64 protein-coding genes, 4 tRNA genes and 1 pseudogene (1 of these 69 running past the window's edge) are annotated in these 55,943 nt (G+C 40.1%); 47 read left to right on the top strand and 22 right to left on the bottom strand.

Annotation, left to right across the window (positions count from 1 at the left end):
* Both AC5YCE_RS06580 and recG read right to left on the bottom strand, forming a co-directional pair.
* Positions 1-142 carry the beginning of a ComF family protein gene (locus AC5YCE_RS06580; RefSeq protein WP_496171453.1) on the bottom strand. The gene continues 503 nt to the left of window position 1, outside the view, so only the first 142 of its 645 coding nucleotides appear in the window; the start codon lies at positions 140-142; its stop codon lies beyond the left edge, outside the window.
* Between the two features lie 67 nt (positions 143-209).
* On the bottom strand, positions 210-2,255 hold the full coding sequence (gene recG, locus AC5YCE_RS06575; protein ID WP_496171452.1) for an ATP-dependent DNA helicase RecG: 2,046 nt from the start codon (positions 2,253-2,255) through the stop codon (positions 210-212).
* Positions 2,256-2,300: 45 nt separating this feature from the next.
* Here recG and AC5YCE_RS06570 point away from each other — a divergent pair, with 45 nt between their 5' ends.
* On the top strand, positions 2,301-3,089 hold the full coding sequence (locus tag AC5YCE_RS06570) for an NAD-dependent epimerase/dehydratase family protein (RefSeq protein ID WP_496171487.1): 789 nt from the start codon (positions 2,301-2,303) through the stop codon (positions 3,087-3,089).
* Between the two features lie 50 nt (positions 3,090-3,139).
* Here AC5YCE_RS06570 and plsB read toward each other — a convergent pair whose 3' ends face one another.
* Positions 3,140-5,713, bottom strand: a complete 2,574-nt coding sequence (gene plsB / locus AC5YCE_RS06565; protein ID WP_496171451.1) for a glycerol-3-phosphate 1-O-acyltransferase PlsB — start codon at positions 5,711-5,713, stop codon at positions 3,140-3,142.
* A 304-nt stretch (positions 5,714-6,017) separates the two neighbouring features.
* Here plsB and AC5YCE_RS06560 point away from each other — a divergent pair, with 304 nt between their 5' ends.
* Positions 6,018-6,893 carry an acyl-CoA thioesterase gene (locus AC5YCE_RS06560; protein WP_496171450.1) on the top strand — a complete coding sequence of 292 codons (876 nt, stop codon included), beginning with the start codon at positions 6,018-6,020 and terminating at the stop codon, positions 6,891-6,893.
* 244 nt (positions 6,894-7,137) lie between these two features.
* Positions 7,138-8,394, top strand: a complete 1,257-nt coding sequence (locus tag AC5YCE_RS06555; RefSeq protein ID WP_496171449.1) for a dicarboxylate/amino acid:cation symporter — start codon at positions 7,138-7,140, stop codon at positions 8,392-8,394.
* Positions 8,395-8,556: 162 nt separating this feature from the next.
* Here AC5YCE_RS06555 and AC5YCE_RS06550 read toward each other — a convergent pair whose 3' ends face one another.
* From AC5YCE_RS06550 to AC5YCE_RS06525, 6 genes are all read right to left on the bottom strand, one after another.
* The gene (locus AC5YCE_RS06550) at positions 8,557-9,501 is read right to left on the bottom strand and encodes a metal-dependent hydrolase (protein WP_496171448.1); all 945 of its coding nucleotides are present in this window, start codon (positions 9,499-9,501) and stop codon (positions 8,557-8,559) included.
* 131 nt (positions 9,502-9,632) lie between these two features.
* Positions 9,633-10,469, bottom strand: a complete 837-nt coding sequence (gene yihA, locus AC5YCE_RS06545) for a ribosome biogenesis GTP-binding protein YihA/YsxC (protein ID WP_496171447.1) — start codon at positions 10,467-10,469, stop codon at positions 9,633-9,635.
* A gap of 196 nt (positions 10,470-10,665) precedes the next feature.
* Complete coding sequence (locus tag AC5YCE_RS06540) at positions 10,666-11,121, bottom strand: RrF2 family transcriptional regulator (RefSeq protein WP_496171446.1); 456 nt, start codon at positions 11,119-11,121, stop codon at positions 10,666-10,668.
* A gap of 96 nt (positions 11,122-11,217) precedes the next feature.
* On the bottom strand, positions 11,218-11,979 hold the full coding sequence (locus AC5YCE_RS06535; RefSeq protein WP_496171486.1) for a globin domain-containing protein: 762 nt from the start codon (positions 11,977-11,979) through the stop codon (positions 11,218-11,220).
* A gap of 177 nt (positions 11,980-12,156) precedes the next feature.
* Positions 12,157-13,740 carry a helicase HerA-like domain-containing protein gene (locus AC5YCE_RS06530; protein ID WP_496171445.1) on the bottom strand — a complete coding sequence of 528 codons (1,584 nt, stop codon included), beginning with the start codon at positions 13,738-13,740 and terminating at the stop codon, positions 12,157-12,159.
* A 24-nt stretch (positions 13,741-13,764) separates the two neighbouring features.
* Positions 13,765-14,967, bottom strand: coding sequence for a PLP-dependent transferase (locus tag AC5YCE_RS06525; protein WP_496171444.1), 1,203 nt, complete (start codon positions 14,965-14,967; stop codon positions 13,765-13,767).
* 157 nt (positions 14,968-15,124) lie between these two features.
* Between AC5YCE_RS06525 and AC5YCE_RS06520 the strand changes: the two genes are divergently transcribed.
* The 30 genes and pseudogenes from AC5YCE_RS06520 to AC5YCE_RS06375 all read left to right on the top strand — a co-directional run bounded on the left by AC5YCE_RS06520 (position 15,125) and on the right by AC5YCE_RS06375 (position 31,367).
* Complete coding sequence (locus AC5YCE_RS06520) at positions 15,125-15,850, top strand: type 1 glutamine amidotransferase (protein WP_496171443.1); 726 nt, start codon at positions 15,125-15,127, stop codon at positions 15,848-15,850.
* 276 nt (positions 15,851-16,126) lie between these two features.
* Complete coding sequence (gene rpsJ, locus AC5YCE_RS06515; protein WP_004725677.1) at positions 16,127-16,438, top strand: 30S ribosomal protein S10; 312 nt, start codon at positions 16,127-16,129, stop codon at positions 16,436-16,438.
* A gap of 59 nt (positions 16,439-16,497) precedes the next feature.
* Positions 16,498-17,136, top strand: a complete 639-nt coding sequence (rplC, locus tag AC5YCE_RS06510) for a 50S ribosomal protein L3 (protein ID WP_496171442.1) — start codon at positions 16,498-16,500, stop codon at positions 17,134-17,136.
* Between the two features lie 11 nt (positions 17,137-17,147).
* Positions 17,148-17,750 carry a 50S ribosomal protein L4 gene (gene rplD, locus AC5YCE_RS06505; protein ID WP_005012993.1) on the top strand — a complete coding sequence of 201 codons (603 nt, stop codon included), beginning with the start codon at positions 17,148-17,150 and terminating at the stop codon, positions 17,748-17,750.
* Positions 17,747-18,067, top strand: coding sequence for a 50S ribosomal protein L23 (rplW, locus tag AC5YCE_RS06500; protein ID WP_496124759.1), 321 nt, complete (start codon positions 17,747-17,749; stop codon positions 18,065-18,067). Before rplD ends, rplW begins: the two co-directional genes overlap by 4 nt.
* 11 nt (positions 18,068-18,078) lie before the next feature.
* Complete coding sequence (rplB, locus tag AC5YCE_RS06495; RefSeq protein WP_067661646.1) at positions 18,079-18,903, top strand: 50S ribosomal protein L2; 825 nt, start codon at positions 18,079-18,081, stop codon at positions 18,901-18,903.
* Between the two features lie 19 nt (positions 18,904-18,922).
* The gene (gene rpsS / locus AC5YCE_RS06490; protein ID WP_004281508.1) at positions 18,923-19,198 is read left to right on the top strand and encodes a 30S ribosomal protein S19; all 276 of its coding nucleotides are present in this window, start codon (positions 18,923-18,925) and stop codon (positions 19,196-19,198) included.
* A gap of 9 nt (positions 19,199-19,207) precedes the next feature.
* A complete protein-coding gene (gene rplV, locus AC5YCE_RS06485) occupies positions 19,208-19,537 on the top strand; it encodes a 50S ribosomal protein L22 (protein WP_067762914.1) in 330 nt (109 codons plus the stop codon).
* 1 nt (position 19,538) lies between these two features.
* Positions 19,539-20,355: pseudogene (gene rpsC / locus AC5YCE_RS06480) on the top strand (30S ribosomal protein S3).
* Positions 20,295-20,708 (top strand): 50S ribosomal protein L16, encoded by a 414-nt coding sequence (rplP, locus tag AC5YCE_RS06475; protein WP_496124760.1) that lies wholly within the window; start codon positions 20,295-20,297, stop codon positions 20,706-20,708. Before rpsC ends, rplP begins: the two are co-directional and overlap by 61 nt.
* Positions 20,708-20,905: a 50S ribosomal protein L29 gene (gene rpmC / locus AC5YCE_RS06470; RefSeq protein ID WP_496124761.1), complete on the top strand. Its 198-nt coding sequence runs from the start codon at positions 20,708-20,710 to the stop codon at positions 20,903-20,905. The genes rplP and rpmC overlap by 1 nt, the downstream gene beginning before the upstream one ends.
* Positions 20,902-21,159: a 30S ribosomal protein S17 gene (rpsQ, locus tag AC5YCE_RS06465; RefSeq protein WP_122899910.1), complete on the top strand. Its 258-nt coding sequence runs from the start codon at positions 20,902-20,904 to the stop codon at positions 21,157-21,159. Before rpmC ends, rpsQ begins: the two co-directional genes overlap by 4 nt.
* A 91-nt stretch (positions 21,160-21,250) precedes the next feature.
* Positions 21,251-21,619, top strand: a complete 369-nt coding sequence (gene rplN, locus AC5YCE_RS06460; protein ID WP_004725701.1) for a 50S ribosomal protein L14 — start codon at positions 21,251-21,253, stop codon at positions 21,617-21,619.
* An 11-nt stretch (positions 21,620-21,630) separates the two neighbouring features.
* Entirely contained in the window at positions 21,631-21,948 is a 318-nt protein-coding gene (gene rplX, locus AC5YCE_RS06455) for a 50S ribosomal protein L24 (protein ID WP_496124762.1), read from the top strand.
* 16 nt (positions 21,949-21,964) lie between these two features.
* Positions 21,965-22,501: a 50S ribosomal protein L5 gene (gene rplE / locus AC5YCE_RS06450; protein WP_496124763.1), complete on the top strand. Its 537-nt coding sequence runs from the start codon at positions 21,965-21,967 to the stop codon at positions 22,499-22,501.
* A gap of 9 nt (positions 22,502-22,510) precedes the next feature.
* On the top strand, positions 22,511-22,816 hold the full coding sequence (rpsN, locus tag AC5YCE_RS06445; RefSeq protein WP_067762906.1) for a 30S ribosomal protein S14: 306 nt from the start codon (positions 22,511-22,513) through the stop codon (positions 22,814-22,816).
* Between the two features lie 13 nt (positions 22,817-22,829).
* Positions 22,830-23,225, top strand: coding sequence for a 30S ribosomal protein S8 (gene rpsH / locus AC5YCE_RS06440; RefSeq protein WP_496124764.1), 396 nt, complete (start codon positions 22,830-22,832; stop codon positions 23,223-23,225).
* 13 nt (positions 23,226-23,238) lie between these two features.
* Positions 23,239-23,772, top strand: a complete 534-nt coding sequence (gene rplF, locus AC5YCE_RS06435; RefSeq protein ID WP_496124765.1) for a 50S ribosomal protein L6 — start codon at positions 23,239-23,241, stop codon at positions 23,770-23,772.
* A gap of 14 nt (positions 23,773-23,786) precedes the next feature.
* Positions 23,787-24,137: a 50S ribosomal protein L18 gene (gene rplR / locus AC5YCE_RS06430; protein WP_496124766.1), complete on the top strand. Its 351-nt coding sequence runs from the start codon at positions 23,787-23,789 to the stop codon at positions 24,135-24,137.
* 2 nt (positions 24,138-24,139) lie between these two features.
* Positions 24,140-24,637 carry a 30S ribosomal protein S5 gene (rpsE, locus tag AC5YCE_RS06425; RefSeq protein WP_004657688.1) on the top strand — a complete coding sequence of 166 codons (498 nt, stop codon included), beginning with the start codon at positions 24,140-24,142 and terminating at the stop codon, positions 24,635-24,637.
* Between the two features lie 6 nt (positions 24,638-24,643).
* Complete coding sequence (gene rpmD / locus AC5YCE_RS06420) at positions 24,644-24,820, top strand: 50S ribosomal protein L30 (protein ID WP_005012961.1); 177 nt, start codon at positions 24,644-24,646, stop codon at positions 24,818-24,820.
* A 3-nt stretch (positions 24,821-24,823) separates the two neighbouring features.
* A complete protein-coding gene (rplO, locus tag AC5YCE_RS06415; protein ID WP_496124767.1) occupies positions 24,824-25,264 on the top strand; it encodes a 50S ribosomal protein L15 in 441 nt (146 codons plus the stop codon).
* Between the two features lie 45 nt (positions 25,265-25,309).
* A complete protein-coding gene (gene secY, locus AC5YCE_RS06410) occupies positions 25,310-26,629 on the top strand; it encodes a preprotein translocase subunit SecY (protein ID WP_496124809.1) in 1,320 nt (439 codons plus the stop codon).
* Between the two features lie 21 nt (positions 26,630-26,650).
* Complete coding sequence (gene rpmJ / locus AC5YCE_RS06405) at positions 26,651-26,767, top strand: 50S ribosomal protein L36 (RefSeq protein ID WP_000867907.1); 117 nt, start codon at positions 26,651-26,653, stop codon at positions 26,765-26,767.
* A gap of 105 nt (positions 26,768-26,872) precedes the next feature.
* Positions 26,873-27,229, top strand: coding sequence for a 30S ribosomal protein S13 (gene rpsM, locus AC5YCE_RS06400; protein WP_496124768.1), 357 nt, complete (start codon positions 26,873-26,875; stop codon positions 27,227-27,229).
* 19 nt (positions 27,230-27,248) lie between these two features.
* Positions 27,249-27,635, top strand: a complete 387-nt coding sequence (rpsK, locus tag AC5YCE_RS06395) for a 30S ribosomal protein S11 (protein WP_004281491.1) — start codon at positions 27,249-27,251, stop codon at positions 27,633-27,635.
* 12 nt (positions 27,636-27,647) lie between these two features.
* A complete protein-coding gene (gene rpsD, locus AC5YCE_RS06390; RefSeq protein ID WP_496124769.1) occupies positions 27,648-28,274 on the top strand; it encodes a 30S ribosomal protein S4 in 627 nt (208 codons plus the stop codon).
* A 17-nt stretch (positions 28,275-28,291) separates the two neighbouring features.
* Positions 28,292-29,299 (top strand): DNA-directed RNA polymerase subunit alpha, encoded by a 1,008-nt coding sequence (locus AC5YCE_RS06385; RefSeq protein ID WP_496124770.1) that lies wholly within the window; start codon positions 28,292-28,294, stop codon positions 29,297-29,299.
* 18 nt (positions 29,300-29,317) lie between these two features.
* Positions 29,318-29,683 carry a 50S ribosomal protein L17 gene (gene rplQ / locus AC5YCE_RS06380; protein WP_067726622.1) on the top strand — a complete coding sequence of 122 codons (366 nt, stop codon included), beginning with the start codon at positions 29,318-29,320 and terminating at the stop codon, positions 29,681-29,683.
* 193 nt (positions 29,684-29,876) lie between these two features.
* Positions 29,877-31,367 carry a flavin-containing monooxygenase gene (locus tag AC5YCE_RS06375; RefSeq protein ID WP_496171441.1) on the top strand — a complete coding sequence of 497 codons (1,491 nt, stop codon included), beginning with the start codon at positions 29,877-29,879 and terminating at the stop codon, positions 31,365-31,367.
* Positions 31,368-31,430: 63 nt separating this feature from the next.
* On the opposite strand, the gene AC5YCE_RS06370 is transcribed toward AC5YCE_RS06375, so the two are convergent.
* Entirely contained in the window at positions 31,431-32,603 is a 1,173-nt protein-coding gene (locus AC5YCE_RS06370; protein ID WP_496124810.1) for an acyl-CoA dehydrogenase family protein, read from the bottom strand.
* A gap of 197 nt (positions 32,604-32,800) precedes the next feature.
* On the opposite strand from AC5YCE_RS06370, the gene AC5YCE_RS06365 reads away from it, so the two are divergent.
* The 5 genes from AC5YCE_RS06365 to AC5YCE_RS06345 all read left to right on the top strand — a co-directional run bounded on the left by AC5YCE_RS06365 (position 32,801) and on the right by AC5YCE_RS06345 (position 38,441).
* Positions 32,801-33,061, top strand: coding sequence for an FAD assembly factor SdhE (locus AC5YCE_RS06365; protein ID WP_496124772.1), 261 nt, complete (start codon positions 32,801-32,803; stop codon positions 33,059-33,061).
* Positions 33,051-33,437, top strand: coding sequence for a hypothetical protein (locus tag AC5YCE_RS06360; protein ID WP_496171440.1), 387 nt, complete (start codon positions 33,051-33,053; stop codon positions 33,435-33,437). The genes AC5YCE_RS06365 and AC5YCE_RS06360 overlap by 11 nt, the downstream gene beginning before the upstream one ends.
* 568 nt (positions 33,438-34,005) lie before the next feature.
* Entirely contained in the window at positions 34,006-35,124 is a 1,119-nt protein-coding gene (locus AC5YCE_RS06355; RefSeq protein WP_496124773.1) for a hypothetical protein, read from the top strand.
* 179 nt (positions 35,125-35,303) lie between these two features.
* The gene (gene rrtA / locus AC5YCE_RS06350; RefSeq protein ID WP_496171439.1) at positions 35,304-35,894 is read left to right on the top strand and encodes a rhombosortase; all 591 of its coding nucleotides are present in this window, start codon (positions 35,304-35,306) and stop codon (positions 35,892-35,894) included.
* A gap of 300 nt (positions 35,895-36,194) precedes the next feature.
* Positions 36,195-38,441: a TRAP transporter large permease subunit gene (locus AC5YCE_RS06345; protein WP_496171438.1), complete on the top strand. Its 2,247-nt coding sequence runs from the start codon at positions 36,195-36,197 to the stop codon at positions 38,439-38,441.
* A 277-nt stretch (positions 38,442-38,718) separates the two neighbouring features.
* Here the strand turns inward: AC5YCE_RS06345 and AC5YCE_RS06340 are convergent, their stop codons facing one another.
* The 5 genes from AC5YCE_RS06340 to rnr form a co-directional block, all read right to left on the bottom strand.
* Positions 38,719-39,153: a hypothetical protein gene (locus AC5YCE_RS06340; protein WP_496171437.1), complete on the bottom strand. Its 435-nt coding sequence runs from the start codon at positions 39,151-39,153 to the stop codon at positions 38,719-38,721.
* A 14-nt stretch (positions 39,154-39,167) separates the two neighbouring features.
* Positions 39,168-39,377: a YheV family putative zinc ribbon protein gene (locus AC5YCE_RS06335; RefSeq protein ID WP_496124812.1), complete on the bottom strand. Its 210-nt coding sequence runs from the start codon at positions 39,375-39,377 to the stop codon at positions 39,168-39,170.
* A 38-nt stretch (positions 39,378-39,415) separates the two neighbouring features.
* Complete coding sequence (locus AC5YCE_RS06330; RefSeq protein WP_496171436.1) at positions 39,416-41,455, bottom strand: M3 family metallopeptidase; 2,040 nt, start codon at positions 41,453-41,455, stop codon at positions 39,416-39,418.
* A gap of 103 nt (positions 41,456-41,558) precedes the next feature.
* On the bottom strand, positions 41,559-41,987 hold the full coding sequence (locus AC5YCE_RS06325; RefSeq protein ID WP_496171435.1) for an NUDIX hydrolase: 429 nt from the start codon (positions 41,985-41,987) through the stop codon (positions 41,559-41,561).
* Positions 41,988-42,085: 98 nt separating this feature from the next.
* Complete coding sequence (rnr, locus tag AC5YCE_RS06320) at positions 42,086-44,533, bottom strand: ribonuclease R (protein WP_496171434.1); 2,448 nt, start codon at positions 44,531-44,533, stop codon at positions 42,086-42,088.
* Positions 44,534-44,802: 269 nt separating this feature from the next.
* Here rnr and AC5YCE_RS06315 point away from each other — a divergent pair.
* The 3 genes from AC5YCE_RS06315 (at position 44,803) to AC5YCE_RS06305 (ending at position 45,109) form a co-directional block, all read left to right on the top strand.
* A tRNA-Ser gene (locus AC5YCE_RS06315) sits at positions 44,803-44,894 on the top strand.
* Between the two features lie 16 nt (positions 44,895-44,910).
* Positions 44,911-44,987, top strand: a tRNA-Arg gene (locus AC5YCE_RS06310).
* A 45-nt stretch (positions 44,988-45,032) separates the two neighbouring features.
* A tRNA-Arg gene (locus AC5YCE_RS06305) sits at positions 45,033-45,109 on the top strand.
* Positions 45,110-45,273: 164 nt separating this feature from the next.
* On the opposite strand, the gene AC5YCE_RS06300 is transcribed toward AC5YCE_RS06305, so the two are convergent.
* Positions 45,274-45,951 carry a hypothetical protein gene (locus tag AC5YCE_RS06300; RefSeq protein ID WP_496171433.1) on the bottom strand — a complete coding sequence of 226 codons (678 nt, stop codon included), beginning with the start codon at positions 45,949-45,951 and terminating at the stop codon, positions 45,274-45,276.
* Positions 45,952-46,145: 194 nt separating this feature from the next.
* On the opposite strand from AC5YCE_RS06300, the gene AC5YCE_RS06295 reads away from it, so the two are divergent.
* Positions 46,146-46,222 (top strand) — tRNA-Arg (locus AC5YCE_RS06295).
* A 92-nt stretch (positions 46,223-46,314) separates the two neighbouring features.
* Here AC5YCE_RS06295 and AC5YCE_RS06290 read toward each other — a convergent pair.
* The gene (locus AC5YCE_RS06290; RefSeq protein WP_496171432.1) at positions 46,315-47,625 is read right to left on the bottom strand and encodes an SRPBCC family protein; all 1,311 of its coding nucleotides are present in this window, start codon (positions 47,623-47,625) and stop codon (positions 46,315-46,317) included.
* 174 nt (positions 47,626-47,799) lie between these two features.
* On the opposite strand from AC5YCE_RS06290, the gene AC5YCE_RS06285 reads away from it, so the two are divergent.
* Both AC5YCE_RS06285 and AC5YCE_RS06280 read left to right on the top strand, forming a co-directional pair.
* Positions 47,800-48,300 (top strand): YcxB family protein, encoded by a 501-nt coding sequence (locus tag AC5YCE_RS06285; protein WP_496171431.1) that lies wholly within the window; start codon positions 47,800-47,802, stop codon positions 48,298-48,300.
* 211 nt (positions 48,301-48,511) lie between these two features.
* A complete protein-coding gene (locus AC5YCE_RS06280) occupies positions 48,512-49,150 on the top strand; it encodes a fumarylacetoacetate hydrolase family protein (RefSeq protein WP_496171430.1) in 639 nt (212 codons plus the stop codon).
* Between the two features lie 126 nt (positions 49,151-49,276).
* On the opposite strand, the gene AC5YCE_RS06275 is transcribed toward AC5YCE_RS06280, so the two are convergent.
* The gene (locus AC5YCE_RS06275; RefSeq protein ID WP_496171429.1) at positions 49,277-50,521 is read right to left on the bottom strand and encodes a YihY family inner membrane protein; all 1,245 of its coding nucleotides are present in this window, start codon (positions 50,519-50,521) and stop codon (positions 49,277-49,279) included.
* A 115-nt stretch (positions 50,522-50,636) separates the two neighbouring features.
* Here AC5YCE_RS06275 and wrbA point away from each other — a divergent pair, with 115 nt between their 5' ends.
* Positions 50,637-51,233, top strand: coding sequence for an NAD(P)H:quinone oxidoreductase (gene wrbA / locus AC5YCE_RS06270; RefSeq protein ID WP_496171428.1), 597 nt, complete (start codon positions 50,637-50,639; stop codon positions 51,231-51,233).
* Between the two features lie 72 nt (positions 51,234-51,305).
* Here wrbA and AC5YCE_RS06265 read toward each other — a convergent pair whose 3' ends face one another.
* The 4 genes from AC5YCE_RS06265 to AC5YCE_RS06250 all read right to left on the bottom strand — a co-directional run bounded on the left by AC5YCE_RS06265 (position 51,306) and on the right by AC5YCE_RS06250 (position 54,118).
* Complete coding sequence (locus tag AC5YCE_RS06265; protein WP_496124784.1) at positions 51,306-51,689, bottom strand: hypothetical protein; 384 nt, start codon at positions 51,687-51,689, stop codon at positions 51,306-51,308.
* 192 nt (positions 51,690-51,881) lie between these two features.
* The gene (locus AC5YCE_RS06260; RefSeq protein ID WP_496124785.1) at positions 51,882-52,457 is read right to left on the bottom strand and encodes a xanthine phosphoribosyltransferase; all 576 of its coding nucleotides are present in this window, start codon (positions 52,455-52,457) and stop codon (positions 51,882-51,884) included.
* 91 nt (positions 52,458-52,548) lie between these two features.
* Positions 52,549-53,262, bottom strand: coding sequence for a DUF3108 domain-containing protein (locus AC5YCE_RS06255; RefSeq protein ID WP_496124786.1), 714 nt, complete (start codon positions 53,260-53,262; stop codon positions 52,549-52,551).
* A gap of 178 nt (positions 53,263-53,440) precedes the next feature.
* A complete protein-coding gene (locus AC5YCE_RS06250; protein ID WP_496124787.1) occupies positions 53,441-54,118 on the bottom strand; it encodes a hypothetical protein in 678 nt (225 codons plus the stop codon).
* 232 nt (positions 54,119-54,350) lie between these two features.
* Between AC5YCE_RS06250 and AC5YCE_RS06245 the strand changes: the two genes are divergently transcribed.
* Together AC5YCE_RS06245 and AC5YCE_RS06240 are read left to right on the top strand one after the other, a co-directional pair.
* Complete coding sequence (locus AC5YCE_RS06245; RefSeq protein ID WP_496171427.1) at positions 54,351-55,232, top strand: energy transducer TonB; 882 nt, start codon at positions 54,351-54,353, stop codon at positions 55,230-55,232.
* Between the two features lie 226 nt (positions 55,233-55,458).
* The coding region (locus tag AC5YCE_RS06240; protein WP_496170869.1) for a transposase at positions 55,459-55,943 on the top strand (485 nt) is incomplete at its 3' end.

Raw genomic sequence — 55,943 nt, 5'->3', positions numbered from 1 at the left:
GATTAGATTGTTGAAACCAAGGGAGTTGATTCCAACAATCATGACATAAAGAGTGTGCGTGTTGATGGTCTAAACCACATAAGCTACAGGGAATCAGTTTCTTTGCAACGCTAAACATTTGATCCAATAATTGCAACTTCATATTCTTCTCTTTATTCATGCTTTAATTTTATTTGTTGTTATATTTCTATTTTGAAATCTGGTGATCGCTATACAAATGCATAGCGAGGTGCTTCAGGGAGCCATCGTTTAAGCAAAGCTTCTGCTTGTAGCGGATGCTCTTTGAGCATCTCACCAGCAACATAATGCGCTTGAGCTAAAAGATGATCATCACGTTCGAGTTTGGCGACCTTGAACCCCATATCACCTGTCTGTTTAGTACCAAGTAACTCACCCGGACCTCGGATTTCTAAATCTTTTTCAGCAATTAAAAAGCCATCATTGGTTTCACGCATGATGCGTAAACGCTCCTGCCCATTTTGCGAAAGCGGGCTTTTATAGAGTAGTGCACAAAAGCTGGCAGTTGCTCCACGACCGACACGACCACGTAATTGGTGTAACTGTGATAGTCCTAATCGCTCAGCATTTTCAATCACCATAATAGAGGCATTCGGCACATCGACACCGACTTCAATCACGGTGGTCGCAATCAGAAGTTGCAGTTCATTGTCCTTAAACTGTTGCATGACAGACTGTTTTTCATCTGCCTTCATTTTGCCATGCACTAAGCCGATATTGAGCTGTGGAAAACGTTCTTTAATTTCTGCATAAGTCGCTTCAGCTGCTTGTGCATCTAAAGTTTCAGATTGTTCAACCAAGGTACAAACCCAATAAGCTTGTTTACCCTCTGCACAGTTCTGTGCAATGCGTAGTAAAACTTCTTCACGGCGATCCAGTGGAATAGTCACCGTTTGAATCGGTGTACGACCTGGTGGAAGCTCATCAATGACAGATGTATCTAAATCGCCATAGGCTGACATGGCGAGTGTTCGTGGAATCGGCGTGGCAGTCATCACCAATTGATGCGGTGTTGTATTATTAACGCCTTTATTACGCAGTGCTAAGCGTTGATCAACACCAAATCGATGTTGCTCATCAATAATCACTAAACCGAGTTTGGCAAATTCAACATTGTCTTGAAATAGAGCATGTGTTCCAACAACCAGTTGAGCAGATCCATCTTTAATATTCTGCTCTGCTAAAGCGCGCGCTTTACCTTTTTGCTTGCCTGATAGCCAAGAGACATTTAAGCCCAAAGGTTCAAACCATTTTTTGAAATTCAAATAATGCTGTTCGGCTAAAATTTCAGTCGGTGCCATCATCGCCACTTGCCAACCTTCTTCTAAAGCATGACATGCGGCAACACCCGCAACTAAGGTTTTTCCTGCACCAACATCGCCTTGTACCAATCTGAGCATCGGCTTATTTTTCTTTAAATCTTTAGCAATTTCATTGGATACACGTTTTTGTGCATTGGTCATTTCAAAGGGTAAGGTAGATAACAATTGCTTTGCAAAAGTTTGACTCGGTGCAAATGCAGGTGCCGCAATTTTTTGAATGAAAGCACGTCGCGTCAGCATCGTGATTTGATGTGCAACCAACTCTTCAAAAATCAGTCGTTGCTGAGCAGGGTGGTGACCTTGTGCCAATTGCAGCATATTGGCATCTGTAGGCGGATGATGAATATATTCTAGCGCTTGCTTAAGCGCATAACCATTGGTAAATTTTTCAGGTAAAAGTTCTGATAAATTATCACTGTGATGAGTCAACGCTTGTTTGACATATTCACGCAGTTTGGACTGTGTTAGTCCTTCAGTGGCAGGGTAAATGGCGGTCAGCTGAGTTTGCGGAAGTGGGGTATGCTCTGAAATGAGTTGAATCTCAGGATGGTACATTTCTAAACCACGAGCACCAACACGAACTTCACCAAAGATACGCAGTCGATTACCTGCCTTGGCACGATCCATTAAAGCTTTATAAATATGATAAAAACGCAGTGTGACCTTGCCATAATCATCTTGGACTAAAATCGCCATAGATTTACGTTTACCGGGAGGCATGTCGATGGACTTTACGATACCTTCGAGCAAATAGCTGCGCCCGACGTGTAATTGGTTCATTGGAATGATCGTGCTACGATCTTCATAGTCACGGGGTAAATGAAACAACAAATCGTCAGTGGTGAAAATATTTAGTTTTTCAAGCAGAGCAACGGTGGCATTGCCTACCCCTTGCAATTGATGGACTGCGGCCATGTCCCCTCAACTTAGTTCAATTCATGTAGATGAATAGGTCGTATGATGCATATACTAATGATTGGTTATGGTAAAACATCACAACGTGTTGCTAAACAATTATTCCAACAAGATCACCAAATTACCACAGTTAGCCTGACTCCGAAAGATGATGCTTTCGCAGCGCATTTACAACAAGATATTCATCAGCTTGATTTATCCCTGATTCAGCCTGTCGATGTAGTCTATGTACTTTTAGCGCCATCTCGCCATTCTAAATTGAGTAGTGTTGAAAATTATAAACGCACCTATGTGGATTCAGTTCAGCCTATGGTTAAAGCTTTAAGACATCACCCTGTTCAACGCATTATTGTGGTTTCGTCAACGCGCGTGTATGGTGAAGATCAAGGGCAAATCATCAATGATGATTCACCAGTTATTCCAAAAGATGAGCAAGGGTATTTGTTATTGCAAATGGAGCAATTGTGGCAAGATGCTTATCCTGAGCAAGTCATTATTGTCAGACCGACAGGGATTTATGGGACTTCAAGCGCTCGAATGCAGAAGCTGGCTGATACAACAAAAACCTATCCCAATATTCATTGGTCAAATCGAATTCATATCGATGACTTAGCTCGTTTTTTAGCGCATTTGATTCACGTGGAACATCCTAAAAAATCTTATATTTGTACGAATAATCAGCCTGAACCTTTACATGAGCGGATTTTAAAGATTCAAAGAGAATTGGGTTTGCCTGAATTGGTTTTGGAAAGTGAAGTCGAAACAGGGAAGCGGATTTTTGCGAAGAGGATGGTGGAGAGTAAATTTGAGCTTATGAAGATAAAAGCTATTTGAGCAAACACTAAAAAAAAATCCCCTTCTTTGAAGGGGATTTTTTTTTATGACTATTTCTTCTTACGCTTTAAACGCTTCTTGGCTTGTTGTTCTGCAACAGCATCCAATGCTTCCTTCAATTCCTCATCGGTAAATGAAGTAATGTGTTGAAGCATTTGCAAAGTCACATCATCAAGCACAAGGTTGGCATACTGGGCTACATTTCTGAAATGCGCATCAAATACAATCGAGCCTTCATCATTCTTGCTGATATAGCCTTGCTCGGTTAAGACTTTAATGAAGCTTTGAAACAGCGCTTTATCGAAGAACTCAGGTGAGTTGAACTCGTAAAGCACAGACAAACGCTGACCCAATAAATGACTCAAGTCTTCAACTTGTTTAGTTGAAATATTACCTGAACCACGTTGTGTGATCAGCGCTAAAGTCATGTAATAACGCTCAAGACTTTGACGAACTGGCGCTGCAAGAACTACCAATTGATTATGATCTTCAGAGTTTGGTGCAGGGCAGAGCAGATTATTCTGATCATCAATGGAAATTAAATTCGCTTGAGCAAGCGCATCGACATATTGCTCAATTTGTTCTTTAAGCTCATGTTGTTCCCATTTAAGGAAAAGCTCAGCTTTTAAGAACGGGTAAAGCGTTGAAATTACACTGATCATATCGTCTTTGCTAATACGACCATTGTGTTCAACCAGCGCAGCGATGAGAGATGGAAGAACAAAGGCATGCAGAATGTTATTACGGAAATACGTCAATAACACGGCTTGATTGTCTTCAATCGCAATGATGTCGCCCAAAACATGCTTCACACGTTTAATCAGTTTAAGTTTCAAACCATATGCAATGATTTCTTTACCGGATAATGGCGTCACTTGCATACGATGATCGTATGGCAAGGCTGTCAACAGATTACGATAAGTATCCAGTTGCTTAATGCAGATCTCTTCATCCAACGTGTGTTTTGTTGTTGCCAAAAGAATTAACGAGAGCAATGAAACAGGGTTAATAACTGCTGCACGGTTAATATTTTCCAAAATAGCTTGCGCAGAACTATTTACTGCATCGGACACTGCTTGAGGAATAGGATCATCATTCTTTTCAATTTTGACATTTTCAGCACCATGCTTCTTCAACATGTCATCTAAGAAAACAGGCTCACCAAAGTTCACATAAACACGTCCGAAAATACGTTCGATTTTACGTAAGGTTTGGATAATGCCAAAAACAGATTCAGATTCTTTCGGCTTACCATTCATCTCACCGACGTAGGTTGCACCTTCCATCAAACGTTCATAACCGAAATAAGTCGGAACGAAAGCAATCGGCTTTTCACGACCACGTAAATGACTATGAACTGTCATTGCGATCATGCCTGTCTTTGGCGGCAGTAAACGACCTGTACGTGAGCGACCACCTTCAATGAAGTATTCAAGTGGTGTATTACGAGTCAAAATACTGTGTAAATACTCTTTAAATACGGTAGTGTACAAGCCATTACCACGGAAACTACGGCGAATAAAGAACGCACCCCCACCACGAAGTAATTGACCGACAAAAGGCATATTGAGGTTATCACCCGCTGCGATGTACGGCACCATCATGCCACGTTTATAGATTACGTAAGACAGAAGGAGGTAATCGATGTGACTACGATGACATGGCGTATAAATAATTTCGTAGTCTTTGGCTAACTCACGCACCGTATTAAAGTTATGTACTTCAACGCCGTCATAGAGTTGCGTCCATAAGCGGGTTAAGGCTTGTTCTGCAAAACGAACAGTCGAATGAGAATAGTCAGAAGCAATTTCATTCACATAACCAATCGCACGGCGTTCTGCTTCAATCAAGCTAATCTTAGAGCGAATACTTTCTTTACGAATCGCTTCTTTCACATCTTCAGACTTGATCAAAGACTGCATCACATTGCGGCGATCTGATAAATCTGGTCCTAAAACGATTTCACGTTGACGATCCAGAAAGTCATTCAGTTGGTTCACAATATACGTTGCAGGCGATAAGTTTGGATGTGTATCTTTTGCATAATTCACCAACTCACGCAAAGACTTCGCTTCATGGAATTCTAAATAGGATTGGCGACCATGCAGACCGATATTCATTAACTGTTTTAAAGTACTTGGTGTTGCCCAAGTATCAGTGAACAATAATTTAAATAATGAATCTTCTTTATCTGGTGAACGTCCCCACAACACAGTCACTGGAATTAACTCGATTTCAATCTCAGGATTTTTTTCAATCAATTCAATGAGACGCAATAAGCGAGGTGGAAATGCATGTTGTGGTGGATTGAGCAGATTGGTTTCATTTTGAGGTTGTAAGAAAACCACAGCAGCTTTTTCTTTATGTTCACCAATGACCAATGGTTCAAGTGCAGGTGTGAGTTTTAAGCGACGTGTTTCGCCATCGACAACGAGTGCATTACTTTTAGAATAATTCTGCAAGATATAACACACCACTTTTTGAGGTGTGTCTGTCGAAGCTTCAGTTTGTTCTGAAACTTGAGGCTCTGTTGGAACTTCTCCAAGAACATGCGGTGTTACTACTAGGTCAAGCAGCTTACTAGAAAGTCTGCGATACATTTGACCAAAGCCACTCTTGGACATAAAAACTCCTAACCGATGACGAATTACGCATCACAGCGAATAATGTGCGTTATTTTCTTAAATATAAGCCAAAAACAATATGTCATTTTCTAACAAATTGCATGGAAATTGGTAGATTTTATCGTTAAAAATCGTATTTTTAGTGATTATATCAAATAACCAATGTGACAATACAGTCAGCGAAACTTTAGTAAAATGATGGGGATTTATGGCAATATAAACTCAGTCGTCATTGCGATCTGTATTGGTTGAGTTTTTGATTGTGCAATAGCAATGAATCGAAATGTCAGAATGAAGGTTAGATATGAACAATTTAACGCAAGAACTTGTTAATTTACTTACTTTGGAAAAATTAGAAGAACATATTTTTCGTGGTCAAAGCCTCAATTTGGTAGGGAAGCGGGTATTTGGTGGACAAGTTCTTGGACAGGCACTTCGAGCAGCATCCTATACAACAGACCGTCCAGCACATTCATTACATGCATATTTTTTATTTGGCGGAGATGTGAATGCGCCGATTATTTATGAAGTAGAGAAATTACGTGACGGTAAAAGCTTTGTCAGTCGTCAAGTGCGTGCAATTCAGCATGGTCGCACTATTTTTTCAGCAATGGTCTCTTTTGCTCATACTGAGGAAGGTCTGGATTACCAAATTGCAGAACCTGAATATCCAAAGCCTGACGATTTAATTTCTGAGCAAGAACTGAAAGAAAACATCATCAATTTTGTTCCAGAAAATATTCGTGCGGCATTCATGCGTCCACGTCATGTTGAAATTCGCCCTGTGTCAATCAGCAATCCATTTCAACCTCAACCAGAATCTCCATCGTACGCGCATTATATTAAAACGCATGAAAAACTGGCCGCTGACGTTGCCAATGATATTTCGTTGAATCAAGCCATTGTTGCATTCTACTCGGATTATACCTTGATGATGTCGGCACTACGTCCACATGGCATGAACTATCTGACGCCAAGCTTACAATGTGCCAGTATCGATCATGCGATTTATTTCCATAAGCCATTTAAGGCAGATGAGTGGATGCTTTATGATATGGATGCAACGGTGAGTGCCAGTTCACGCGGTTTGAATTTTGGTAAAATGTGGCAGAACGGACAATTGGTGTGTAGTACCACCCAAGAAGGCTTAATGCGTTTAAGAGAAATTGAAAACCAATAAGGAGTTCATATTATTCTTCAAATAATCTATTTGAAATCTGGCTCGCTCATATTTGTAGAGCACTCAAGCAAAAGCCCTGTTTAAATCAGGGCTCATTTATTTCTAAGAAGTACGTATCTAAAAGCGTTTAATTTCTTCATAAAGTATTCAAAATAAATGCTGAACTTCTCACAAAAAATCTCTCGATTGCCAGAAGTCGGCATGGCATAGTGCAGTCACGTTTTTAAAAATAAAGCATGATGCTATGAGCTTGAATACGCAGATTTTGATTGCCGCAATATTTGGTGTCGCATTTGGTTTTTTATTAAATCTCTTTCCTGAAACGTCATTTTTCACAGGCAGTATTTACGGGTTGGGATTAATCAGCAGTATTTTTATTGGATTGCTGAAATTACTGTTAATTCCTTTGATTTTTAGCTCAATTGTGGTCGGGGTGTCTAATCTCCAGTCCGGGGGGCAGCTCGGGCGAACGTGGAAAATCACGCTCGCATGTTGTGTGACCACGACGTCACTGGCGTTAATTTTAGGGTTAACGTGTGCGCATTTATTTGATGTCGGGAAGGGTGTAGATGTTGCATTTTTTAAAGATGCAATGGATCAGCATCAGTCTCCTGATACGCTAACGCCGTCTTCATTTTTCACTAATTTTATTCAAAATACTTTGATCAACCCCTTCAAAGCATTCGCGGAAGGCAATGTGTTGGCTGTGGTTTTGTTTGCTTTAATGATTGGTGTTGCATTGGTGAAAGGCGGTGAGAAATTTAATGGGGTGCGTCAGCTGAGCCAGCAATTTTTCGACATTATGATGTTGATGATTGGTTGGGTGATGAAGATCGCACCATTGGGTATTTTTGCTTTGTTGGCAAAACTCATTGCCACTGAAGATATCTCTGTACTGAGTCGATTGGCTGAGTTTGCTGCTGTGGTGACAGGAACGACGATTTTCCATGGGGTGGTGGTATTACCACTACTCCTTTGGGTTTTTGGAAAAATGGATCCAATCACCTTTTTTAAAGGTGCACGAACAGCCTTGATTACAGCGTTTGCGACCAGTTCAAGTTCTGCCACCATGCCATTATCGCTCAAATGTGCGCAAGAAAATTTGGGTGTTAGACCGCAAACAGCAGGATTCGTGATTCCTTTAGGCACACAGTTAAATATGGATGGCACTGCCTTGTATGAGGCCGCTGCAGCATTATTCATTGCGAATTTAATGGGTTTAGATTTAACGCTCGGGCAACAGTTGATTGTCTGTGCAACCGCAATGATCGCATCACTTGGTGCACCAGGTATTCCAAGTGCGGGTATGGTGACCATGATTATGGTGCTTCAGTCTGTAGGCTTACCAGCAGAAGCGATTGCTATTTTATTACCGATTGATCGCTTATTGGATACCGTGCGAACTGTGGTGAATGTTCAAGGGGATATGATGATCAGCGTGGTTGTGGATCGTCATACTCGTGACAATGATGAACAAATGGATGCGGTATCATCGAGTTAAATATCTTTATCTCAGATTGTGCTGATCATCACCTTTAATGGTTTTGCTGTTTATTCATGAAGTGATGATTGATTGACGACACGTATGAATTGAAATGAAAAAAGCCTGCAGTATGAAATATTGCAGGCTTTTTGTATGACTGAATAAATGTTGAGGAGGTGATTAAGCGACTTTTAATGCAGCACGCTTTGCTGCTGGTGATTGATCAAGGTACGCAATCGCATCTTCAGTTTTTGCCTCATGAACTGGATCATACCAAGGCATTAAATAACCCAATTGTTGTGATACTAACCACAATGGATGTGGCAAAATGCGGTTATCTTTTTGAGCGATACGCGCCCATTCACGCCAGATCCAAGGTTTATATACTGCGGGTTTTATAGATGCATAGCGAGGATCTTGACTCATAATATGTGCAGCACCATCAACCCATAATCCAAGCACCGCGGCAATCACAATCACGCTTTGATAATAACGAGAAATGTAGCCACCACCCAGATGACGATACAGATCAAAAGCAACAGTACGATGTTCGATTTCTTCAGCACCATGCCATTTAACTAAATCCAGCATATTGGCATCAGCGCCAAGTTCACCCCATTTCTTATTATAGAGTGCATATTTACCTAAGACGCAGGTCATATGTTCAACGGTCGCAACAACGCCTAAGCGGAATAAATCCCATTGATGATCGAGTATTTCTGGAACTTTAATGCCCAGTGGTTGGTCTGCAAGTAATTTTCCAAATAGGAAATCCATAAGGTCTAAATTACGTTGAATATCAATATTACGAGCAGAGAGATATTCTTTATTGGCTGAATTATGTGCTTGAGCATGCATGGCTTCTTGGCGAATAAATGCTTTTACATCTTCTGCCAATTTTTCATCGGTAATTTTCGGCAGAACTTTGTTGTAAAGGCGACAGAACCAAAATTCACCTGCAGGCAAAATATTATTAATTTCATTAATGAAATAGCTGGTAAAGGGTTGATCTGGAATCCAATCCACAGGCGTTTCAGCCCATTCAAATTTAACCTTACGTGGTTTGATGTGATACTGAATAGACGATCCAATCTTACTATTTTTTAATTTAGCCAATAGTTTCATCACATTTCCTGAATTATTGTTGTGTTACTTATCATTCAGTATAAAAAAATGCCCCCGATTGTTATTAGCAATTGGGGACATTCATCTATCAATATGTGATCTTTTGTGTCTAACAAAAATATCTCAATGGATTATTTATCCAATTTTTCAATAGATGGGTCAGTTTCAGTTTCTAGATCTGAATCCGTATCTAGATCTATATCACTTTCTGAAGCTTCAGGAATTGCAGACATGTCGAAACCTTGTGGATATTCGAGGGTATAGTTCAAACGACCACCCATGACACTGGCTAACTCTTCCAAACCGATTCGGTTCAGTGAAGAGAACAATTGAATAGAGAAGTTCAATTTCATTTTCTTCAATTGGGCTTGCACTTCTTGAAGCGTTTTGGAAGCAGGGCCACGATTCAATTTATCAGCTTTGGTGAGTAACACGTGAACGAATAATTTACGCGAATGGGCCCATTCCAACATCATGACATCAAAGTGTTGAAGTGGATGGCGAATATCCATCAATAACACCAAACCTTGCAAGCTTTGACGATGAATCAAGTAATTCTCAAGTTCTTTTTGCCATACGATTTTCATGGCTTCGGGTACGGCAGCATAGCCATAACCCGGTAAATCGACTAGACGCTGATCAGGATTGCCCAAGCTAAAGAAGTTGATCATTTGCGTACGGCCAGGACGTTTTGATGCGCGGGCCAATTGCTTTTGATTGGTCAAGGCATTGATTGCGCTTGATTTACCAGCATTGGAACGTCCAGCAAAAGCAATTTCATAACCAGTGTCTTCAACACAAATACTGAGCTTTGGCGCACTCATTAAGAATTCGGCTTTACATAACCAGTTGAGTGCTGAAACAGCATATTCTGTGATCGCAGGATCAACCGCCTTTTCATAGCTAATCTTTTGTTTAGGCGCGTTTGATGTCTTTGAATTCTTAGACTTTCCACTACTGCGATGCATAACTCAACTTCAATAAAATGACCAACAATTGCGTATTATAAAGCAAGTCGGGAATCCAAGCGAACTTTGTCAGCGAGAGTTTTAAATTCAAAGTGATTGTGGTTGTTAAGTTTTGAAAGGTGAATGAAAAATTGAATTGAATTCAGATGCGATAGGCTTTTAAAAACTGGAAAACATTCATTTCTGGTCGGTTGTTTTAAAGCGCTAGAAAATCAATCGCATTGTTTGATGTATGTGTGCTTAATGAAGAAGCTGGAGGACGGGATCTAAATGCTTCGGCTAAGGTATATTGATTAAGACTTTGATAAAATTGTTCAACAGCATGATTTAAAATACCCTTTAAACCGCACTGACTACGGAGGACGCAAGGTGGAGTATTACACTCTACGACCTGTTGATCACCTTCCAGAATTCTTAAAACATCGCCCAGCTTGAAATCTAAAGCTGTTGGATTGATTCTGATCCCACCACCTTTACCACGCGTGGTTATAATCCATTTCTTTTTCGACATAAAATGGACGATTTTGACCAAGTGATTTTGAGAGACAAGCAAATTTTCCGCGAGTTCAGCAATCGTGTAAGGTAAATCTCGTGGTCTTGAGATGTACATTAAGACACGTAATGCATAATCAGAAAATTTATTGAGTTGCATAACTGGATCAAATTTGAAGGATTCAAGGAATCTTAGCCTGAAAGTCCTTAAAAGAAAACTTGGCAGGCTAAGTTTTAGCTTGGATACGAGTTTAAATTAACGGCTGAGTGGCGCTGTAACTTCAACCACATCGCCAATGTTGTAATGATTCAGCAGAATATTGGCCACTGAAAAATCAGTTGGGTTTTCTTCAGCAATCACATCAAAGGTGTATTGAGTTGATTGTGCTGTGACAAAAGTGAACTGTTGAGGTTGTTTTAAATTTTGTCCTGGTACTTCAACACGTACAGAAATGTAGTCACGAGGTTGAGCAGGAAGAATTGCTTGTTGATCTTGAGGATGCAGGGTAATGCGTTTTGACTTGTCATTACCTTCGATATGGGTAATGTTGAATTTACGCCATCCAGCCCAACCGCCAGTTTGTGCTGCAAGATTTTCGTATTTCTGTTTCTCTACACCAATTAAGATATCTGCAAGTTGTAAGTAAGCAGCTTTCCATGCAGCGATCAGTTCTGCTTCCATTGGGACATCAAGAACTTCACTGATTGAATGTAATAGGTTTTCACCGACAATTGCATATTGCTCAGGACGAATATCTAAGCTGACATGTTTCGTGGTGATGTGTTCAATAGCTTTTGCTAAAACACTTGGATTCTCAATATGTTCAGCATAAGCCAAAACAGCAGCTGCTAGAGCGCGTGGTTGACGACCTGTACTTTGGTGATCAAGGTTAAATACGTTGTTGAGTTCAGGGTTATTTTTCAACATACGTTGATAGAAATAGCTAGTTAATGCTACGCCATTTTCGCGCAGAACAGGAACAGTACTTTTAACAAGTTCGATATGCTCAGGAGTCATATTCATGCTTTTACTTCTATTCAGAGTTATAAGATGTATTTAAAATACATCTTTAAATTTATTACTACAATAGCCAAAATTAGAAAACCATAAAAAAATTATGGGATATTAAAATATCCCATAATTTTTAGCTAAATAATCTGTAAAGTGAATGAGGGGGAGATAGGGTTTAGGAGCTTATTTCTTACCAAATAAAGAACCGAGTAAACCACGAACGATCTTTTGACCTGTTGATCCACCGAGACTTCGTGCAGCACTTTTAGCAAATGTACCCAAAATGTCCTGTGTCATTTTCTCACGTTGCTTCGCTGAGCGTTCAGCTTCTTTTTGTTGTTCTTTGAGAAGGAGATCCTGTTGGCGAGCCTGTTGTTTTGCAAGGACTTCAGCTTCTTTAGCTTGTTGTTTAGCCAATGCTTCTTGTTCTTTGGCCTCAACTTTATCTTGTTCTGCTTGAGCAGCTTGTTGTTGGCGTTCTGCAACCTTATTTTGCAGCATTTCAAAGGCACTTTCACGATCAACTTCTTTTTCGTAGATACCTGCGACAACACTTTGATTCATTAGTCCTTTACGTTCATCTGTTGTAATCGGACTAAATGAAGAATAAGGAGGCATCACCCAAGCGCGTTCAACAATTTGGGGAATACCTTGCTCATCTAGACAGCTAATTAAAGCTTCACCTACACCTAATTCTGTGATGGCTTGATCCACTTCAAATTCAGGATTTGCACGAAAGGTATCGGCAGCTGTTTTTACAGCTTTTTGATCTTTCGGTGTAAATGCGCGAAGTGCATGTTGAACACGGTTACCCAATTGACCTAGTACGCTTTCAGGTAGGTCGAGAGGATTCTGTGTGACAAAATAAATGCCGACACCTTTGGAGCGAATCAAACGAACGACTTGTTCAATTTTTTCTTGTAAGGCATCGCTGGCATTATCAAATAGCAAATGTGCTTCATCAAAGAAGAACACTAATTTAGGCTTATCCATATCGCCGACTTCAGGAAGTTGTTCAAACAACTCTGAAAGCATCCATAATAAAAAGGTTGCATATAGCTTAGGTGTATTCATCAACTTATCGGCAGCCAATAAATTGATATTACCTCGCCCTTGATCATCAGTTTGGATGAAATCCATAATATTGAGTGCGGGTTCGCCAAAGAACTTATCACCCCCTTGATCTGCAAGTGCAAGCAAGTTTCGTTGAATTGCACCTAAACTTGCAGGAGAGAGATTGCCATACTCAGCTTTAAAGTCGGCAGCATGTTCACTCACATAGGTGATCATTGCTTTGAGATCTTTAAAATCAATCAGCAATAGCCCTTTATCATCTGCGATACGGAAAATCGCTGAAAGTACGCCTTCTTGTGTGTCATTCAAATTCAACATGCGTGACAGTAGCAGAGGACCGATCTCTGAAACTGTAGTACGAATCGGATGGCCTTGCTCACCAAACAAATCCCAAAAAACGACGGGTGAGGCAGCGAATGGAATAGACTCGATGTTTAAACTTTGAATACGCTCTTTAAATTTAGGATTGGGTTCACCCGCTTTCGCAAGACTCGAAACATCGCCTTTGGCATCAGCTAAGAATACGGGCACACCAATACGTGAAAAACTTTCTGCCAATACTTTTAAGGTGACAGTCTTACCAGTACCTGTCGCACCCGCAATCAAACCATGACGGTTCGCGAACTGTGAATGTAAGACAACATCTTGTTGAGTATTTGTGGTTTTTTTAGCGATGACAATTGGTGTGCCCATAGCGATACCTTTTTATATTTTCAATTATTCATTTTTATGCGTATGCAGTTGTTTTAGCGCATTTTCTATATCTTGGATTAAATCTTGAGGATGTTCCAGTCCTATACAAAAACGAACCAGTAAACCTTGTTGCAAATGTGTATTTTCTAATTTGCGCATGTCTTTTAAGTTATACAACATCACCAGGCTCACAGGGCCACCCCAACTGAATCCAAGCTTAAATAATTGTAGTTGATCGCAGAAATAACGGATATCAGCAAGTGTATATTGAGGATTGAAAATAACGCTCACAAGTCCAGCACTTTGCTCAGTTAAACAAATATCTCTCCAGTAATGATGGCCAGCTGATTCTGAATCAGCTGGATGCAACACTTGCACAAACTCATTCTGTTGTTTTAGCCAATCAAGAAGTTGAAGCGCAGACTCTGCTTGAGTTTCATAACGAATTTTCATCGATGCCAAACTACGTTGAATTTGTGCAACATCATCGCCAGATACAGAAATACCTTGTAAGGCATGCATTTTAAATAATTGGTGATGCAGCTTCTTGTCGCGCGTCACAATAGATCCCATGAGAATGTCACCGCCACCACTTGGGTATTTCGTTAAGGCGTGTACAGTCATATCAACACTTAAATGTTGTTGACCAAAATCAAATGCATTAAAGGCTAACCCAGCCCCCCAAGTGTTATCGAGGGCAGTCAAAATATTCTTAGATTTTGCTTTTAAAACCAATCCCTCTAGGTCAGGAAATTCTAAGGTGACTGAACCAGCTGCTTCGAGCCAGATGAGCTTGGCTTGCGCAGTGGGTCGAAAACTATCAACGTCTATTGAGTTGTAAATTTTGACTTGGATGCCGTAACGAGCTTCTAGGTTAAGCAAATGTTCCATGTTGGGACCATAAATATTGTCTGATACCCAAACCTCATCACCCTGAGCTAAAAAACAGGAATTAACTAAATTAATTGCAGACAATCCACTTGGTGCAAGTAAGCAGAATTCACCGCCTTCTATTTGTGCAATGTTATCGGCAAGTGTGAATGTAGTGGGTGTACCATGTGTGCCATAGCTATAATCATAGTCATCTGTCCAATGACGATTAAATAAAGCGTCTGTATTTTTAAAAATAATCGTAGACGCACGATAAATAGGAGGTTGTACGCTAGAGATAAACTGTGGGGCTTTACGAGGTGCATGGATCAGATGGGTTTGTGGATTTTTCTTCACAGCTCAGCTCAAAATTAAAAACAGAATAAGCATTAGCAAAACATAATATTCGGGTTAAACAAAGCAATGATTTGTTTAAAAATAATAAAATTTCATCGGGTTGGCTTCATTTTTGCAAAGTTAAAGTACTTATATAATAAAGATCAGGAAAATTTGAATGAAAAATTTAAAAGTTCATTATTTTCAGCATATTGCAGGTGAAGGTTTTGGCAGTTGCTATGAATATTTAATAGCTAAAGGCGCACAATTAAGTGCAACAGAATTCTTTGCACTTCCTGTAGATCGATCATTAGATATTGAAGCATTACCTTTAATAAAGGATGTGGATCTGTTGATCATCATGGGAGGCACGATGAGTGTTAATGATGAAGCTAACTTTCCATGGTTAACGGTGGAAAAAAGGTGGTTAAGACGATATTTATCACAAGGAAAGCCAGCCATAGGGCTGTGTTTGGGTGGTCAGCTCATCGCGAATGCTTTAGGGGCAAATGTGAGTCGTAATTCAGAACAAGAGTTAGGGTGGTTTGAAGTCAGTCGAAGTCATACAGTCAATGGTGAATATTTTTGTGTGCCAGAAAAACTTACCGTGATGCACTGGCATAGTGAAACCTTTGAAATACCCAAAGGGGGGATACGCCTACTTGAGAACAAAGTATGTGCAAATCAAATGTATCAAATAGGGCGTAATGTACTTGGTTTTCAATTTCATCCAGAAATAACCCCGCAAGTCTTGCAATCTTTTATTGATAATGAGGAGCATGATCACACCTTTAGAGGATCTTTTGTACAACCATTAGAGCTGCTCAGAAAAAGTAAAACAACACAGTTTAAACCAGGCAACCAATTTTTAAATGATGCAATTGACTATGTTCTAAGTGCATAAAGTGATGCTTCCGTATACCAGTAAATAGATATTTCATAAGGGCTATGTTTAAAATAAATCGCCAAATAGGTTTGCTTAACACTTAAACAATCGTTATAATGGGCGACCCTTAAATATTGAGGGCTAAACAACGCTGAATGTTGTTTAGGTCGTTACAGTCGTGGCATCGATCATGACCTTAGTGATTTTCACTGCCTTTGACACTCGCCTTGTTTTGAATAGGGGGAGATGCGTCATGGGTGATTCTTTATATATTTTGGCTTGGAGTTTACTGGTATGTCTAACCAGAGAATCCGTATCCGTTTGAAGTCTTTTGATCATCGTTTAATTGATCAATCTTCTCAAGAGATCGTAGAAACAGCAAAACGTACTGGCGCACAAGTTTGTGGTCCAATCCCGATGCCAACTCGCATCGAACGTTTTAACGTTCTAACATCACCGCACGTTAACAAAGACGCGCGTGATCAGTATGAAATCCGTACTTACAAGCGTTTGATCGATATCGTTCAACCTACAGATAAAACTGTTGACGCGTTGATGAAGTTGGATCTTGCAGCTGGTGTTGATGTTCAGATCGCATTGGGTTAAGGCTTTCGGTTAATTAACGTTTTAAGTTAATTAAGCCGCTTTTTTAGAGGTTTATGCACATGGCTATTGGTTTAGTCGGTCGCAAGTGCGGTATGACTCGTATCTTTACAGATGCTGGTGTTTCTGTACCTGTTACAGTGATTGAGGTTGATCCTAACCGCATCACTCAAATCAAAACGCTTGAAACTGATGGTTATCAAGCGATTCAAATCACTACTGGTGAACGTCGCGAATCTCGCGTAACTAACCCTCAGAAAGGTCACTTCGCTAAAGCGGGTGTTGCTGCTGGTCGTTTAGTTCAAGAATTCCGTGTTTCAGAAGCTGAGCTTGAAGGTCGTGAAGTTGGTGGTTCTCTTACTGTTGAGTTGTTCTCAGTTGGTCAAATTGTTGACGTAACTGGTACTTCTAAAGGTAAAGGTTTCCAAGGTGGTGTTAAGCGTTGGAACTTCCGTACGCAAGATGCTACTCACGGTAACTCAGTTTCTCACCGTGTTTTAGGTTCTACAGGTCAAAACCAGACTCCTGGTCGCGTGTTCAAAGGCAAAAAAATGGCTGGCCATTTAGGTGCTGAACGTGTAACTACACAGGGTCTTGAGATTGTTGCTATCGATACTGAACGTTCAGTTCTAGTAGTTAAGGGTGCAGTCCCTGGTGCTACTGGTGGTGACGTTACTGTTCGTCCTACGATCAAGGCTTGAGGGGAAATATTGTGAATTTAAATACTGTTTCCGGCTCTGCTGTTGAATTGTCTGAAGTTGCTTTCGGGCGTGAGTTTAATGAAGCTCTTGTACACCAAGTTGTTACAGCTTATTTAGCTGGTGGTCGTCAAGGTTCTAAAGCTCAAAAATCACGTGGTGATGTATCTGGCGGTGGTAAAAAACCATTCCGTCAAAAAGGTACTGGCCGCGCACGTGCTGGTTCTATTCGTAGCCCAATCTGGGTTGGCGGTGGTAAAACTTTTGCTGCTCGTCCACAAGACTGGTCTCAAAAAGTAAACCGTAAAATGTATCGCGGTGCTATGCAATGCATCCTAGCTGAACTTGTTCGTCAAGATCGCTTAGTTTTAGTGGAAGAGTTTGCTGTTGCTGCTCCAAAAACTAAAGAATTGCTTGCAAAACTTAACGACTTAAATGCGACTCGCGCTTTGATCGTTACAGATGCTGTTGATGAGAACTTGTATCTTGCTGCTCGTAACATTCCACATGTAGATGTGGTTGATGCTGCTGCAATCGATCCTGTTAGCTTGATTGCGTTTGACAAAGTTGTTATGTCTGTAGCTGCTGCTAAGAAAATTGAGGTAGAACTCGGATGAACAACGAACGTATCTATCAAGTCCTACAAGGACCTGTATTCTCAGAAAAAGCTCAAGTTTTAGGTGAGACTGCTGGTGTTCAAGTTTTTAAAGTTGCGATCAACGCAAACAAACTTGAAATCAAAAAAGCAGTTGAACAATTGTTTGGTGTAGAAGTTGTTAAAGTTAACACGACTATCACTAAAGGTAAGACTAAACGCTTTGGTAAAACATTAGGACGTCGTTCTGATGTTAAAAAAGCATACGTCACCCTGAAAGCTGGCCAAGATGTTGAAATGGCTGACTTGGGCGATACCGCTGAAAGCACAGCGGAATAAGGACGAGAATTATGCCTATTCAAAAATGTAAGCCAACGTCTCCAGGACGTCGCTTTGTAGAGAAAGTCGTTCACGACCATCTTCACAAAGGCGCGCCTTATGCTCCGTTGGTTGAAGCTAAAAAACGTACTGGTGGTCGTAATAATAACGGTCACATCACGACTCGTCACGTAGGTGGCGGTCATAAGCAGAACTACCGTATTGTTGACTTCAAACGTAACAAAGATGGTATTCCTGCAACTGTAGAGCGTATCGAATACGATCCTAACCGTACTGCACACATTGCACTTGTATTGTATGCTGATGGTGAGCGTCGTTATATCATCGCTCCTAAAGGCCTTCGCGCTGGTGATAAAGTACAGTCTGGTAACGATGCTCCAATTCGTCCAGGTAACTGTTTACCACTTCGCAACATGCCTATCGGTTCTACTCTTCACAACATCGAACTTAAAATCGGTAAAGGCGCGCAACTCGCTCGTTCAGCTGGTACTTCAGTTCAGTTGTTGGGTCGTGACGGTTCTTACGCTATTGTTCGTCTACGTTCAGGCGAGATGCGTAAAATTCACGTTGAATGCCGTGCAGTTCTTGGTGAAGTTTCTAACCAAGAAAGCAACCTTCGTTCACTCGGTAAAGCTGGTGCAGCTCGCTGGCGTGGTGTTCGTCCTACCGTTCGTGGTATGGCGATGAACCCAGTTGACCATCCACATGGTGGTGGTGAAGGGCGTAACAAAGGTATTCAACCTGTAAGCCCATGGGGTCAAAAAGCTAAAGGGTACAAAACACGTACCAATAAGCGTACGACTAAGATGATCATTCGCGACCGTCGCGTTAAGTAACAAGTAAAGGAATCTGACAATGCCTCGTTCTCTGAAAAAAGGCCCATTCGTCGATGCGCACTTGTTCGCTAAGGTTGAAGCGGCTATCGCGGCTAATAACCGTAAGCCGATCAAAACTTGGTCGCGTCGTTCGATGATCCTCCCGGATTTTGTTGGTTTAACAATTTCTGTCCATAATGGCCGTAACCATGTTCCAGTGATTGTATCTGAACATATGGTTGGTCATAAACTCGGTGAATTCGCGCCAACTCGTACCTATCGTGGTCACGGTGTTGACAAGAAGTCTAAACGTTAAGGTGCTATGATGGAAGTTACTGCTAAATTACGCGGTGCCGCTATCTCGGCACAAAAAACTCGTTTAGTTGCAGATTTAATCCGTGGCAAATCAGTTGCTCACGCGCTTAACATCTTAAACTTCAGCAACAAAAAAGCTGCAGTTTTAGTTAAAAAAGCTTTGGAATCTGCGATTGCTAACGCTGAACACAATAACAGTTTAGATGTAGACGACCTTAAAGTTTCTACGATCTACGTTGATGAAGGCACTAGCCTGAAACGTATTTTGCCACGTGCTAAAGGCCGTGCAGATCGTATTACTAAGCGTACTTGTCACATCACCGTTAAGGTAGGGGTTTGATATGGGTCAGAAGGTTCATCCAATCGGTATCCGCCTAGGTGTTGTGAAACGTCATAACGCTAACTGGTACGCGAGTCCGAAACAATATGCTGAATACTTGCTTAAAGATCTTCAAGTTCGTGAGTTTTTGAACAAAAAACTTAAGAATGCGATGGTGAGCAATATTCTTATCGAACGTCCTACTGGCGCTGCTAAAGTTACTATTAGCACTGCTCGTCCTGGTATCGTAATCGGTAAAAAAGGCGAAGACATTGAGAAATTACAACGCGAATTAACATCTATTATGGGTGTTCCTGCGCAAGTAAGCATCAACGAAATCGATCGCCCAGACTTAGACGCTCGTCTAGTTGGTGAAGCTATCGCTTCTCAATTAGAAAAACGTGTAATGTTCCGTCGTGCTATGAAGCGTGCGGTTCAGAACTCTATGCGTTCTGGTGCTAAAGGTATTAAAGTTGAAGTTTCTGGTCGTCTTGGTGGTGCAGAGATTGCTCGTACTGAGTGGTATCGTGAAGGTCGTGTGCCTTTGCATACACTTCGTGCTGACATCGACTACACTTCAGTACGTGCTGAAACTACTTACGGTACGATCGGCGTTAAAGTGTGGATTTTCCGTGGTGAGATCTTAGGTGGCATGAAACAAGTCATGAACCCTGCTCCTGCTGAAGATCGTCCAGCTAAACGCGGTCGCGGTCGTGGTGAAGGTCAAGAGCGTCGTGGTCGTCGCAATGATCGTTCTGCTGAAAAAGGAGAATAAACCATGTTGCAACCTAAACGTACAAAATTCCGTAAAGTGCAGAAAGGCCGTAACACTGGTCTAGCTCACCGCGGTAGCACTGTATCTTTTGGTACAATCGCTCTTAAATCAATTGAACGTGGTCAAATGACTGCGCGTCAAATTGAAGCAGCGCGTCGTACAATCAGCCGTCGTATTAAACGTGGTGGTAAAATCTTTATCCGTGTTTTCCCAGACAAACCAATTACCTCTAAGCCTCTTGAAGTGCGTATGGGTAAAGGTAAAGGTTCGGTGGAATACTGGGTTTGTCAAATCAAACCAGGTAAAGTCTTGTACGAAATTGATGGTGTTAACGAAGAATTGGCTACAGAAGCTTTCAAGCTTGCTGCTGCTAAACTACCGTTTAAAACCACTATCGTGACTCGGACGGTAATGTAATGAATATTAAAGATCTACGTGAAAAGTCGGTAGAAGAATTGACAGCTTTGCTTGATGAGCAACAGTTGAACCAATTCCGTCTTCGCATGGCGAAATCAACTGGTCAATTGGGTAAATCGCATGAAGTTGCGCTTACTCGTAAGACAATTGCTCGCATCAAGACCCTCCTTACCGAAAAACAGGAGAACGCACAATGAGTGAGCAAACAGTTCGCACGTTAACAGGTAAAGTAGTAAGCGACAAGATGGATAAGTCTATCGTTGTTCTTATCGAACGCCGCGTTCAACATCCGTTGTATGGCAAATCGATTCGCCGTTCAACAAAATTACACGCTCATGATGAGAACAACACTGCTAAAGCTGGCGACGTTGTAACCATTAAAGAATGCCGCCCAATGTCTAAAACTAAGTCATGGACTTTAGTTGAAGTAATTGAAGCTGCAGCTGAGTAATTAACGTTCTTGTTGCATCATCGGTCAATTTCGAGTACTCTTTGAGCCTTTCGAAAATGTGACCGGTGATGCTCGGTTTTGGAGTAGGGCAATGATTCAGACCGAAAGTATGCTCGACGTAGCAGACAACAGTGGTGCTCGCCGCGTACAATGTATCAAAGTACTAGGTGGTTCACATCGTCGTTATGCTTCTGTTGGCGACATTATTAAAGTTACTGTAAAAGAAGCAATTCCACGTGGCCGTGTTAAAAAAGGTGACGTGATGAATGCAGTTGTTGTACGTACAAAATTCGGCATTCGTCGTCCAGACGGTTCTGTGATCCGTTTTGATGACAACGCTGCTGTTATTTTAAACAACAACAAAGCTCCGATTGCTACTCGTATTTTCGGACCAGTGACTCGTGAACTTCGTACTGAACAGTTCATGAAAATCATTTCATTGGCTCCTGAAGTTCTATAATAGAGGCAATCATGGCTAAGATTAAAAAAGGCGATCAAGTAATTGTGATCGCAGGTAAAGAAAAAGGCAAACAGGGTTCTGTTTTGTCTGTTTCGAATGACCGTGTTCTTGTTGAAGGCTTGAATTTGGTTAAGAAGCATCAAAAGCCTAATCGTGCAACAGGTGCTGAAGGCGCTGTCGTTACACAAGAAGCTTCGCTTCATATCTCTAACGTGGCAATTTTTAATGCTACAACCCAAAAGGCTGACCGTGTTGGTTACCAAGTAGTAGAAGGCGTGAAAACTCGCGTATTCAAATCTAATGGTGAATCAGTGGCGGTAGCGAAGTAATAGGTTGAATTAGGCTATGGCCAGACTTAAAACACGTTATAACGACGAACTTAAAGCTCAATTGTTAGAAACTTTGGGCGTTAAGAATGTGATGGAAATTCCACGCATCACAAAAATTACCATCAACATGGGTGTTGGTGCTGCTTCTGCTGACAAGAAATTGTTAGATGGCGCTCTTTCAGATATGCAAGCAATTGCTGGTCAAAAACCAGTTCTTACATTAGCTCGCAAATCTATCGCTGGTTTCAAAATCCGTGATGGTTGGCCGATTGGTTGTAAAGTGACTTTACGCGGCGAACGTATGTACGAATTCTTAGACCGTTTGATCTCTATCGCGATCCCTCGTATTCGTGACTTCCGCGGTTTTTCTGCGAAATCATTTGATGGTCGTGGTAACTATTCAATGGGTTTAAAGGAACAAATCATGTTCCCTGAAATCGACTTTGATAAGATTGATCGTATTCGTGGTATGGATATTACTATTACTACGACTGCTCGCACCGATGACGAAGGCCGTGCGCTTATGCGTGCATTCGGCTTCCCGTTCAAATAAGAGGTCGATATGGCTAAGAAAGGTATGATTAATCGCGAATTGAAACGCGAAGCTACTGTTGCTAAATACGCTGCAAAACGCGCTGAATTAAAAGCGATTATTGCAAACGTAAATGCGAGCGACGAAGAGCGTTTCGAAGCGATGATGAAATTTCAAGCATTACCACGTAATGCGTCTCCAGTACGTCTTCGTAACCGTTGTGGTTTAACTGGTCGTCCTCATGGTTACTTCCGTAAGTTCGGTCTAAGCCGTAACAAATTACGTGAAACAGTAATGCAAGGTGATGTACCGGGCGTTGTTAAGGCAAGCTGGTAAGGAGCGACTATAAATGAGTATGCAAGATACCGTTGCCGACATGCTAACACGTGTTCGTAACGCACAAATGGCGAAGAAACAAACTGTTTCTATGCCTAACTCTAAGTTGAAGGTTGCTATTGCAAACGTTCTTCAACAAGAGGGTTATATCGCTGATGTAGCGGTTGCTGAAAACGAAGGCAAACCTACGTTAACGATTACTTTAAAATATTTCGAAGGCAAACCAGTTATCGAAACTGTGAAACGCGTAAGCCGTCCAGGTCTACGTCAATATCGCGGTAAAGATGCACTTCCAAGCGTTAAGCAAGGTTTAGGTATTGCAATTGTTTCTACAAGCAAAGGCATCATGACTGATCGCGCTGCACGTGCTGCAGGTATCGGTGGTGAAGTTGTTGCTTTTGTTTCTTAATAGGTGATTCCTCATGTCTCGTGTGGCTAAAGCCCCAGTAACTGTACCTAACGGTGTAACAGTTACTCAGAACGGCCGGCAGGTCGAAGTGAAAGGCAGCAAAGGTACATTGTCTTTCAACCTGCATGCGCTGGTCGAGCTTAATCAGGAAGAAGGTACACTTCAGATTGCTCCTAAAACAGAGTCGAAAGACGCTTGGATGCAAGCTGGTACTGCTCGCGCTATGCTTAACAACCTTGTGAAAGGTGTAAGCGAAGGTTTCGAACGTAAGTTACAGTTAATTGGTGTTGGTTATAAAGCTGCTGTTAAAGGTGATACTGTTCATCTTAACTTAGGTTTTTCTCACCCAGTTGATTATAAACTTCCTGAAGGTGTAACTGCTGAAACTCCAACTGCTACTGAAATCGTTTTGAAATCAGCAAGCAAACATATGTTGGGTCAAGTAGCTGCAGATATCCGTGGATACCGTCCACCAGAGCCGTATAAAGGTAAAGGTGTTCGTTATTCGGATGAAGTTGTTCTTCGTAAAGAAGCTAAGAAGAAATAAGGCGCGAGGTTCTTATGAACGAAAAGAAACAAACCCGTTTGCGTCGTGCGAAAAGCACACGCTTGCACATCCGTGCATTGGGTGCGACTCGTTTGTGTGTAAACCGCACTCCGCGTCACATCTATGCTCAAGTTATCTCAGCAGATGGTGGCAAAGTTTTAGCGCAAGCTTCAACTTTAGATGCTACTTTACGTGCTGGTTCAACTGGTAACGTTGATGCTGCAACTAAAGTAGGTGCTTTAATCGCAGAGCGTGCTAAAGCAGCTGGCGTAACTAAAGTTGCATTTGACCGTTCTGGTTTCAAATATCATGGTCGTATCAAAGCCTTGGCTGATGCTGCTCGTGAAAACGGCTTGGAGTTCTAATCATGGCTAAAGTTGAACAAAACGAAGGTCTTGTTGAAAAGCTGGTTGCCGTTGATCGTGTAGCCAAAGTTGTTAAGGGTGGTCGTATCTTCTCTTTCACAGCATTAACAGTTGTGGGTGATGGTAATGGTCGCGTAGGTTTTGGTCGTGGTAAAGCACGTGAAGTTCCAGCTGCTATTTCTAAAGCACTTGAAGCTGCTCGTCGCAACATGATCACTGTTGATCTTGCAGGTACTACTCTGCAACACCCTGTGAATGCTCGTCATGGTGCAAGCCGTGTTTACATGCAACCTGCTTCTGAAGGTACTGGCGTAATTGCTGGTGGCGCAATGCGTGCCGTTCTAGAAGCAGCTGGTGTACACAACGTACTTGCTAAATGTTATGGTTCTACTAACGCTGCTAACGTAGTAAACGCAACTTTCAAAGGTTTGCGTGATATGACTTCTCCTGAGAAGGTTGCTGCGAAACGTGGTCTTTCAGTAGAACAAATTCAAGGGTAATCAATCATGAAAACGATTAAAGTTACCCAGACTAAATCTTCATCGCATCGCTTGAAAAATCACAAGCTTAGCCTTAAAGGTTTAGGTCTGCGTCGTATTGGTCATACTGTTGAAGTGCAAGACACGCCTTCTAACCGTGGTATGATCAACCAAGTCTACTATATGGTTAGTGTAGAGGAATAAGCCATGACTCTGCGTTTAAATACAATTGCGCCTGCAGAAGGTGCTAAGCGTGATAACCTTCGTCTAGGCCGTGGTATCGGTTCTGGTGTTGGTAAGACTGGTGGCCGTGGTGTCAAAGGTCAAAACTCACGTAAGAGCGGTGGTACACGTCCTGGTTTCGAAGGCGGTCAAACTGCGTTATATCGTCGTTTGCCTAAATTCGGTTTCACTAGCCAATTGGCATTGAAAACTGCTGAAGTACGTTTGTCTGAACTTGCAAAAGTTGAAGGCGATATCGTTACTTTGGAAACTTTGAAAGCGGCAAACGTTGTACGTAAAGATATGATTCGTGCTCGTATTGTTCTTTCTGGTGAAATCACTCGTGCGTTCACTGTTCAAGGTGTTGCATTGACTAAAGGCGCTAAAGCTGCTGTTGAAGCTGCTGGCGGTAAAGTCGAGGAGTAATCGCGAGTGTCTATGTCTCCTAGTTCTACAGGTCATGTTCACATGATGAAGGGGCAACCATTTCACGTGAAGTACCGTGAAATCATTCAACGTTTGTTATTTTTGGTAGCTGCGTTGGTTGTCTTTCGACTAGGAGCGCATATTCCGCTGCCAGGTATTGATAATGTCGCTTTAGAACGTTTTTTCCAAGCCAATGAGGGTACATTCCTCGGCCTGTTTAATATGTTTTCTGGCGGGGCATTGGAACGAATGTCCATTCTTGCGTTAGGGATTATGCCGTACATTTCTGCATCTATTATTGTGCAGTTGATGTCATCGGTAGTCCCATCGCTAGAAGCATTAAAGAAAGAGGGCGAGCAGGGCAAACGTAAGATTAACCAATATACTCGCTACGGCACCTTATTTCTTGCTTTGGTGCAAGGTATTGGGATGTGTGCAGGACTCATTAGTCAAGGAATTACCTTTACTTCTGGTCTTGCTTTTTACATTCCAGCGCTAACTTCTTTAGTTGCGGGTACCATGTTCCTCATGTGGTTAGGAGAGCAAATTACCGAACGTGGTGTTGGTAATGGTATCTCGATGATCATTTTTGCAGGGATTGTTGCTGGTTTGCCAAGCATGGTCGTACAGTCATTTACCCTTGTGGAAAATGGTCAGTCCAGCCTAATTGGTATAGCAGTTTTTGGTTTATTATCTTTGGCTGTTTTGGCAGCTATTGTGTTTATTGAAAAGGCACAACGTCGTATACCTGTTAACTATGCTCAAAAGCAGCAAGGTCGTCGAGTATTTACTGCACAACAGACGCATTTGCCATTGAAAATTAACATGGCAGGGGTGATTCCAGCAATTTTCGCTAGTTCGTTATTGTTGTTCCCTGCGAGTTTAGGTCAATGGTTAGGTAGTTCTGATCCTAGTGCAGGAATTGTAAAGCGTACACTACAAGATTTGGCATTAGTTTTGTCGCCTGGACAACCGTTGTATTTGGTGCTTTTCGGTGCGCTCATTATATTCTTCTGTTACTTCTATACGGCATTAGTATTTAGTCCTAAAGAAGTCTCTGAAAATTTAAAGCGTAGTGGAGCTTATGTACCTGGTATTCGCCCAGGTGAGCAAACTGCTCGTTATTTAGATCATATTCTTAGTCGTTTGACTTTTATTGGCGCAATCTATATTACAGTTGTGTGTTTAATGCCGATGGTACTGCAAAGTTCATTTGGTATTCCTTTCCACCTTGGTGGTACATCATTGTTAATCGTGGTTGTTGTTGTGATGGACTTTATGGCTCAGCTACAAGCTCATCTCACATCACGTCAGTATGATAATCAGACGCTAATGAGTAAAACGACTGCTCATCCTAAGGGATAAGCGCACTTAGAAGGTTTCGTTATGAAAGTTCAAGCTTCTGTAAAGAAAATTTGTGGTAGCTGTAAAGTTATCCGTCGTAATGGGGTTATTCGCGTAATTTGCAGCGCAGAACCTCGTCATAAGCAGCGTCAAGGTTAATCTGATCAAGACCTGTTGATTTCAGTAGGCTAATTAGGTTATTATCCGCCCCTCAAGATTTTGTCGGGCGGTTGATTATCTTTGCTGCCTTTTTGGAGAAAATGAATGGCTCGTATTGCCGGTGTAAACATTCCGGATAACAAGCATGCTGTTATCTCTCTTACGTATATCTTTGGTATTGGCCGTCACACTGCTAAGAACATCTTAGCTGCTGTTGGTATCGCTACTACTACTAAGATTCGTGAATTAGATGATGCTCAGCTTGATGCGATTCGTGCAGAAGTTACTAAGGTTCCTACCGAAGGTGATTTACGTCGCGAAATTTCCATGAACATCAAACGTTTAATGGATTTAGGCTGCTACCGCGGTCTTCGTCATCGTCGCAGCTTGCCTGTCCGCGGACAACGCACCAAAACTAACGCACGTACCCGTAAAGGTCCGCGCAAACCGATTAAGAAATAAGATTTCTGGAAGCTAAAAGATGGCTAAAGATACACGCGCACGCAAGAAGGTCACTCGTACCGTCTCTGAAGGTGTTGCACACATTCACGCTTCTTTTAATAACACCATTGTGACTATTACCGATCGTCAAGGTAATGCACTGGCTTGGGCCACTTCAGGTGGACAAGGCTTCCGTGGATCACGTAAATCAACTCCGTTCGCTGCTCAGGTAGCTGCTGAAGTTGCTGGTAAAGCAGCTTTGGACTACGGTTTGAAAAACTTGGATGTCCTTGTTAAAGGTCCTGGTCCAGGTCGTGAATCTGCGGTTCGTGCTTTAGGTGCAGTGGGTTATAAAATTAATAGCATTACCGATGTGACTCCAATCCCGCACAACGGTTGCCGTCCACCTAAAAAACGTCGCGTCTAAGGAGAATCATTCATGGCTCGTTATATTGGTCCAAAATGCAAACTCTCTCGCCGCGAAGGGACAGACCTGCAACTTAAATCAGGCGTTAAACCGTTTGATGTTAAAACTAAAAAACATGCTAAAGCTCCTGGCCAACATGGCGGGGCTCGTGGCAGCAAACAATCTGAGTATTCACTACAATTACGTGAAAAACAAAAAGTACGTCGTATGTACGGTGTTTTAGAGCGTCAATTTAGTAACTACTATAAAGAAGCTGCTCGTGTTAAAGGCGCAACAGGTGAAAACTTGTTGAAATTGCTTGAAAGCCGTCTTGATAACGTCGTTTATCGTATGGGCTTTGGTTCTACACGTGCAGAAGCTCGTCAGCTTGTATCTCACCGTTCAATCACTTTAAATGGTCGTCGCGTTAACATCGCTTCAATCCAAGTTAAAGCGGGTGACGTGATTGCAGTACACGAGAGCTCTAAACAACAATTACGTATTAAAAACGCAATTGAATTAGCTGCTCAACGTGGTACTCCTTCTTGGATGGAAATTGATTCATCTAAGTTAGAAGGTACATTCAAATCTGCACCTGATCGTTCTGATTTACCTGCTGAAATCAACGAAAGCTTGATTGTTGAATTGTATTCTAAATAATCCTTGAGGTAGCAATAATGACGCGTACTGCAAACGAGTTTCTAACTCCGCAAGCGATCAAGGTCGAAGCGGCAAGCGGGACCTCGGCAAAAGTGATTCTAGAACCATTAGAGCGTGGCTTTGGCCATACTCTAGGTAATGCTTTACGTCGCATTCTTTTATCTTCTTTACCTGGCGCTGCTGTGGTAGAAGTTGAAATCGAAGGCGTCGAGCACGAGTACAGTACTTTAGAAGGCTTGCAGCAGGACATCGTCGAGCTCTTGCTGAACCTTAAAGGATTGTCTATTAAGCTGTTCGATCAAAATGAAGCATATTTAACATTAGAGAAACAAGGGGCAGGTGACGTAACTGCAGCTGACCTTCGTTTACCTCATAATGTTGAAGTGATCAACCCAGAACACTTGATCGGCACATTAAGTGCTTCAGGCTCATTAAAAATGCGCTTGAAAGTTGTTCAAGGTCGTGGTTATGAAACTTCTGATTCACGCTTCCCTGAAGGCGAAACTCGCCCAGTGGGTCGTTTACAATTAGATGCTTCTTATAGCCCAATCAAACGTGTTTCTTACACAGTGGAAAACGCTCGTGTTGAACAACGTACAGATCTTGACAAGTTGGTCATTGATCTTGAAACAAATGGTACTGTAGATCCAGAAGAAGCAATCCGTAAAGCGGCAACAATCTTGCAACAACAAATTGCAATTTTTGTTGATCTTCAGAAAGATCAAGCTCCAGTTGCTCAAGAACCTCGTGAAGAAGTTGATCCAATCTTGCTTCGTCCAGTAGATGATCTAGAGCTTACTGTTCGTTCTGCTAACTGTTTGAAAGCAGAAAATATTTACTACATCGGTGATCTTGTTCAACGTACTGAAGTTGAGTTGCTTAAAACTCCTAACTTAGGTAAAAAATCGTTGACTGAGATTAAAGATGTTCTGGCATCGAAAGCTTTGCAATTGGGCATGCGTTTAGAGAACTGGCCACCGGCTAGCCTCCGTATGGACGATCGCTTTGCTTATCGTAGCCGTTAATTAAGTAGGACTATCACCATGCGTCATCGTAATAGTGGTGTGAAATTAGGCCGTACAAGCAGTCATCGTAAAGCGATGTTCCAAAACATGGCTAATTCTTTGTTCGAACATGAGTTAATTAAAACTACTGTTCCTAAAGCGAAAGAATTACGTCGTGTTGCTGAGCCTTTAATCACTTTAGCTAAAGTCGATTCTGTAGCAAACCGTCGTTTAGCGTTTGCTCGTACTCGTTCAGCTGCAACTGTAGGTAAATTATTTACAGTTCTTGGCCCTCGTTACAAAGAACGTAACGGCGGCTATCTACGTGTTCTTAAAGCGGGCTTCCGTGCAGGTGATGCTGCACCGATGGCTTACGTTGAGCTAGTAGATCGCGAAGTTAAATAATTTCGCAAGAACGACAGTTGTTGTTCAAAAAAAGACCAGCTTTTAGCTGGTCTTTTTTTATGGGTATTGTTAGACAAGATATTTTATTGACCCAAATTGACATGAAAAAAACAATAAATATTTAAAACTGACATTGTGTATTGTCAGAATTGTGTTTTAATAAAATTGTTCAGATAAGAGGTTATAAAAAGAAATGGAAAAGCAAGTTGATATTCTCATTGTTGGCGCTGGTATCTCTGGAATAGGTATTGCAGCACATCTTACAAAGAATAATCCAAACCGTAAATTCGATATTATTGAACGTCGCGCGAGTTTTGGCGGTACTTGGGATCTATTTAAATACCCTGGAATTCGTTCTGATTCAGATATGTCGACCTTTGGTTTTAATTTTAAACCATGGCGTAATTCTAATGTACTTGCCGATGGCGAATCGATTAAAGGTTATATTGGTGAAGTTGTAGATGAATACAAATTAAAAGAAAAAATTCACTTTAATCATCGTGTAGTCGCTGCAAATTATGATTCTGCAACCAAAAAATGGCATGTTAAAATTGAAGATGCAAATCAAAAAACTCAAACTTGGATTGCTAATTTTGTTCTAGGTTGTACGGGTTATTATAATTATGATCAAGGCTTCCAGCCTGATTTTCCAAATCAGGAAGCATTCAAAGGACAACTGATTCACCCACAATTTTGGCCTGAAAACTTAGATTACACAGGTAAAAAAGTCGTGATTATTGGCAGTGGTGCGACAGCAATTACTTTAGTTCCTGCAATGGCAAAAGGTGGAGCTGGTCATGTGACCATGTTACAACGCTCGCCTACTTATATTGCTTCGATTCCTTCTATCGATTTTGTATATGATAAAACCCGTAAATTTATGTCAGAAGATATGGCGTATAAATTTACTCGTGCGCGTAATATCGGGATGCAACGTGGCATTTTTGCATTATCAAAAAAACAGCCACAGCTTGTTCGTAAATTACTTTTGAAATCGATTGAAATGCAATTAAAAGGCAAAGTGGATATGAAACACTTCACGCCTAGCTATAATCCATGGGATCAACGTTTATGTGTTGTTCCTGATGGTGATCTTTTCAAAATTTTACGTACAGGTAAAGCCAGTGTTGAGACGGATCAAATTGATAAATTTACAGAATCGGGTATTCAATTAAAATCTGGTCAGCATTTGGATGCAGATATTATTGTTTCTGCAACCGGTTTGGAAATCCAAATTATGGGTGGTATTAAGGCGACTGTGGATCATAAACCGCTGAATACCAGCGAACATATGCTGTACAACGGTGTGATGGTAAGTGATGTACCAAACATGGCGATGGTGATCGGCTATGTGAATGCATCATGGACATTGAAGGTCGATGTGGTTGCGGATTATATATGCCGTTTATTCAAATATATGGACCAAAAGGGCTATGATGAAGTGATCGCGCCGACGGATCATTCAGCGATGTTAGAAGAAACAGTGATGGGTGAGATGAGTTCGGGCTATATTGCACGTGCAGCAGATCAACTACCAAAGCAAGGTACCAAAGCACCTTGGATGGCGACCCATAACTATTTAGCAGATCGGAAAGAATTGAAAAATGCACGTTTTGATGATGGTATTTTAAAATTCCATAAGCGCGCCGCAGAAGATAATCGTAAGCCTAAACTTGTATCTTAAGTAGCTATTCAATTAGTCGACGATAAAAAGGAGCCATAAGGCTCCTTCTTTATTTTGCAGAACTTATAGCGTACGTGAAATCAATTCTTTCATGATTTCATTGGTTCCCGCATAAATACGGTTTGCACGGTTATCGATATAAGCACGTGCAATTGGATATTCAAGCATAAATCCGTATCCACCATGAAGTTGTAAACATTCATCGACGACTTTTGAGAACATATCTGAAATTTTATATTTTGCAGCAGCGGCAGCATCAACCCCTAAATCACCATCAATTTGTAGCTCCATACAGCGATCCAAATAAGCACGACAGAAATCGATTTCCGTACGTAATTCAGCAAGCTTAAAACGAGTATTTTGGAAACTATTAATGGTCTTACCGAATGCTTTACGATCTTTTGTGTATTGAACTGTATGAGCAAATGCCGCTTCAGCACCCGCTTGGCAAATAATCGCCACCAGCATACGTTCCCATGCCAGTTCTTTCATAAGCATAATGAAGCCCATGCCTTCCATACCAATGAGGTTTTCTTTTGGAACACGGACATTGTCAAAGAAGAGTTCACAAGTATCTTGCCCCTTCATACCAATCTTATTCAGCGGTTTACCTTTGGTAAATCCAGGACGGTTTGCCTCAACAATAAATAAGGAAAGATTCGCCGAACCTTTTTCATTATTGCCTGTTTTGCATACCACAATCGACATATCGCAAAGATAACCATTGGTGATAAAGATTTTGGAACCATTGATCACGTATTCATCGCCATCAAGCACAGCAGAAGTACGCACCGCTTGTAAATCCGATCCTGTACCGGGTTCGGTCATTGCAATTGAAGTGACCACCTCGCCTGAAGCCATTTTAGGTAACCAATATTTTTTTTGCTCTTCATTGGCAAAGTTATTGAGGTAATTGGCAACGATATCTGAATGCAGAGAAAAACCTGTTGATGAGTCCATCGCATAAGCTTGTTCTTCAATCAAAATCATACTGTAAAGACGGTCTACACCGTAACCACCGTATTCTTCAGGCATCGTAGTACAAAGCAGCCCCATTTCACCTGCTTTATTCCAAAGGTCACGATCAACGTGTTGTTGCTCTTCGTATTTTGCAATATTTGGAACCACTTCTTTTTCATAGAATTTTCTAACAGTATCTCGGAATGCTTCATGTTCGGCATTAAAAAGTTTACGCGGTAACATATTATTAATTGGACGGATTGCACCTGATTGCATTGTTGTCATTTCCATGGCTGTTATTTGATTTCATTGAAGTTAAGCTATGGGCTAAATTCGATCAATGAGTTGAATGCTCAATTCATGGTTATCGATGATGTGTTTGGTCAATTCAGCTGAATCATAAACAAATGTATGTTGAATCCGTTAAAATGTTAATCTATCCAGTAGAAGCAATTATCAACTAGGGGAATAAAATGTCAGATGAAATGACACTCGAAGAACGTAAAGTCATTTATCGTGCACGTCGTGGTTTAAAGGAAATTGATGTTTATTTTGATCCCTATGTCAAACAACACTATCTACAAGCAGATGCCAATGAGAAAGCCATGTTTGCAGAGTTAGTCGAACAAGAAGATCCAGATTTATTAGACTGGTTTATGGAAGTGTCAGCTCCACCACGTCCTGAGCTATTAGAATTTATTCATAAATTAAAAAAATATGTGCATGGTGAATGAACAATATGAATTGAAACACAGTCGTTTATCGATTGTGTTTCAACTTATTTTTTTGATGACTATCAGCGTAGTACTTTATTTTGTGATCAACCTCGGTGTTTGGTTAATCAGTATTGCTGTAATGTTGGTTGTTCTTCTTGGGTTTAATCAGAAACCAAAACTCATAAGATTAGAGCAATTAGATCAAGCAGAATGGTCACTACAGTTTGAACGACAAAGCAATATTGATAAGGTCTGTATTAGCCATTTTATAGACCACCATCTCTATATCGTGGTGTATTTTTCAGATCAAAAAATAAAAAATAGTGTGATTTGGCGAGATCAGTTAAATTTAATAGATTGGAAAAAATTAAAAACTCGAGCAAAGTTGAATTAATTGTCTAACAATTTAGATTATTTAAAAATACTCAATAACCTTAAGATTCAATTTTTTAGCGTATTTAATATTTAATCTTAATTCTCTTGTTTGACCAAATATCAATAAAATTTAATTGTTAGACAATATTTAGCCTGAAAGTTAAATAGTCTTGTACATTAAATACACCAACAGCTAAGTAAGGAATTTCAAATGTACGAAATTCAAATGTGGTTGTTTCTAGTGGTTGCTGCTGTTATGGCAATTATAATTGGAAGACTAGGAACTGTGCTGAAGGATCGGATTCATCAAACGCAAAAGCGTCGTCATCACACAAATAAACTCAGTTGAGTTTACCGTTTAATAAGTAGCAAGTGCCGAACCGTCGCTATGCTACTTTTTTTTGTCTTATTTTTCCCTTAATTTTGCCATAAAGCCAAATAAAATGAGAATCGGGTCAATTTTTTTAAAGCCGATCAATGACAAACTCTAAATATTAAGATTAGAGTAGTGTCTCTTTAATTCAGAAATTGCATCTGATATTTTAATGACCAGGGATGACATAAAATTATTATTAGAGGACAGGTAAATGTCTAAAGTCGATAAATTCAACAAAATAATACTTACAACTGCTTTAGCTGCTTCAGTACTTTCAGGTTGCTCATACGTTGTTAAATCAGGTGCTAATGTTGCTATTGGCTTTAGTGAAAAACATATTGTTCCTCCAATTCTTGCCATGAGTGATGCCGATATGGCATGTAATCAGGGCACAGCTTTGACACCTGCAATCATGGCAACAAAAGATATGGGGGCAGATCCAACACGGATGGCAGTTTTGCTTTATACCGCATCTGGCATGTGTGCTGAAAATAATGCTCTCAAAGCTGAATTACGCTACTTACGTGCTTCAAAAGCGGGACAAGTCTCTGAAGCACAAGATGCGCGTGTTGAACAAAAGCGTTGGGCTGCGATTGCATCAGAAAGACAATATGCAGGTTATCAGCTTTTTGCAGAGCGCTGGCAAGCAAAGTATAAATACACGTTAGGTGATTCATGCCCGACGATGAAAAAAGATTTAGATCAAACGGTTTACTTATTGGGAATGCTAAGTGGTTTACAGGCCATGACCAATGACATTAACTCGGGTGGTCAGGTCAATGTACCTAAAGATATCGCAGCCATTGTTGAACGAGGTATGACTTGCTTAGATAACACTAAATTTTGGGGCGCACCGAATGCGACTCGCGCTGTTATTTGGACTTTATTACCAGGAGCTGATGAAGGCAAGCCTGATCCTTATGTCACTTTGAAACAATCGATGCAAATCGGCGAGCAAAAAGGGGTTCGTTTAGCACATGCTCTATATGCTGTTGCCGCACAAGCCAGCGGTGATGATGCAAAAATTCGTGATGCATTTCGTTCTTATGCTGCCTCACGTGCGGAAGATAAACCTGTAAATCCTGAATTTAGACTGATTGATAGTATGGCAGGTCAAATGATTCAAGGGATTGCAGATCGTTACTGGACTGAAAATACGGGTGTACGTGCGGCAGATGATGGGATGACTCATTTCTGGGATGATCAAGGGTCATCTTCAAATGATGATCTATTTGATGGTACAGGTTTGGAAGTACCCGTGGAAGATTCAGGTAATTCAGAAGCACCTATAGAGGATGCTACTCAGGAGCAGGTTCCTGCGAAAGAGTAATGTTTAAGATGAAGATTTAGATAAGTTTAGCCTTCACAATAAAGATTTAGTGAGCTTTTCAGTTCATTGAGTTTAGGTAAAAACATTTCAATAGTAAAAGTATTGTTGACAATTTTTATACTGCAATAGAAAGATAGAAGAGCAATATATGCTCTTTTTTCTTTATGGAGTAGCATGATATGAAAGACCAAGCACTGGTCAAAAAGATTCTCTTCATTGCGATTTGTATGAGTTTTTCTGCATGTCTACAAGTGTTTCAAACGTATTTTATTTATTGGCGTCCTATTTTTTTTGAAGATATTTGGCGTTGGTGGACAGCACATTGGGTACATGTAGGGTGGATTCACTATGCCTTAAATATGTTGGCTTTCGCCTGCTTGCCTTTTATATTTCCACATTTTAAAAATCGATATGCAATCTCGCTTTTAATTTTATTGCCTCCACTGATCAGTCTAAGTTTTTACTTTTCTATTCCTCAAGTTGAGGCTTATGCAGGATTGTCTGGCGTTCTTCATGGATTGTATGGGGCTGCTGCCATTTATTTTTTACAGTTTAATTCAGAACGTAAATTTGCTTTATTGGTGATCTCTTTAGCCCTAGCAAAAATACTTTGGGAAAATTTTATGGGTTCCCTACAAACCAGTCAGTTAATAGGAAGTCCCGTACTGATTGAAGCACATTGGATTGGATTGGTTTGGGGCATCATTTTAGCGTTGTGCTATATGTTGTATGAAAAGCTGGTTATACATAAGAATGAGGCTAATCATTAAGCTAAGGAGTTTGTATTGATTGAGTTTTATTGTTATTACAAAACGAGTTTTATGATTTTAGATCGATTGTATTCATTTTATAAATTCAATGCCTCTCAGTCATAATGAAAACACTTTAAACAAATAATACTTAAAGATATTTAAGTGCTTAAATTGACATTAATTCTTGAAAATTGTGAAATCCAGTCATTTATTAAATATTCAAATTAGTTCAAATTCTAAAACAGGAATAAAGCGTGGCGATTAGGTAATGGATTTTACCTGACCCAAATTATAAAAGATGAGCTGTACAGGTGATGTATGGCAGACAATAAAAATGGAAGAACAATGCAACAGCCTACAAATAAGAGATCAGGTCTAGGTCTGCTTAGTTATATATGGACTGAGTGGATTTCAGCATTCACAATTTTACTTCTATTACTGCTCACACTCATTATTGGGACAGGTGAGATGATCCACGGGCAAATGTTGCGCTTGGGTGAGAATCTTTATGGTGACCCTAAAACAGGGATGCAATATTCTTTCTTACGTGCTGAGCCTGAAAAGCCGACTTGTGATCGTAATCCGAATATTGATCAACTCGTGCAAACGCAAATGCAGAGTAATGCCAATGATGAATTTGCCGATATTTTTGGTACAACATCTGAAGCAGATGTGCGTGCATCGGTATTGGCAGGTCAACAACTGTGTGAAGAAAAATATACGTTTTATGACAAGTCGATAAAGCATTTAGAACAGCATCCATCTATTCGTCCTTATCGAACGATGGAAACCACTTTCTTTGGTATTTTCCAGTTTGGTACAGACAATAAAGCATTGTTGCTGATTATCATGGTGGTTTTAGCCGCAATCACTGCGACTTTAAAAATTCATCACATTGGTCTGCGTGGTCCAAGTACCCGGATTGATTATCGTATCTATGCGATTGCAATGGTTCTAGGGAATGGTTTTTTAACCAGTTCTTCGATCAGTCAGTATTTATCGGTTATGAATTCAGGTGTGCCGCCCACTACAGAGATGTTTATCATTTACTGGTTGTGGATGATTCTCTTTAGCATTCTGACCTTAATTAGTCTTTATCAGCTGTTCCGTATTCCTGACACAGCCAAGTCTGGCGGTTCGATTGGTTTGGCATTTTTGGCTGTGCCTTTATATGCTTATATGGCAATTATTACGGGAATTAACTTTACCTTCCTTATGGATTATCCAATGGGGCAAGGGATCTATTTAGGTCAATTGGTTGAGTTCTCATCAATCTTCTTGAATCTTGCCTTATTCATTTGGGCAGGGATGTTGTTGAAGCAGACCCTGATTGTCGATAAATTCCTGAATATTCTGCGTCCATGGAATTTGGCACCAGAAACCTTAACATGGCTGATTCTATTGGCGGCAGCACTTCCAACAGCGTATACAGGTGCTTCGGGTATCTTCGTGATTGCTGCAGGTGCGATTATTTATAAAGAAGTTTGGAATGCAGGTGGACGCCGTCAGTTTGCATTAGCAACAGCAGCGATGTCAGGTTCCTTGGGTGTGGTATTACGTCCTTGTTTGTTGATTGTTGTTGTTGCCTCTTTAAATAAAGAAGTCACAACAGATCTGCTTTATCAGTACGGGATGTATGTTTTCTTATTGACGTCTACATTATTCCTTATCGTTTCTTTATTCTTTGCTGAACAAAAATTCCGTATCGCATCTCCAAGTGAGGCTTTGCCTCGTTCGGCGAAAGGGTTACTTGCGGTTGTTCCTTATGTGATCGTATTCTTGATTGTTTGGTTGTTCTACAAATACGCGCTGAATACAAACTTAAATGAATTTACTGCACCTGTCATGATGCCAATCATTCTATTGATTATGGTGCTATACGAAAAACTACGTCATGAACCAGCCCCATTGGCTGCTGTAGGGCATTGGGATACCCATCTTAGCCATAATTCAGTTGAGCAGGAAGCATCCAAAGCGCATGTTTCACCTTCAACCATTGCGGAGCAAGACAGCCCTGAAAACCCACAGCGTAAAGTGGGGTTCTGGAAGTCGATCCATATCTCTTCAAGTGAAACTGTCGGGCATATTGGAGCGTTAGTGATCCTGATGGCATTGTCTGTGAGTGTAGGTGGATACCTTGAACGTATCGAAATCATGGAAATGTTCCCCACCGATATTGAGAATATTTACATCGTAATCACGTTAATTGTATTGGTGATGATCTTTGTGGGTATGATCATGGATCCGTTTGGTGCTGTAATTTTAATTTCAGCCACAGTAGCGCCTGTCGCCTATAAATACGGTATTGATCCGGTTCACTTCTGGATGATTGCATTGATTGGCTTTGAGCTTGGTTATGTTTCACCACCTGTAGCCCTGAATCATCTCCTTGCGAGGCAGTCAATCGGTGATGAAGAGGTTGCAGCTGCAGATGCTGAGGTACGTCATAAGTCGTTTTACTATAGATATGAACGTTGGATTTTACCGCTGATTGTTATGGCACCAGCGATGCTGATCATTGCCTACTTTCCTTATGTATTTAAATTATTTGGTTGGTATCACTAAAATTGATTGAAATGAACATATAACTAAAAAGCACCTTCGGGTGCTTTTTTCTGATGTGATTATTCTAGATCATAGACCAGAGCTTCATTGAATTTTAGCTCTCGGTTTTAGAAGGATTCAAGAGAATGCAAATAATGCAGATGCATTTTAAGTGTGATCTCAAATTAAATTATCCAGACTAAAGAATGAACGTTTCTCGATACCGATGTGAATTGAGTCTTTATGGGTTCTCAATCAGAACCCATACTACTTACAGTGAATTGAATAATAAGAGGTTTTAGTTGCTCGCAATGAGCTGTTGTTCAAGAATTTGAATTTGCTCTTCTTTGAGCTTAATCAGTTCTTCAGCATTTTTTTCTTGTTCTGCTAATATCGTTTGCTGAGTTAAAAGCTGATCTTGAATATCTTCAAGCTTTGAAATTTCTTCTTTTGCTAAAGAAGGATTAGTAGGCACTTCATTTTTTAAAATAGATTCGTTGACTAAGGCTTTGGTATCTTCAACGATAGGTTGGGAGGCTGATGGTTCGACTTGTACAGGCGCCATTGCTTGCTCACCAGGTTTTTTTTGCATAACTTGTGGTGCGTGTTGAACTGCAACAGACTTGTTTCTGCTCTCTAAATACATAAAAGCCGCTGAAACAATGATCATTGCTGACAAGGCACCTGATATTTTCCAAATTAAATTGGATTGATTCGCTTGATCTATAGACATTCAGATTCCCCAATCTATTTTGTCTGACGTGGCTTAAATTGAATGACCCCGATTTCATCCGCGACTTCTGGTTCTAAAGGTTCTTCTACGTGTGTCGGACGATTTTCGGAATAAGTGCATTCTACACATTCAATCCACTCTGCATCATCAGAGGTGAGCATCACGATACGATCCATTGCTTCACATTTAGGACACTTTGCACCTGCAATGAAACGACGTTTGATAGCCATGAAACTCACCTTTGATTAACTAAGCCAATAGTTTAAGCGCTTTTAGTTGTGTTCGTCCAACCCTGATGACGTAACAAAGCATCAATTTTTGGTTCACGTCCACGGAATTTGAGAAATGCGTCAAGTGCTGTATCTTTTCCGCCAACTGCTAGAATAGCCTGACGAAATTCTTTTCCTGTTTCGGTATTAAAAATCCCTTCTTTTTCGAAGCGATCGAATGCATCACTGGCTAAAACTTCAGCCCATTTGTATGAATAATATCCAGCTGCATACCCGCCAGCAAAAATATGGCTAAAGCTATTTTGGAAGCGGTTATAAGGCACAGTCGGTAATACCGAGAACTTTTGACGAATGTTGTTTAAAGTGGATTGAACTTTTTCTGCATTGAGGGCAGGGGATGCCTTATGAATGCTCAAATCGAAAAGTGCGAATTCAATCTGACGTAAAGTTTGCATACCGGATTGGAAGAATCGAGCATTAAGTAAGGATTGCAATAGGTCTTGTGGCAATGATTCCTTGGTTTCGATATGTTCACTGATGAGAGCAAGACTTTCATTGTCCCATGTCCAGAATTCCATAAATTGGCTTGGTAATTCAACCGCATCCCAAGCAACGCCGTGTGTACCAGCCACTGAAATATTATCTACTTCAGTCAGCATATGATGTAAGCCATGTCCAAACTCATGGAACAAAGTCACGACTTCATCATGTGTGAGTAGCGCAGGTTGATCACCAACAGGTGGAGTGAAGTTCCCAACCATATAGCAAATTGGTTTTTGCAAACCCTCATCTGTTTGCATACGTGAGCGGAAACCACTCATCCAAGCGCCACCGCGCTTACCACTTCGTGCATAGAGGTCGAAGTAGAAACCGCCAATGACGTTGCCTTGATCTTCAAGCTCATAATAATGCGCATCTTTATGCCAAAGTGGGGCTTCGCGCTCAACCACTTGAATACCGTAAAGACGATTGACAATGCTAAATAAGCCTTGAATGACTTTAGGCGTTGGGAAGTAGGGTTTTAAAGCTTCTTGAGATAAGTTGAATTGCTGTACTTTTAATTTTTCAGAATAATAAGTAGAGTCCCAGGGTTGAATCTCAGTAACACCATTTTCAGATGCAATCTTTTTTAGTTCTTCGATTTCTTGTAGTGCGGGTTGACGTGCATGTTCTGCTAACTCTACTAGAAACTGATCAACTGCATCTACACTTGGTGCCATTTTGCTAGCTAGAGAGTATTCAGCATAATTCTGAAAGCCAAGCAGTTTCGACATTTCTTGACGTAAGCTGAGAATCTCTTCCATCACAGGGGTATTGTCAAACTCTGTTTGGCTAGATTGGTCCGAAGCACGTGTAGTGTAGGCTTTATAAAGCTCCTCACGTAATTCACGATCATCTGCATAGGTCATGATGGACAGATAAGAAGGTATATCCAATGTCGCAACGGCTTGGTCAAGTTCGCGCTGTTGTCCATATTGCTTAAGCAATTCGATGCTAGATTCAGGTAGACCTTTTAATTGTTCTTCGCTAAGTGGTTTAAAGTAAGCTTGCGTTGCATCCAATACATGATTTGAAAAGTCTGAAGACAATTGAGACAGTCGTGCTGAAATTTCGGCATAGCGTGTTTTAGCTTCACCCTGTAATGCAACACCTGAGAGTTTAAAGTCGCGTAAAGCCAGTTTGATCGCACTCTGTTGTGCAGGCGGGAAGCTTTCAAACAGCGATGAATCATGTACATGCTGATACGTTTGATAAAGCGCAGTATGTTGACCGAGTTGCGTATAGTATTCGCTTAGACTTGGAAGTAGTGATTGATACACTTGACGTGTTTCAGCATTGTTCATCACGGCATTTAAATGTGACAGCACGCCCCATGATTCACTCATTTGATTTTCAAGCGTATCGATCTGTTCTAGCACTTGAAGTTGTTGTTGAATAGTGTCAGGAGCAGTTTGTAATTCTTGAATAAATTTTTGTCCATTGGCAATTGATTGCTCAATATTGCTTTTGAGTTGATCCAAAGTGATTTGATCGAATTGGGGAACAGGCAAAGTTGCCTTTTGTAATGTCATTTATAAATGCCAAATTATTAAGTAGGTTATTTATAGATGTAGGGCTTCTAGAGTGGGAAATCAAGTTTTAATGGTAAATTAATCTGATATTTGATCTTCTTATTTATAAAGTTGGGTCGATCATTTGCTTCTGGATAAATTGTAAAAGTTCTTGAAAGATAGGGTGCCACTCATCGTTTGGATTCGCATTTAATGGATGCCAAAAAAATGAGAAAACTAACCCACCATCATCAGCGCAAAAATGTTGCCAATGTTCTGGTAATGATTGTTGAGTTTTACATAAAAACACATACCAATTTGCTCCTTTCTCCTTAGGGCAATGTAATCCCAAATATTTATTAATAATTGCATCAGTAATTCCAGACTCTTCTCTTAACTCACGAAGAGTAGCGAATTCTAGAGTTTCATCTTCTTCTATAGTACCTTTTACAATTTGTACACCTGCTACAGGATGGCGGAAAACTAATATTTCAGTTTGAGAAGCTAATTTTCTGAAAATAACAGGTACAACTTTACGAACCTTTTTCGTCATATTTGGACAACTTAGTTATAAAAATTAATTATATTTCGGCGGCTTTATAATTTTATCTCGATAAGGAAAGAGCGCCGTAGCGCTCTTTTTGTTGAAACTTAAGACTCGATTTTCGCCTTAGCATTGGCTTTTTTCTTTTTTGCCTTTGCTTTTTTCTTGGCTTTATCTTTGGCTTTTTGCTCCGCAGATTTAGGTGTCGATTTCTTCGCTGGTTTTTTCACATCTTCAGAAGCTTTCACTCGAGGCTTCTTCTTGCGTACCGGTTTCTCACCACCCTCAATTACTAAAGCAGGATCGGCAGGTTCTTTAAACATACGATCAAATACTTCTTCTTTGGTGGTTGGTTTAGCCACGCGCGGCGCACGACTGCGAATCGCACGACCAGCATGACTCAACTGCTGAACCAATTCAAAGTCAATTTTACGTTCTTCGAGGTTGACCCCAGCGACTTTAATACGAACTTCATCGCCTAAGCTAAAGCTTTGACCACGATTTTGACCGACTAGACTTTGACTGGCTTGATCAAATACAAAGAAATCATCGCCCAATTGGCTCACATGCACCATACCATCGACATATAAGTCTTTAAGGGTCACAAATAAACCAAATTCGGCTGTTGCACTAATATTGCCGACAAACTCTTCACCAATATGCTGTTGCATATAATGACATTTCAACCAAGTCGTAACAGAACGAGATGCTTCATCGGCACGACGTTCAGTTGCAGAGAAATGTGAACCCGCTTCTTCCAAAGCACCACCAGAAAGAGGCGATGGTTTGTTGGTTAGATGTGCTTTCAGAGCACGATGAAGGAGCAGGTCAGGATAACGACGAATGGGTGAAGTGAAATGCGTATATGCTTCATATGCTAAGCCGAAGTGACCTGCATTATTTGGACCATAGTAGGCTTGCATCATTGAACGTAACAACACGGCATGAATACTTGGCGCATCAATACGGTCTTTGGTCGCTTCGATCACCGCTTGGTAATCTTTCTGTGTCGGTTGTTCAGGGAAGCTTAAGCCGAGTAACTTGACATAGTCACGAACTTTTTGAATACGTGAGAATTCTGGTGGCTCATGCACACGGTACAGCATCGGAATTTCATTTTTCAATGCATATTCAGCAGCTGCAACGTTGGCCAATAACATACATTCTTCAATGAGTTTGTGAGCCTCATTACGTGAACGAGGGAGAATTTCTTTAATTCCTCCGAGTTCATCAAAAGTCATGTAGGTTTCAACAGTCTCAAACTCCATCGCATGGCGTTCAGCACGTAAGCCTTTGAGCACTTGATACAATTGGAAGAGCGTATTGAGTGATTTACGCACATCACGATTTTCAGTGATTGCATTACTATCACCATCAAAGTATTCCGCCACTTGATCGTAAGTTAAACGTGCTTTTGAATGCATTACAGATGGATAGAATTCAAATTTAGTCACTTTACCAGCACGACTTAAATTCAAATCACAGACCATACATAGACGATCTACATTTGGATTGAGTGAACACAATCCATTTGAAAGTGCTTCAGGTAGCATTGGAAGAACGAAATGTGGGAAGTATACTGATGTACCACGTTCCTGCGCTTCCTCATCCAAAGGCTTATTGGTCCGAACGTAATGACTGACATCAGCAATGGCCACCACTACACGGTAACCACCACCTGGGCGCTTCTCTGCATAGACAGCATCATCAAAGTCACGTGCATCTTCGCCGTCAATCGTGACCAATGCTAAATCACGCAGATCAATACGACCTTTCATGTCTTGAGCATTCGGTTCTTTGAAGCTTTCAGCATCTTTAACGACTTCTTCTGGAAACTCAAATGGCAAACCAAATTCTAAAATCGTTTGTGGAATAATGATTTCAGTATCTGCCTTATCTGCCATAGATTGCACAATATGCGCATTGGCAAATTCCTCACGTGTCGGGTAGGTATCAATTTCAACACGAACTGAATCACCGACTTTTACTTTGGCATGTTCAACCAGTTCTTTTTCTAAAGTAATCGGTTGATGTGCATTCGGGGCTGCAGGTTGAATAAAGTATTCACCTTCAAATTCAGCCAATTTACCAATAATTTGTTTAACACGACGTTGAGTCACTTCAGTAATGTAACCCCAAGCTTTACCTTTACGGTCAACTGAGGTTTGTTGCACTTTAATACGATCACCATGAAAGACTTGGCGAAGTTCGCGCTCTGGCAACACCATTTCTTCTTTTTTGCCACCATCTAGGCTCGCCGAGCCAAAGCCTTTGGCATTGATATAGACCGTAGCATCAAAAACAGGTTGATTTGTCATGAGTTGGAATTTGAATCCATCTTTCATGAGCTGACCATCGCGTACCATTGCACTTAAGCGATGACTTAAAGCATCAATACTTTTTTGATCGGCAATTTGGAAATGTTCCACAAGTTCAGAGTGTGAAAGGGGATGTTGACTATTTTCAATCGTTTCTAAGATTAAGATACGGCTTGGAATAGGATTGTCGTAACGTTGAGCTTCCGCTTTAGCTTCAGGATCGACCCAATTTTTCATATGTCTTTGGCTTCATGTCAGAAGATAGGTTTAGCATAAGTCATGCTGACGCAGACTGCACGTAAATGATTGCATTAATGACGTGTATTTCTGCACATTGTGAGTTCATGCTAATGGGTTTATGGTCTTTTTTGAATCAATAAAGTTTAAGAAATCGTAAAAAAAGCTGAAAATCGTATAAAAAATATATGATTGATCAAAAATCTAAGATTTTTTTGATTTGTGACTTGAAGAGTAGGGGCGAAGTTTGTATTATGGCGACTCGTTACGGTGAGGTGGCCGAGTGGCTGAAGGTACTCCCCTGCTAAGGGAGCGTGGGCTTTAACTCCCACCGAGGGTTCGAATCCCTCTCTCACCGCCAACGAAAAACTTGAAATGCGCTCATAGCTCAGCTGGATAGAGCACTTGGCTACGAACTAAGGGGTCGGGAGTTCGAATCTCTCTGAGCGCACCAATCAAGTTTCAATCGTTGTAACGAAGTCGAAAGACACTCAAGTACGCGCTCATAGCTCAGCTGGATAGAGCACTTGGCTACGAACTAAGGGGTCGGGAGTTCGAATCTCTCTGAGCGCACCAACTTGAACATCGAAGGATGTAAATCTGACAAGAAACCGTACATGTTGCGGTTTTTTTGTGTTTATAGTTTTTCTAAATGTTAGTCTTGATTAAGTTCTGATGTTATAGCAATAGTGATCTTCTTTACATTTCATTGAATCGATTACTGTGAATAAATATCATTTTTAAATTTTAATCGAGGTTATTAGGGTTTGAGTGATGATATAAATATAACTGCCTAAAGTTAGAATTATAATCAAGGATGCTAATTTTTTCCTAGTTAGATTCTGCTTAATAAATTCATGAGGTAGGTAGGCAATTGTTGAGATCGTAAAAAATAAGAAAATAAATAATATTATCAAATTATTGAGCCATATTTTTTCAAGTGTTTCGAATATTTTATAGTGGCTATTAGGTAATTCATCGTCATAGTGAAATATTTGAAGATCTTTTTCTAAATCTTTATAAATAATTTTTTTAAGATGATGTGAGCCATAAAAACCATTCTGTTGATGTTTAACATAGAAAGTTATTGATTCAATTTTAATTTTATCTTTATGAACTAAATTACAAACAAGCTTAATTTTGGCATCACAAGATTGTATGTATATTTCGTGTCCATTTTGACTCACAACTAGTCTTTGGGTGTTGTCTCGATATTGAGTCACTTCAACCTGATGATATGGAGTAATCAAAGTTTGGCTTTCTTGCCATTTTGAATTTTTTAGCTCTTCAAAGTAATTTAGTTTTTCATTTACGCTTTTAAGTGTACTTGTAATAACAATAATCATAATAATTACGCAGGCAATAGAGACTCCTATGCTATTCAAGGATGAAGTTTTTGGAGAAAAGTTTTTACTCATCTGGAATATTCAACAAACTATGACTGTAATCTAAAAATGAGTTAAATAGTATTTTGTATTACTGGAAGGGGATAGTCTATTTTTTAATAGATTAAAACTATAAATGATTAATTACTAGGCGCTTGATTGGTTTTTTCAAAATTAGCACTTAACAAAAAATCATATTCATATATAATGAGCCCCATCAAGACGTCGCGCTCATAGCTCAGCTGGATAGAGCACTTGGCTACGAACTAAGGGGTCGGGAGTTCGAATCTCTCTGAGCGCACCAACTTGATCATCGATAGATGTAAAAATCACAATAAACTGCACTTGTTGCGGTTTTTTTGTGTCTGATTTTTAAGATATTTTAATTATAAGTCATCACTTAGTATTTTTAACTTTGAGCAAAAAAACATGATTTGCACCTACTGTTGGAAGTAGATCATGATAGGGAAGGCTACGAACGGCACGCAGGAGAAATGGGGCTTGATCATCAATTTTAACTGCGGATGTCAGTCGAAATAATGTGCCTTGAGGAACATTTTTTAACTCCATTTGACCCTTCACATATTTTAAATCACCGCCATTGGCATGAAATTGATTTGAAGATGAGTTTGGGTATTTAAAATTCAATTTAAAATCAAATGGAATGGTGATCACACCTAGTCCGACACTGACTTTGATATCTGCATTTTGGGATGTACTGGATTCATCTGTAATGTTTATTTTTTTAATCTGTCTCGGAAAAATGGCTTGATAAGCATTGGGTTTCAGCCATTTTTGTAATTGTTCTTTATTTAAAGGATTATATTGATAGCTGGTCACAAAGCGAAGATTTTCACGACCATGTTGATAAGGCACAGCACTCAAGCCATGAATAAAACTAACGGGTTGCTGTGAATGACGACTCACCTGTACCAACTTATCTACTTGAGACGGACTCAATTGGGTTTGAGGAAATTCACCAGGGTTCAGCGTTGTTGTTTTCAGATGAATAAATTTTTTACGTAATGATTCTAAAATAAAGGCATTGGTTCCACCTGGAATGCCCAGTTTTGCTTCAGGCACAGCTTTCAATATTTGGCTGAATAAAAATCCTTTAGGTTGATTGAGATCGCTCCACTGGGTCAATGTGACTAAGGTTTTGTTGTCTCCTAAACTAAACCATTCAAATTTCCCAATGCCATAAGGTACGGGTGCATCAATCACAATACTGGATAAGCTGTTATTGCTAAGTTGATGTTGAAAAATGATATCTTCATTGAAATTTAATACTGGGATGGGTGTCGGGATTGAAACTTTATATTTCATCTGGCTAATATTGCCTGATTTTTCGACCAGTTTTGCAGATTTCAACGTTGGGAAGAGTCCAACATACTGATCATATTGACTCAATGTTTTGGCAACGGTTGCACTACTGATAGGAAGTACAATAGCAGATGAAGTAAATGTTGCTGAAGGATTGGGATTCTTAGAAGCAGTTGGTACAGAAGTCTTCACAGCAGGGTGTGCGTAAATGATTATTTTATCCTGAGCAAAACCTGCTAAGAGTTGAGCATTGTTTTGAAAGGGCTGTAAGCTACTTGGAATATTGTCTTTCCATGCAATAATTTTGGCTTGCGCTTGCGCAGTGAAGCCAAGAATGATCAAAGCACAATGAATCACGGCTTTATTCATGTTTCTATACATCATTTTTTCCATTCTATTTTTTCGTATTTTTATATTTTTTAGATTTTAAACATTGTATTCGGCTATACAAGAGCAAGCGTGTATAAGCACAGTGAAGAAATGCCATTGTGAGATGCTAAAAATAAGTCGAATTGGTGTAATATCGTCGCAACTTGTATCCAATCGAACGAAGCATGTATGTCTGACAACAAGCCTACTTTATCTGTCCGCTATTTTTTGAATATTGATGAATCTCAAGATGGTTTTGGTTTAGCGACTTTCGGCAAAAAACAATTCACCCGTTTTTTGACGCCATTGGTGAGTTTGGCGATTCTCATTTGGGGGGTGTACCTGGGATTGGATGGGGTGGGGCGCTACTATGTTGCGCTCGGTGCTTTCTTTATTATTTTACAAGTGGTGATGCGTTATTGGTTTTTACCGATGATGTTTAAACGTCAGTTTGAAAAATATCAATTTGGCAAACATGAGCAAGGCATTGATCTCTTTCAAAACTCTGCTGAATTATTTTCAAGCGGTCGTCCTAAACAGGCATTCAGTTATACGGATGTGAACAAGTTCGCTACAGGTAAATTGACGTATATGATTGAGTTGAAAAATAGTACGGTGGTGATTATTCCAAAACGTGCTTTTGAAAACGAAACAGATCGTACTTTGTTTGAAAATACTTTTAAAAAATAAAAGCTTTATTAAAAAGTCTTAGTTTCAAAAAAAGCCATTGGATAATCAGTCTGATGGCTTTTTTATTGTTTTTTCACTTGGTCTTTAGCCGTTAAATTCTTCTTTCGTATTCAATTCGTCTGAATGTTTTACTTGGAACAGGGTACTTACAAAAACCTAAAAAAAGCATAAGCTATAAACGAGAATATTCATTGAATAAAAAGGGAATCCCATGCATTCACAACCATCAAAAATTATCTGTGTCGGTCGCAATTATGTCGATCATGCCAAAGAATTAGGTAATGCCATCCCTGATCGTGCTGTTTTATTTATCAAACCACCGAGTAGTTTGATTGCTTTGAACGAAGGAATTGCATGGAATGCTGATTGGGGGAATTGCCATTATGAGTGTGAACTCAGCCTGCGTATAGATCGTCAGCTTAAAGCTGAACATGATCCACAAAAAGCTTTACAGGCCATTGGTGCAGTGACTTTAGGCTTAGACTTAACGCTACGTGAACTGCAAGATGATTTGAAAAAGAAGGGTCAACCTTGGGAACGTTCGAAAGCCTTTGATGGCTCATGTGTGTTGGGAGATTGGGTTGATGTATTAGAAATTCAGGATTGGTCATCAGTTCAATACACCTTAGAAGTCAATGATCAGCTTCGACAGTCAGGGGATTCTTCACTGATGATCTTTGACATTGCAAGTTTGTTGGTGGATATCAGTCAATTTTTTACATTAGAAGAAGGTGATGTGATCATGACGGGTACGCCAGCTGGGGTTGCAGCACTCAATACGGGTGATCAATTAAAAATGACTTTAAAAGGACGGAGCCAAGATTTTGTATGGAAAACCTTTGTGAAGTGATTGAGACTTAAAATGTTAATTTCATGATTGAGTGAAAGCAATCAGGAATAGTTTTTCAAATCTATACAGCACAAAAAAGACCTCAATTGAGGTCTTTTTTAGATATTTTCAGATGGTTTAAATCCTTTATTTCTCATCCAAAATAGTCGACAAGGGTATCGAAAGCTTCGCAGCAAGATATTCGTCAGATTCGATCAATGCGGGACCAATTCGCTTCATCCATACATCATCTTCATGCACATGCTCTACATCTTCACGACGTGGAAGTGTATAAGGCAGTGATTTATAGAAAGACCAAAAATCCAAATGATCTAAATTACGCACGAGGACATAATCATCCTTGTCTGTTCGTTTAATCACATTTTGCTTTTCAAGCAGTTTGACATACGTTGGCCAACGACCAATTTCACCACGACCTAGGATATTTAACGCTTCTTGATCGGTCACTGATTGTCCCATTTTTTGTTTTTTATAAAACAATTCAAGCATGTCTAAGAGCATCAATATTGGATGGCGAGTTTGAGTTTTACCTGTGTGGAATGCAGTGAGGGCATAACTGATTTCGACACCGAGTAAGACGACATTCCACGATAAATAAATCCACAGTAGAAAAATCGGCACTGCGGCAAAAGCACCATAGACCAACTGATAACTGGTGAAATTCGCCATCACAAAACCGAATAAATTTTTGAGTAATTCAAAGGTGATCGCGCTAAATACCGCTGCAATCATGGCAGCACGAACAGGCACAGAACGATTTGGAATGGTCCAATACAAGGTAAAGAATCCAACGATCGTTAAACCTATCGAGATGAGCCAAAGTAATGCCGCACCATCGACTTCGTAGCCCGCAAAATTATTGCTCAATACATTCATAGAAGCCAATGTAGATGAAATTACGAAGGCACTGCCCAATAAAATTGGACCTAAAGAAATGATCGTCCAATAGCGCATAAAACCGACGAGCCCATTTCTGGTTTCTTTCACTCGCCAAATCCGGTTAAAAGCCGTTTCAATGCTGGTCAGCATCATTACAGTAGTGATAAAGAGGAACAGCACCCCGATAATGGTTAAATTGCTGGAATTTTCTGTAAAAGAGTTGAGCGCTTTGTCGAAGGCAATACTGGTTTTAGGTAGAAAATTGCTATAGATCAACTGTTGGAGTTGTTGTCTCGCAGGTTCTAAAGCCTTGATAGACGAAATGATCACCAAAAAAACCGTCAACATCGGGACGACGGCAAATAGAGTGGTATAGGTCAAAGAACCCGCTTGTTCACGACAGTTATTACTTTCAAAACGTCGTAAAACGAATAAGGTAAACTGAAACCACGTTTTATCGTAGAAAGGAAGTTTTTTCAATAAATCCGTCATAAACCATCATTCTCTATTATTTTTCGTTAAATTTATGAAGCTTTCACCCCATAGCTTACCCAAAAAAACGGAAAAATACCGTATAGTTTTCTTTTTTAATCTTAAAGATCCGCCTATGCAAACATATGTACTTGTTCTTTATTACAGCAAACATGGTTCAACCAAAGAAATGGCACATTTGATTGCTGATGGAATCGAGGCATCGGGGGTTACGGCGAGAATTAGGACAGTTCCCAATATTTCAACGGTTGTGAATGTAGCAGCGCCGAGTATTCCTGAAGATGGAGATATTTACTGCACACTTGAAGACCTGCAACATTGTTCAGGTTTAGCCTTAGGTTCACCTACACGTTTTGGCAACATGGCCAGTGAGATGAAATATTTCTTGGATCAAACCACCAGTCTTTGGTTGAACGGCGCTTTGCATGGTAAGCCGGCATGTGTATTTAGTTCTTCAGGGTCGATGCATGGTGGACAAGAAAGTACTTTGCTCACCATGCTGCCACCGTTATTCCATCACGGAATGATGATCATGGGACTAACCAACGCCAACCCCTCCTTATCGAATACGAAGACGGGTGGTACACCATATGGCGCAACGCATGTCAGTGGTCCACGTCATGATCAAAGTATAAGTATGGATGAAAAATCACTGTGTATAGAACAGGGGAAGCGATTAGGTGAAGTGGTTAAAAAGCTACAAGTAAATTAATTGGTGAATATGTCGAATTTATGCATTAAAAAATGGGCAAGAGCGCCCATTTTTTATTTGTACATTGAACGCTTATTTTTCTGCTGTATCTTTTGACTTAGCTTGATCTTCAAAACGGTACTTACATTTTTGACACTGGAAATCTAAGAATACGTTTTTATCCACAATTTCACCGGCTTTTTTACCGAAACGATGACCGAGGAAGCCACCGGTAATCCCGACACTGATTGCACCAACAAAAGTTCCAACTGTGCCACCAACAATCACTCCTAATGGACCTGCAACAGTTCCAATGGCAGCACCAATAGATGCACCTGAAGCAGCACCACCAACTGTACCTGCAGTTGTTCCTGCGGCAGACAATAATACGCCACCCGTTTTTTGTAAAAATTGTTCGTGATCACGTTTAATCACTTCAGTAGATCCACATTTGGGGCAGCTTATTTCGTGTTCCATCATCATTGTCTCAATTGATCCGTTTAAAGCATGAATTTATTTAGAGCATTTTATGCTAAAGCCAAACTTAGTTATGTTGTTTTGTCATGTCAATGAAACAATGACAGGGAAAATGACGAATTGCAAAATTATTGAAAGTCTAAAATAAAAAAAAGAGCGCACTAGGCGCTCAATTTAACTTTTATTCACAGATTAATCACGAACAAATTCAACAGTACCATTTGCAAGTGATTGAACACGAGCCAATGATTCAACGCGATAACCTTTTTCAAGCAATAAATCACGCCCAGTTTGGAATGATTTTTCAATCACAATGCCGATACCCACTACAGATGCATCTGCTTGATGGATGAGGTCAGCAAGACCTAATGCAGCTTGACCATTCGCCAAGAAGTCATCAATCACTAAAACTTTATCTGCAGATGAGATGTGCTTTTTAGAAATAGCAATCGTGCTTTCAATTTGTTTGGTAAAAGAGAACACTTTAGAACGATAAAGATCATCTTTAAGCGTTAAAGATTGATATTTACGTGCAAATATAACAGGGACACCGAGTTCTAGACCTGCCATCACTGCAGGCGCAATACCTGAAGCTTCGATTGTAATGATCTTGGTAATGCCTGCATCTTTAAATAGACGAGCAAATTCTTGACCAATTTTTTGCATCATTACAGGGTCAATTTGATGGTTGAGGAAAGAATCAACTTTCAAAACTTGATCAGATAGAACGATACCTTCACTCAAGATTTTCTGTTCTAGTGCGTGCACGGGAGAATCCTCTAAGGCAAGATGCTTAAAAAAGCAAAGGCGTATTTTAAAAAGCATCTTGAAAAAAGCAAGTAAAATCGATTAAAAAAGATTAATTACTTGGTCCTTTATACCCAGTGAGTAACAGCCCGTAAGATGTTTTCTTGTCTTGATGGGTGACTTTTACTGGAAGATAGTCAAGTTTAGGCGCTAACCAAAAGATCGTATCACGACCGGGTTTGTCATGTTTCATGACGACCTTAACTGTATCAAAAGTTCCATAATTGGTTTTTACTGTTTCATTGCCTGCTTTGACAAATTTGCGCGCTTCGACTTCTTTTGCATCCGCAAGATAATAATTTGACTTTAAACCACCGCCCTTTAAATCTTCACGAAGTTGTAGTTCAGCATTTAACTCATCCAAGACACCGGCTTTCCATGCAAATGAACGGTTTTCTTTATCTTTGGTGGTGTTAATGGTTTTGGCACTAGGATTGAACTTAATGCTCATCGTATTGTTATGAACCAGGATCTTACTGGTACGGCTAAAATTCCCTGAGGTAATTTGACCATTATTGAGGCTAAAACGACTGGTTTCTGTCGCTGAAGCAATCGCACCTGCTTTGGCTGCAAACACATAAGTCCAATTATTACCTGATTTACTTAAAGTTCGAGTCGCAGAGCCTAAGTTCTTACCATTGTAGGCAAATTGATAGCTTGCTTGGAAAGGACTCATCGCAAGCGCTTGACTCGAATAGCCTGCGAATAAAATTGCGGTACTCACGCCTGTGATTACACTTAGTTTCTTGATTGCGATTAAAGCCATAAAAATTTCCTTTACATATCATGCGACAAGACCCAGATAGGGTAAGTATGCGACTGAAAAAAGAAGAAAAAATCAAGATTAAGGTTAAATATGTGAATTTGTGTAAATGCCTACATCAGCATATAACGAAATCGTCTAGCCGAATCAATCGGTTTAAATTCACTTCATCTTCATGGATTTACTTTTGGACGATAGGGGTGACTTGATCATCAAGTTCTTTTTCAACGACTGGCGCATCATCACGAGCGCTATTCATCTTGCTAAACAATGCCATTAAGTTCACATTCCCAATCACGACCAATTCAGTTTCACGTAACTCAGCATGATTGACATGGACTTTATTTAGCGCATCCATGATGGATTTATTCTTGCCTAACCAGCGGTTCAAATCCAAATGTAGAAGGTCATCTTTCACTTTGATGACTTCAAATTTTTCTAAAATGATACCTAATGGATCTTTACGCAATATCTTTTGATAGAAAAATAATGCCGATTTAAAACCAATTTTCATTAAGAAGTTTGGAAATTTTGCTTCAATAATTTCAGTTTCACTGATTTGTTCAAAGACGATGAGCTGCATGTCTTTATTCAGTTCCATTTGAACCAATTTCAAATCAACTGACAAAATGGTATGTAAGCCTTTGACGTTGATCGTTGCATAAAGACGTAACCAATCTTCATGTAGGTCAGCATGTAAATCTTCTAAAATTTGTACATTATCAGTCACGAACTTTTTAAAAGTCGCATTCAAAAAAACCTGAGAAATAGGGAATTCTCTTTCTTCTTCGATAAAACCTTCCGCTTTGTGATAGACCTTACGGAATTGTTTGGCAATATTTGAAAATAACGTTGGCATATTTAGCAATCCATAACATCTTGATTTTGTTCGAACGTAATTTTGTCAGTTAAATTAAAAAATACGAGCATAAACATTGCAGTTTAGCAAAATTCAATGCACCATTTTCATAGTTTAAACATTATGATTCTGATTGTATTAGGTGCGTCACACTATACTGAATAAATGTAAGAATAAACTGAATTTTGTGTAATTGAAAATTTTGCTTGGGGTGTTTTGTCGGTTTAATGTCATGTTAAAAAATATAATTGCATATCCGAAACAACGAAACTTATGGTGGCGAGATCAGCTGTTTATTGGAGCTGTGGTTTCTGCGACCGTTTTACATTTGGCTTTTTTATCTCTGCAATTTGCGATGCCTTCAGAAAGCGATATTGCAAGTAAAGAAATTGCGCTGGCAATTCGACCAAGCGAGACGGAAATCAAGCAGGCTGACTTTCTTGCTCAAGCAGATCAGCAGGGCAGTGGAACTTTCCGTGAAGCACATCGCATGGCTTCAGATATGCCAGCTCAAGCGGAAGACCTCAGTGCAGGTGAGCAACAGTTGCAAGCACTGGAGCAAGTACAGCAAAAGCGTGAATTAAAGTTTGAAGAAAAAGTACTGATGACGGTGCTGAGTTGGCAGAAACAAGCTGAACTCAGTGAACGTAAAAAGGCAATGGAAGAGCTCAATAGCCAATTCCAAGCCAAAGCTGCCATGGTTGCAAGCTTAGAAGCGCAGTATCTCAAGAAACAGCAGAACTTTAGCCGTCAACAAAAAATTAAAACAGTCGATGGTGTGCAAGCAAAACAAGATGCTTCGGCAGCATACTTAGATAAATTTCGAGAGAAAGTTGAAGTCTATGGAAATCGCTACTATCCAGACTTGGCGAAACAACAACGCTTATCAGGTGAAGTTCGTTTAATGGTGATCCTGAATGCATCGGGTGGGATTAGAGCCATTCGTTTACTTGAAAGTTCAGGTTATGATATTTTAGATGAGGCTGCAAAAAGTTCAGTCCGTCGTGGTGCGCCGTTTGGGGCATTTGATGCAAAAATGAAAGATATTTCAGAGCTTCGTATTGTTCGGACTTGGCGCTTTGATCCTGCGGAATCCGAGTTTGATGTGAATTAAACGACTAGACTTAGAAAATATGAATATAATACAAAATAGACATTTAAAATTATGGAATCCTAATGCAGTTGGATGTTGGGCATTATTGTTTACGCCTATATTTGGGACTTATTTGTTATATAAAAATGCTAAATAACCCGAATCGCAGATAAGAAATTGACTTGAAAAATAAGAGGACTAGAGCCATCAGTTGAGTTACCACACAAAACTTAAAACTCTAGTCCCTATGTTTAATAGTACCGAATTATTCTGTTTAATTGATGATTTCTTTCTTAAATTTGAAGCAACCTATTGGAATTTCCTTAAACAAAGTCGTCGTTTCTCAAGAGTCCGAACCGCTCACTTGAGTATCTCAGAAATCACTTTTATTGCTATCTGGTATAAATGTTCTCATTTCACTAATTTCAAAGCCTTTTTTACATGGTTGAAACAGGATAAAAATCATTTATTTAAAAGCTTACCCTGTTACCAACGGATGATTCATCTGATCAATAGGCATCAATTAGCTCTACACGCTTTACATGTGGCACTGATGAAAGGTCAAGGTACACAATATTTATGGATTGATTCAACAACTTTGCCAGTTTGTAAAAATCAACGTATTCAGCGTCATAAATCATTAGTCCAAATTGCATCACGTGGTAGAAGCTCAATGGGCTGGTTTTATGGCTGTAAATTACATATTGCGATGAATCAATTTGGTGAAATTGC

This window comes from Acinetobacter sp. CY79 (assembly GCF_059515845.1).
This window is presented reverse-complemented; position numbering and strand designations above follow the sequence as displayed.

Excerpts from the sequence above, each read along its gene's own strand:
- recG (WP_496171452.1), bottom strand. The coding sequence starts at position 2,255 with ATGGCCGCAGTCCATCAATTGCAAGGGGTAGGCAATGCCACCGTTGCT.
- AC5YCE_RS06570 (WP_496171487.1), top strand. The coding sequence starts at position 2,301 with ATGCATATACTAATGATTGGTTATGGTAAAACATCACAACGTGTTGCT.
- plsB (WP_496171451.1), bottom strand. The coding sequence starts at position 5,713 with ATGTCCAAGAGTGGCTTTGGTCAAATGTATCGCAGACTTTCTAGTAAG.
- AC5YCE_RS06560 (WP_496171450.1), top strand. The coding sequence starts at position 6,018 with ATGAACAATTTAACGCAAGAACTTGTTAATTTACTTACTTTGGAAAAA.
- AC5YCE_RS06555 (WP_496171449.1), top strand. The coding sequence starts at position 7,138 with ATGAGCTTGAATACGCAGATTTTGATTGCCGCAATATTTGGTGTCGCA.
- AC5YCE_RS06550 (WP_496171448.1), bottom strand. The coding sequence starts at position 9,501 with ATGAAACTATTGGCTAAATTAAAAAATAGTAAGATTGGATCGTCTATT.
- yihA (WP_496171447.1), bottom strand. The coding sequence starts at position 10,469 with ATGCATCGCAGTAGTGGAAAGTCTAAGAATTCAAAGACATCAAACGCG.
- AC5YCE_RS06540 (WP_496171446.1), bottom strand. The coding sequence starts at position 11,121 with ATGCAACTCAATAAATTTTCTGATTATGCATTACGTGTCTTAATGTAC.
- AC5YCE_RS06535 (WP_496171486.1), bottom strand. The coding sequence starts at position 11,979 with ATGACTCCTGAGCATATCGAACTTGTTAAAAGTACTGTTCCTGTTCTG.
- AC5YCE_RS06530 (WP_496171445.1), bottom strand. The coding sequence starts at position 13,740 with ATGGGCACACCAATTGTCATCGCTAAAAAAACCACAAATACTCAACAA.
- AC5YCE_RS06520 (WP_496171443.1), top strand. The coding sequence starts at position 15,125 with ATGAAAAATTTAAAAGTTCATTATTTTCAGCATATTGCAGGTGAAGGT.
- rpsJ (WP_004725677.1), top strand. The coding sequence starts at position 16,127 with ATGTCTAACCAGAGAATCCGTATCCGTTTGAAGTCTTTTGATCATCGT.
- rplC (WP_496171442.1), top strand. The coding sequence starts at position 16,498 with ATGGCTATTGGTTTAGTCGGTCGCAAGTGCGGTATGACTCGTATCTTT.
- rplW (WP_496124759.1), top strand. The coding sequence starts at position 17,747 with ATGAACAACGAACGTATCTATCAAGTCCTACAAGGACCTGTATTCTCA.
- rplB (WP_067661646.1), top strand. The coding sequence starts at position 18,079 with ATGCCTATTCAAAAATGTAAGCCAACGTCTCCAGGACGTCGCTTTGTA.
- rpsS (WP_004281508.1), top strand. The coding sequence starts at position 18,923 with ATGCCTCGTTCTCTGAAAAAAGGCCCATTCGTCGATGCGCACTTGTTC.
- rplV (WP_067762914.1), top strand. The coding sequence starts at position 19,208 with ATGGAAGTTACTGCTAAATTACGCGGTGCCGCTATCTCGGCACAAAAA.
- rplP (WP_496124760.1), top strand. The coding sequence starts at position 20,295 with ATGTTGCAACCTAAACGTACAAAATTCCGTAAAGTGCAGAAAGGCCGT.
- rpmC (WP_496124761.1), top strand. The coding sequence starts at position 20,708 with ATGAATATTAAAGATCTACGTGAAAAGTCGGTAGAAGAATTGACAGCT.
- rpsQ (WP_122899910.1), top strand. The coding sequence starts at position 20,902 with ATGAGTGAGCAAACAGTTCGCACGTTAACAGGTAAAGTAGTAAGCGAC.
- rplN (WP_004725701.1), top strand. The coding sequence starts at position 21,251 with ATGATTCAGACCGAAAGTATGCTCGACGTAGCAGACAACAGTGGTGCT.
- rplX (WP_496124762.1), top strand. The coding sequence starts at position 21,631 with ATGGCTAAGATTAAAAAAGGCGATCAAGTAATTGTGATCGCAGGTAAA.
- rplE (WP_496124763.1), top strand. The coding sequence starts at position 21,965 with ATGGCCAGACTTAAAACACGTTATAACGACGAACTTAAAGCTCAATTG.
- rpsN (WP_067762906.1), top strand. The coding sequence starts at position 22,511 with ATGGCTAAGAAAGGTATGATTAATCGCGAATTGAAACGCGAAGCTACT.
- rpsH (WP_496124764.1), top strand. The coding sequence starts at position 22,830 with ATGAGTATGCAAGATACCGTTGCCGACATGCTAACACGTGTTCGTAAC.
- rplF (WP_496124765.1), top strand. The coding sequence starts at position 23,239 with ATGTCTCGTGTGGCTAAAGCCCCAGTAACTGTACCTAACGGTGTAACA.
- rplR (WP_496124766.1), top strand. The coding sequence starts at position 23,787 with ATGAACGAAAAGAAACAAACCCGTTTGCGTCGTGCGAAAAGCACACGC.
- rpsE (WP_004657688.1), top strand. The coding sequence starts at position 24,140 with ATGGCTAAAGTTGAACAAAACGAAGGTCTTGTTGAAAAGCTGGTTGCC.
- rpmD (WP_005012961.1), top strand. The coding sequence starts at position 24,644 with ATGAAAACGATTAAAGTTACCCAGACTAAATCTTCATCGCATCGCTTG.
- rplO (WP_496124767.1), top strand. The coding sequence starts at position 24,824 with ATGACTCTGCGTTTAAATACAATTGCGCCTGCAGAAGGTGCTAAGCGT.
- secY (WP_496124809.1), top strand. The coding sequence starts at position 25,310 with ATGAAGGGGCAACCATTTCACGTGAAGTACCGTGAAATCATTCAACGT.
- rpmJ (WP_000867907.1), top strand. The coding sequence starts at position 26,651 with ATGAAAGTTCAAGCTTCTGTAAAGAAAATTTGTGGTAGCTGTAAAGTT.
- rpsM (WP_496124768.1), top strand. The coding sequence starts at position 26,873 with ATGGCTCGTATTGCCGGTGTAAACATTCCGGATAACAAGCATGCTGTT.
- rpsK (WP_004281491.1), top strand. The coding sequence starts at position 27,249 with ATGGCTAAAGATACACGCGCACGCAAGAAGGTCACTCGTACCGTCTCT.
- rpsD (WP_496124769.1), top strand. The coding sequence starts at position 27,648 with ATGGCTCGTTATATTGGTCCAAAATGCAAACTCTCTCGCCGCGAAGGG.
- AC5YCE_RS06385 (WP_496124770.1), top strand. The coding sequence starts at position 28,292 with ATGACGCGTACTGCAAACGAGTTTCTAACTCCGCAAGCGATCAAGGTC.
- rplQ (WP_067726622.1), top strand. The coding sequence starts at position 29,318 with ATGCGTCATCGTAATAGTGGTGTGAAATTAGGCCGTACAAGCAGTCAT.
- AC5YCE_RS06375 (WP_496171441.1), top strand. The coding sequence starts at position 29,877 with ATGGAAAAGCAAGTTGATATTCTCATTGTTGGCGCTGGTATCTCTGGA.
- AC5YCE_RS06370 (WP_496124810.1), bottom strand. The coding sequence starts at position 32,603 with ATGCAATCAGGTGCAATCCGTCCAATTAATAATATGTTACCGCGTAAA.
- AC5YCE_RS06365 (WP_496124772.1), top strand. The coding sequence starts at position 32,801 with ATGTCAGATGAAATGACACTCGAAGAACGTAAAGTCATTTATCGTGCA.
- AC5YCE_RS06360 (WP_496171440.1), top strand. The coding sequence starts at position 33,051 with ATGGTGAATGAACAATATGAATTGAAACACAGTCGTTTATCGATTGTG.
- AC5YCE_RS06355 (WP_496124773.1), top strand. The coding sequence starts at position 34,006 with ATGTCTAAAGTCGATAAATTCAACAAAATAATACTTACAACTGCTTTA.
- rrtA (WP_496171439.1), top strand. The coding sequence starts at position 35,304 with ATGAAAGACCAAGCACTGGTCAAAAAGATTCTCTTCATTGCGATTTGT.
- AC5YCE_RS06345 (WP_496171438.1), top strand. The coding sequence starts at position 36,195 with ATGGCAGACAATAAAAATGGAAGAACAATGCAACAGCCTACAAATAAG.
- AC5YCE_RS06340 (WP_496171437.1), bottom strand. The coding sequence starts at position 39,153 with ATGTCTATAGATCAAGCGAATCAATCCAATTTAATTTGGAAAATATCA.
- AC5YCE_RS06330 (WP_496171436.1), bottom strand. The coding sequence starts at position 41,455 with ATGACATTACAAAAGGCAACTTTGCCTGTTCCCCAATTCGATCAAATC.
- AC5YCE_RS06325 (WP_496171435.1), bottom strand. The coding sequence starts at position 41,987 with ATGACGAAAAAGGTTCGTAAAGTTGTACCTGTTATTTTCAGAAAATTA.
- rnr (WP_496171434.1), bottom strand. The coding sequence starts at position 44,533 with ATGAAAAATTGGGTCGATCCTGAAGCTAAAGCGGAAGCTCAACGTTAC.
- AC5YCE_RS06300 (WP_496171433.1), bottom strand. The coding sequence starts at position 45,951 with ATGAGTAAAAACTTTTCTCCAAAAACTTCATCCTTGAATAGCATAGGA.
- AC5YCE_RS06290 (WP_496171432.1), bottom strand. The coding sequence starts at position 47,625 with ATGATGTATAGAAACATGAATAAAGCCGTGATTCATTGTGCTTTGATC.
- AC5YCE_RS06285 (WP_496171431.1), top strand. The coding sequence starts at position 47,800 with ATGTCTGACAACAAGCCTACTTTATCTGTCCGCTATTTTTTGAATATT.
- AC5YCE_RS06280 (WP_496171430.1), top strand. The coding sequence starts at position 48,512 with ATGCATTCACAACCATCAAAAATTATCTGTGTCGGTCGCAATTATGTC.
- AC5YCE_RS06275 (WP_496171429.1), bottom strand. The coding sequence starts at position 50,521 with ATGACGGATTTATTGAAAAAACTTCCTTTCTACGATAAAACGTGGTTT.
- wrbA (WP_496171428.1), top strand. The coding sequence starts at position 50,637 with ATGCAAACATATGTACTTGTTCTTTATTACAGCAAACATGGTTCAACC.
- AC5YCE_RS06265 (WP_496124784.1), bottom strand. The coding sequence starts at position 51,689 with ATGGAACACGAAATAAGCTGCCCCAAATGTGGATCTACTGAAGTGATT.
- AC5YCE_RS06255 (WP_496124786.1), bottom strand. The coding sequence starts at position 53,262 with ATGGCTTTAATCGCAATCAAGAAACTAAGTGTAATCACAGGCGTGAGT.
- AC5YCE_RS06250 (WP_496124787.1), bottom strand. The coding sequence starts at position 54,118 with ATGCCAACGTTATTTTCAAATATTGCCAAACAATTCCGTAAGGTCTAT.
- AC5YCE_RS06245 (WP_496171427.1), top strand. The coding sequence starts at position 54,351 with ATGTTAAAAAATATAATTGCATATCCGAAACAACGAAACTTATGGTGG.